Genomic DNA, 42,440 nt, shown 5'->3' with positions numbered 1-42,440 from the left:
GACGCACGACTTCGGCGCCGCCGACGACCGCGTCGAGCAGCTGAGCCTCGCCGGGCGGCAGTCGCTGACCGCCGCCGCCTAGCAGTCCACGGTCGTCCGCCGCACGCGCGGGGCTCCGGCCCCGCGGACGACCGACGCCTTCACGCGGCTCCGGCCGCTTCGCCCCAGAACCCCTGAGGACCCAGCCATGAGCAACGTCGAAGCCCAGTACACCGCCACCGACACCGCCTTCCACGTCGAGGGCTACGAGAAGATCGAGTTCAGCCTGCTGATCGTCGACGGGGCCTTCTCGCCCGAGAACACCGAGATCGCCGACAGCTACCGCGACGCCGGCCGCTGCCTGATGATCGTCGACGAGGCGGTCTACGGCCTGTACCGCCAGACCTTCGAGGCGTACTTCGAGCACCACGGGATCGCGCTGACCGCCTTCCCCGTCCGCCAGCACGAGACCGAGAAGTCCCTCCGCACGCTCGAGAAGATCGTCGACCAGTTCGGCGACTTCGGGCTGCTGCGCAAGGAGGCCCCGCTCGTCGTCGGCGGCGGGCTGACCACCGACATCGCCGGCTTCGCGTGCGCCAGCTACCGGCGCGCCACGCCCTACATCCGGGTGCCGACCACGCTGATCGGCCTCGTCGACGCCAGCGTCGCGATCAAGGTGGCCGTCAACCACGGCCACATGAAGAACCGCCTGGGCGCCTACCACGCCTCGTCGAAGGTCCTGCTCGACTTCTCGTTCCTCAAGACGCTGCCCGTCGAGCAGGTCCGCAACGGCATGGCCGAGCTCGTGAAGATCGCCGTCGTCGCCGACCTCGGGCTGTTCGAGCTGCTCGAGCAGCACGGCGAGGACCTCCTGCGGACGAGCTTCGGCCACGTCGACGGCACCCCCGAGCTGCTGGAGGCCGCGCGCAAGGGCACCTACGACGCGATCGACACGATGCTCAAGCTCGAGGTCCCGAACCTCCACGAGATCGACCTGGACCGCGTGATCGCCTACGGCCATACGTGGAGCCCGACCCTCGAGCTCGTGCCCGAGACGCCGATGCGCCACGGCCACGCCGTCTGCGTCGACATGGCGTTCTCCGCCACGCTCGCCGCCGAGCGCGGCTACATCACCCCCGAGGACCGCGACCGCGTCCTGCGCCTGATGAGCGGCCTGGGCCTCGCGATCGACAGCCCGTACCTCACCCCCGAGCTGCTCGACAAGGCGACGGAGTCGATCTCGCAGACCCGCGACGGCCTGCTGCGCGCCGCGGTCCCCAAGCCCATCGGCACGTGCTTCTTCGTCAACGACGCGACGTCGGAGGAGCTCGCCGCGACGCTCGCCGTGCACCGCGAGCTGTGCGCCGAGCACCCCCGTGGCGGCGACGGCGAGGACATGTTCGTCACGGCCGGCGCGCCCGTCGCCGGCTGAGCGGACCCCGTGAGCGTCGAGACCGACACGGCGACGAGCGGCGTCCCGGCCGGACCGGGAGCCGCGTCGTCGTCCGGGCCCGGTCCCGGAGGCATCCCGCGGCCGGTGACCCCGGTGGGCATCCTCGCCCGGGAGCTCGACGCCCTCGTGGAGCGGGTCGCCGCGGACGAGCGGCAGGACCCGCAGCTCCTCGACGGGCTGCGGCGCGCCCGCGACCTCGCAGGCGGTCTGGACCCCTACGTCGCCGCATCCACGACACCAGAGTCCGCGGCCCTCGCCGCCCTGGACCGGCGCACCCGCGAGGAGGACTGGGCCGCCGTCGCCGGTGATCTGGGTCTGGAGCAGGAGATGCTCTCCGGGCACGTCGAGGGCCAGGTCCTGAAGTTCCTGGTCCACGCGATCCGGGCGCGCCGCGTGCTCGAGGTCGGGCTCTTCACCGGCTACTCCGCCCTCGCGATGGCCGAGGCGCTGCCCGACGACGGCGAGCTCGTGGCCTGCGAGGTCGACGCGCACGCCGCGGCCGTGGCCGCCGAGTGCCTCGAGGCCTCGACGGCCGGCGGCCGGGTCCGCATCGAGGTCGCACCGGCGGGCGAGACGCTCGACCGCCTGGCCGACGCGGGGGAGACCTTCGACCTCGTCTTCATCGACGCGGACAAGGCCGGGTACCTCGGCTACCTCGAGACGGTCCTCGATCGCGGCCTGCTCGCGGACGGCGGCATCGTCGCCGTGGACAACACGCTGCTGCAGGGCGAGCCGTACCTGCCGTCCGCACCGACCGTCAACGGAACGGCGATCCGCGACTTCAACGCGGCCGTCGCGGCGGACCCGCGCATCGAGCAGGTCCTCGTCCCGCTGCGCGACGGTCTGACGCTGATCCGCCGGGCGGCGTGAGCGTGCCGGGCGCCGACCGGACACCGCGATGAGCACGCTGCACGCCGCACCGGCACAGGCGACCGCCGGTCCGGCAGACGCGGTCCCGCTGCGCGCCCGGGCCGGCGCGGTGGTCCGCAGCGCCGCCGTCCTCGGCGCCCTGGCCGCGGTCCTGCCCGTCAACGCCGCGGTCACGGGCGCCTCACTCGTCCGACGACGCCCGCGCACGCCCGCCCGTCCTGCCGCGTCGCCGCGCAGGACGATCCTGATCAGCGGCGGCAAGATGACGAAGGCGCTGCAGCTCGCCCGGTCCTTCCACGCGGCCGGGCACCGCGTCGTCCTCGTCGAGACGGAGCGCTACCGCCTGACGGGCCACCGCTTCTCGCGGGCCGTCGACGCGTTCCACGTCGTCCCGCAGCCCGAGGACCCCGACTACGCCGACGCGCTGCTGCGGATCGTCCGCGCCGAGGGCGTCGACGTCTACGTCCCCGTCTGCAGTCCCAAGGCGAGCCTGTACGACGCCCGCGCCCGCGCCGTCCTGGACCCGCACTGCGAGGTCGTCCACGTCGACGCGGCGACGATGCCGACGCTCGATGACAAGGACCGCTTCGCGGCGGCGGCCGCGGAGCTCGGCCTCGCGGTCCCGGAGACGCACCGCATCACCGACCCGGCCCAGGTCGCCGACTTCGCCTTCCCCGACGACGGCCGCACGTTCGTCCTGAAGAGCATCGCCTACGACCCCGTCCGCCGACGCGACCTCACGCCGCTGCCGCGCCCGACGCCCGAGGAGACCGCGGCGTTCGCCCACTCCCTGCCGATCTCGGACGACAACCCGTGGATCCTCCAGGAGTTCGTCGCCGGCGAGGAGTTCTGCACCCACAGCACGGTCCGCGGCGGCCGCGTCCAACTGCACTGCTGCTGCCGCTCCTCGTCGTTCCAGCTGAACTACGAGCACGTCGAGGACCCCGAGATCGAGGAGTGGGTCGTGCGGTTCGTCGGCGCCCTCGGGCTGACCGGCCAGGCGTCGTTCGACTTCATCCGCGCCGCCGACGGCGTCGCCTACGCGATCGAGTGCAATCCGCGCACGCACTCCGCGATCACGATGTTCTACGACCACCCCGGCGTCGCCGCCGCGTACCTCGAGGACGGCACGCCGACGGTCCGCCCGACGGCGACGAGCCGTCCGACCTACTGGCTGTACCACGAGCTCTGGCGGGCGCTGCGGCGTCCCACGAGCGCGCCGGAGCGCGCCCTCGTCGTCCTCCGCGGCAAGGAGGCGATCCTCGACCGCGCCGATCCGCTGCCGTTCCTGCTCGTCCACCACCTGCAGATCCCACTGCTGCTCGCGCGCAACCTGGTCCGCGCCAAGCCGTGGCTGACGATCGACTTCAACATCGGCAAGCTCGTCGAGCCGGCGGGCGACTGATGGGCACCGACGCCGAGGGGTCGGGGGAGGCCCGGGCCGCCGCAGCCCGGCCGGACCCGCGGCGCCTCCGGGTCCTGCACCTCGTGGGCTCGCCGACGACCGCGTTCTTCGCCGACCTCTCGCGCCTCTACGCCCGGGACTGCCTGGAGACCGTCCGCGACGACGAGCGGTACGAGACCCACGTCGCCCACGTCGACCCCGACGGTCTCTGGCGGTTCCCGACCGACCAGGGGGACCCGCTCTCCGCCGGGGCCCTGCAGGCCGCCGAGCGGATGCCGGTCGCCGCCGCGATCGCGCACATCGCGTCGCTGCGGGTCGACCTGATGGTGCCGCAGATGTTCTGCGTCGCCGGCATGACCTCCTACCGTGCCCTCTTCGACGTCCTCGGGATCCCCTACGTCGGCAACCGCCCCGATGTCATGGCCTTGACGGCCGACAAGGCGCAGGCCCGCGCCGTGGTCGCCGCGGCGGGCGTCGACGTCCCCCGCGGGGAGCTCGTGCGCGCCGGCGGGCGCACCACCCTCGACCTGCCCGTGGTCGTCAAGCCGGTCGACGCCGACAACTCCGCCGGCGTGGCCCTCGTGCGCGAGCCGTCGGAGCTCGACCCGGCCCTCGTCGCGGCCCTGGAGCACGCCGACGCGGCGCTGGTAGAGACGTACGTGCCGCTGGGCCGCGAGGTGCGCTGCGGCGTCCTGCAGCGCGACGGGGAGCTCGTCTGCCTGCCGTTGGAGGAGTACCGCGTGACCGGCGTGCGGACGGCGGAGGACAAGGTCGTCCGGCACGCCGACGGCGACCTGCGGCTCGTCGCCAAGGGCGACGAGCACGCGTGGATCCTGCCGACGGACGACCCGATCACGGCCGCGGTCCACGAGCTCGCCCGCCGCGCGTTCGTCGCCCTGGGGTGCCGCCACTACGGCCTGTTCGACGTGCGCGTCGCCCCCGACGGCCGTCCGTGGTTCCTTGAGGCCAGCCTGTACTGCTCGTTCGCCCGCCAGAGCGTGCTCTGCGCGATGGCGCAGGCCGCCGGCACCGGGCCGGCCGAGCTGTTCCGCAGCACCATCCAGGAGGAGCTCCATGGACGTTGAGACGCTGGACCCCGTCGGCGCGCGCGTGACCGGCACGACCCTGCGCGACCTCGGCCCCGACGGGATCGAGGAGCTGCGCGGCCTGCTCGCCGAGCACGGCGTCGTCGTGCTCCCCGGCCAGGACGACGCCACGGACGAGGACTTCGTCGCGTTCCTCCGCCGCTTCGGCCCCCTGGCGTTCACGAAGGGCGAGGCCTCCGCGCCGGGGTTCCCCGACCTCAACGTCGTCAGCAACGTGGGACGGACCACACCGCCGAAGAGCTCCTGGCACGTCGACACGAGCTACGTCCGCAAGCCCCCGGCCTACACCGCGCTGCGGGCGGTGCAGATCCCGGAGCAGGGGGGAGCGACCCTCTTCTCCGATCAGGCACGCGCGCTCACGACCCTGGATCCCGCGCTGCGCGAGATGGTCGAGGACCGCAGCATCCGTCACGTCGTCACCGGCGTGGTCCTCGAGGACGGCGACGAGCACGAGGCCTGGCACCCGATCGTGCGGCCGCACCCGCTGACCGGACGTCCCGGGCTCTACCTCACGACCCCGGGCCGCTGCGCCGAGGTCAGCGGCCTGTCGGACGAGGAGGGCGAGGACGTCGTCGCCCGGCTGTTCCACCACTCGACCCGGCCCGAGAACGTCCACGCGCACGCCTGGGAGGCCGGGGACGTCGTGATCTGGGACAACGCCCGCGTGCTGCACCGGGCGGAGCACTCCGACGTCCGGGGAGACCGCGTGATGCACCGCGGCATGGTCGCCGCGCACCGCGCGGCGTAGCGACGCTCCCATCCGGGGCGCGGGCGAGGGACGACGGTCGCCGCGGGCGGGTCGCGCGGCCACCCTCAACGCGACATAACGCTGCGCGTGGGGTGCGTACGCGGGGACGCCACGGGGTAGTACCGAGGTGACGCCGGACCACCAGGACCGGCGCCTCCCCCCGACAGAGGAAGGATCCAGATGTTCGAGATTCTCGGAAGCACCTCTTCACCCGTCATCGCCGGTTCGGCGACGACGCCCCGGATCGACATGGACGCCGATCGCGGCGCGGGCGCCGCGTCCGCGGCCACGGCCGCCGCCCGCGAGGCCCTGCAGCGCGAGACCACCAGCGGCGTCGAGTGGCTCCCGCGCCACGCCCCGCACCGCCGCATCTGATCCACCCCCGGGGCGGCCCTGACCCGCCCTCCACGCGCCGCCGACTCCCGTCGGTGCGCGCCCGCCGGGCCGTCGTCCTCCACCGACGGCCCGGCGTCTTCCGGTTGCCCGCCCCTGAGTCCCGCCCGCGGACCGGCGGGGGGACGGCCCGCCCGGTGCTCAGGCCCCGGCGACGAGGCCCGTGAAGGTCACCGACGTCCGGAGCTCCGCGATGCGGTCCGCGACGGCGAGGATCTCCTCCGGTGTCGCGGACGCGCCGTCGGCCATCGCCCCCGTGATGCGGGACAGCTCGTCGACGATGGCGATGCCGCGAGCGCGGTTGCGCTCGGCCAGGACCTCGCCGGCCGTCCGTCGGGCGCCGGCGTCGTCGAGGACGTGGTCTGCTGGGTTTCGCTCCACGGACTGAAAGGGCACACCCACGTTGTAATACGTGCATCAGTCCGGGGTGGCGAAACTCGATGGGTGTACGACTCACACGCCCTCCGGAGCCCCGGAGACGGGGCGCCCCCGCTCGCGTGCACGGTGCCGCCCGTCGCGCGCGCCAACGTCGCCGGCGGCCCGATGGGCGCCGGCGGCCGATCGGCGGCGGCCAGATCGGCGGCGGCGACGAGATCCCCGATCCGGGTCTCGGTCGGTCGTCTCGCCCGAGACGCGGATCCGGTACCGCAGGCGACCCTGATCCCGGTCTCGCTCCGACGCGCCCGCCGAGACCCGCATCGGGTCCTCTACAGAACACGCCTCACAGGCCCCCGGTCGTGCGAACATGCGTTCGCATGGGCGGCGCGGAGCAACGACAGGTGGCCTCGGGGGCGGCGGCGCGGGTCCGGGAGCAGGCGGAACGCGTGCGGCGTCTGGACGGCAGGCTGGCGGAGATCAGACGGCACCGCGTCGAGCTCGACGACGCCCGGCGGTTCGCCCTCGGCCACGAGTCGGGCCTCCGGGCCGCCGTCGGCCTGGCGGTCCTGGACGCCGATCCACCCACGGACGAGCAGATCGCCCGTGCGGCCGGGTGGTCCGTGGGGGACGTCGAGGCGCACCGGGCGCGCCTGCGCCGCTGACGGAGGGGTCGCGGCGGCCGCCGACCGGAGCGCCACCGCCGGAAGACGCGCCGGGCATCCCGTACCGTCCGGCCATGGGCCTGTTCCACCGCCTCCGCCGTGCCGCGTCCGGGGAGGAGGAGGGTCCCGCCGCTGCCACGGCCGGCGGGGGGAGCGTCGCGGGGCCGCAGACCTTCGCCGGGCTCCGCCGCCTGATGGCCGAGGGCGCCGACACCACGCTCCAGCGCGCCGAGATCGAACGCGTCCTCGTCGCCAACGGCGTGCCCGGCAGCGTCGCGGCCCGGTCGGTCGCCTCCATGGTCGACGGCGTCGCGCTGCTGGAGCACGGTGCCTGGCCCGAGCTGGCCCCGGCTCCGGGCTGTCGGCTCGGGGGCGAGCCGCTCCTGCCCGCGGGGGCGTCGTGGCCGCTCGACAGGACGGGGCGTCCGCTGACCTTCGTCGCCGTGCTCGACCTCGCGGACCTGCCGCCCGTCTCCGCCCCCGCGGACGGCCTGGCCCCCGCGGACGCCCCGGCACCTGCGGCATCGCGCACGGCGCCCGCGGCGTCGGGCACCGCCCGTCCGGCATCGGGCTTCGCGCCCACGGCGTCCGGCACCGTCCGTCCGGCATCGGGCTTCGCGCCCACGGCGTCCGGCCCAGCGCTGCCGGCCTCCGGCGTGCTGCTCGTCTTCTGGGACCAGGCGTTCGCCGACGCCCCGGAGATCGACTTCGTCGACGCCACCCGCGTCTTCTCGGTGGCGGATCCGACCGGCCTCGAGTCGGCGGGCGCGCCGGACGGCACCCAGACGTTCGGACCCGTCGCGCTGTGCCCCGTGCGGATGCCGTTCCCGGCCACCGACGATGGGCTCGGGGGCGACGCGCTCCCCGACGGGGTGCCGATCGACGAGCTGCGCGCCGCCCTCCGCGAGGAGCAGGGGCATCGCCTGCTGGGCGTGTCGCACGACATCCAGGGGCCGGTCCTCGACGAGGTCGCCTACTGGCTGCGGGAAGGGACCGCGGGGACCCGGTCGCGGTACACGGAGGCGGAGCTCGCGGGGGAGGGCTGGGCGCTGCTGGCCCAGGTCGACGAGACGTCCGGCCTGGTCCTCGGCGACGCCGGCGCGCTCTACCTCGTCCTGCCCCGGGCGGACCTCGACGCCGGCCGCTTCGATCGCGTGATGGGGATCATGCAGTGCTGAGGGGCCGCGGGGGCCTCACCCCACCGGCCGCAGGACCCGCGCCGGATTGCCGGCGACCAGGGTCGCCGGCGGGACGTCGCGGGTGACGACCGCGGCGGCGCCCACGACGGCTCCGTCGCCGATGCGCACGCCGCCCAGGACCGTCGCGCCGGCGCCGATCCACACGTCCCTCCCGATGACGATCTCGGCGAACACGATCCCGGCACGGCGCTCGGCGACCGCGGTCGGATGGCCGCTGCTGATCAGGCTGACGTTCGGGCCGATCATCGTGCCGTCGCCGATCTCGATCCCGCCGATGTCGTTCAGCGTGCAGCCGTGGTTGATGAAGACGTCCGCCCCGACCCGCAGGTCGACGCCGTGGTCGCTGTGGAGCGGCGGCACCAGCCGAAACCGCGCGGGTGTGGGTCGACCGGTCAGCTCCGCCCAGGCGCGGCCGATCGCGTCCTGATCGGCGTACGGCAGGCGGTTCAGCGCCTCGCAGCACGCGAACGCCCGTGGCACGCCGGCCATCGCGCGTCGCAGCTCGTCGCTGCCGCGGGGGAGGTGGCGCTCGCCCTTCACGGACGCCGGACCGGTCGTGTCGTGGGCAGCACGATCACGATCCTAGGCGCGGGAGACGACGGATCCACAGCGCGCGACGCCCCCGCCGACGTGCGCCGGCGGCTGCCGGAACGGACTTTCCGCTACCCTCGACGACGCGCATCGGAACTGTCGTTCCGGTGCGGGTCCGTTCCTCGACCGATCGCCGGGATCCCGTCCATGAGCACTCCGTCCGCCCCGTCACGCACCCCGTCGGTGACGCTCGCCGTCCTCGCCGTCTCCGGTGTGGCCTTCGCGCTGCTGCAGTCCCTCGTCGCCCCGGCGCTGCCCGACATCCAGACCGAGCTGGACACGAGCGCCGCGTCCGTCGCCTGGGTGCTCACGGGCTACCTCCTCAGCGCCTCCGTCGCCACCCCGATCGTGGGTCGGCTCGGCGACATGTTCGGCAAGGCGCGGGTGCTGCTGGTCGTCCTCGTGATCCTCTGCGTCGGCACCGCGCTGGCCGCCGTCGCCTCGTCGATCGCGGTGCTCATCGCGGCGCGCGTGATCCAGGGCGTCGGCGGCGGCATCTTCCCGCTGGCGTTCGGGATCATCCGTGACGAGTTCCCGCGCGAGAAGGTCGCGGGAGCGATCGGGCTGATGTCCGCCCTGCTCGGCATCGGGGGCGGCCTGGGCATCGTCCTGGCCGGCGTCATCGTCGACAACCTGAGCTACCACTGGCTGTTCTGGCTCCCGCTCCTCGCCGTCGTGCCGGCCGCGATCGCGACGCGCCTCTACGTGCCGGAGTCGCCGGTGCGGACCCCGGGCCGCATCAACTGGGCGGCGGCGCTGCTGATGTCGCTGGGCCTCGCAGCGGTGCTGCTGGCGGTCAGCGAGGGGGAGGGCTGGGGATGGCTGTCGGCCCGGGCGGTCGGCCTGTTCGTGGTCGGCCTTCTCCTGCTCGCGGCGTGGGTCCGGACCGAGCTGCGCTCCGAGGTGCCGCTGGTCGACATGCAGATGATGCGGCTGAAGGGCGTCTGGACGACGAACCTCGTCGGCCTGCTCCTCGGCGTCGGGATGTACTCGTCGTTCATCCTCGTGCCCCAGCTGGTGCAGCAGCCCGAGAGCACCGGCTACGGGTTCGGCGCGTCGGTGACGCAGGCGGGGCTCTTCATGGTGCCGTCGGCGCTCTTCATGCTCATCGCGGGGTCGTTCGCGGGACGGCTCGAGGCCCGGTTCGGGTCCAAGCCGCCGCTGATGGTCGGGACGGCGTTCACGGCGGCGTCGTTCCTCGTGCTGATCGTGGCGCACGACCGGGAGCTCGGCGTCTATCTGTCGTCCGTCCTGCAGGGCATCGGCATCGGCCTGGCGTTCGCGTCGCTGGCCAACCTCATCGTGCAGAACGTCCGACAGGACCAGACGGGCGTGGCCACCGGGATGAACACCGTGATGCGGTCGCTCGGCGGGGCGATCGGCGGGCAGATCGCCGCGGCGATCCTCGCGGCCGAGCTGATCGGTGGACGACCCTCCGAGGGCGGCTTCACCGCCGCGTTCGTCTTCTGCTTCGTCGCGCTGCTGGTCGGGCTGGCCACGTGCGTGCTGATCCCCGGTCGGCCGCGGGCGGACCGGGCGCCGTCCACGGCCGCGGCCGCCGCCGACTGACCCGGTCCGGCACCGACGGGCCGGCGTCCGGACCCGGGTCCCTGGAGACCGGTCGGCCGACCGGTGAGGCCGGGGCGGGGGTCGCACCTGACCTTCGGGCCCGGGGGCCGTTGCAGGAGCATGACCTACGGAACAGCACTCTTCCTCATCGCCGTCGGCGCGATCCTCCGCTTCGCGGTGACCGCCGACGCGAAGGGCTTCGACATCAACGCCGCCGGCACGATCCTGATGGTCGTCGGCGTCGTCGGCCTCGTCCTCAGCCTGCTCTGGTCGGCCCTCTACGCCCGCCGCCGCCGCGAGGTCCTCGTCGAGGAGCCCGTCGTCCGCGAGTCGCGGCGCGTCCGCCGCTAGGACGAGAGGCGGGCACGGTCGGGGGACCGTCGACGAGCCGTCAATCCTTCGGCTCGGAACCCCCGCCCTTCGAGCTCCCGCCTGCGGCGGACCCCGACGCGCCCGAGCCCTTGGAGGCCTTCCCGGTCGAGCCGTCGCCGTTCCCCGAGGAGCCCTTCGCCCGCTCCGCCTTCGCCTTGGCGGCCGCGTCGGCCTTCGCCTCGCGCCTGGCCGCCGCGGCGGCCTTGGCCCGGGACGCACGGTCGGCTCCCGTCCCGCGGGCCGCCTTCTCCGTGGCCCGGTCGGCCTTGGCGGCCGCGCGGTCCGCCGCGGCGGCGTCCTTCGCGGCAGCGCGCCCGTCGTCCGTCCCGGTCGCCGGAGCGGTGGTCGTCTGCCCGCCGGCGGCGCCGGGCTGTCCCCCGCCGGTGGCGCCGGGCTGTCCCCCGCCGGGGGTGGTGGAGGACGTCCCGGACGCCGGGCTCGGAGCGGCTGCGCTCCTGGCCGCCCCGCCGGACGGACCCGTCCCACCCGTGACGCCCACGACCGAGGAGGACGGACCGCCGGAGGCCCCACCACCCGGCGCGACACCCCCGGAGGCGGCCGGCGATCCGCTCGGGGCGGGCGTACCGGCGCCTCCGGTCGCCGTCGCCGTCGCGCCTGCGCCGGTCCCGCGGTCGGCGATCGACGTGCCCGCCACGACGGCCGCGCCCCCGGCCACGGTGACGGTGGCGGCCACGACCGCGACCTTGGCGGCGCCCGCGGCGATCAGGGTGGCCCCGAAGCCGCCGCCGGTCCCGACCGCGACGGTGGCGGCGGTGCCACCGGCCGCGCCGCCGACCACCGCGGTGCCCTTCAGGGCGGCAGCGACGCCCGACGCGCCGAGCAGCGGCATCGCCGGGGACAGCGCCGCCAGGTCCGCGGGCCGCTGCACGAGCGCGACCCGGAACCGCTCGCAGGTCCCGCAGGTGCGCAGGTGGGCGCGCATCCGGCGCGATCGCGAGACCCGACCGTCGCCGTCCGACAGTGCCCGCCGGACCTCGTCACAGCGCATGGCCCTGCCCTCCGCGCAGTCGGCGAGGCTGCTGCGGGCCTCGTACAGCGTCTGCTTCACCGCACGTGCGCTCGTGCCCAGCGCCTCGCCGATCTGCTCGTGGCTCAGGCCGCTGAGCTCGCGCATCACGAGCGCGCCCCGCTGGCGCTCGGGCAGGTCCTGCAGGTCGGCCCGCAGGAGCGTCAGGCGCTCCCGCGTCTCGACGGTCTGCTCCACCGTGTCGTCGGGTCCGCCGAGCGTCTCGTCGAGCTCCGTCGTCGCCGGTCGCCGTCGGATCAGCGAGATCGCCTCGTTGTGCGCGATCCGGAACAGCCAGGGACGCAGCGCCAGGTCGCGGCCCTCCGCCTGCAGCGCCGAGAACGCCTTCAGCATGGCGTTCTGCAGCGCGTCGCGGGCGTCGTGCTCGTTCCCGAGGATCGACCGGCAGTAGCGGAAGAGCTCCTGCTCGTGCTTCGCGTAGAGCGCCGCGAAGGCCTCCGGGTCGCCCGCCCCGCTGCGTGATCGTCGGCCCCGGGAGCGGGACGCGAACGCTGGTGCTCCTGAGGTCATCGTTCCCGCCCTTCGGCCCGTCCATGGAGGAAGGACGCGCGAGTACCCCGAAAGGTCAGGTCCTATCCGCTGCGTGCGCTCAGTAGCGCATGTTCCCGATGATCGACGAGCGCGACTCCTGCATCTTCTTCACGAAGTTCGTCATCACGTCGAACGCCTCGTTGCGCTTGTTGGACATCGACTGCAGGCGCAGCATGTCCATCTGCTGGCTGTTGCTCGCCGCGTCGAGCATCCCCTTGACCCGGTCGGCCGACGTCCGGAGCCCTCCGAGCGTCCCCGTGGTGGGTGCCGGCGTCAGGCCGGCGTCCGTCCAGGCCTTGATGAGGTCGTCCACGGCGGACCCGAGGTTCGGCAGCGTGAACGTGAGGCGGTCGACGGACGAGTCGGCGGGGAACCGCGCCACGAGCGTGTTCATCCGGCTCAGCACCGTGTTGAGCTTCGCGACCTGTTCGTTGCGCTTCTGCACCTCCTCGATCTGCGTCTGGAGCTGCAGGTCGAGGAGCTTCGTGCGCTCGGCCTGGACCATCATGAGCGCGGTCTCGATGTCCATCGACTGGATGTTCGCCATGTTGACCGACGTGGTGCCTCCGACCGAGGACTGCGCCTTCATCGGGGCGCCACCGTTCCGGGCGAGGCGCCGCTTCCTCTCCAGACGCGCCTTGAACGCGGCGCTCTGCTTCTTCACGAGGCTCGCGACGGCGAGCTCGCCCGGGGTCTGGACGCGCCCGCCCTTCAGCCGCAGCTCGTCGAACACGCCGTAGGTGGAGTCGCCGGTGGCGGTGATCGTCCAGGGACCCGAGAGGCCGGTCTGGGGGGTCCCGTCGAACACGGCGGTGCGGACGCTCTCGCGGGTGACCGCGCCGGTCCTCGCGGAGCGGTCGACGGCGCGCAGCAGCGCGGTCATGCCGTTGTGGGCGAAGACGGAGAACGCGGCGGGTCGGCGGCCGAGGCCGTGGGTGCGCGTCGGTCGCGGGTCGGCGTGGGCGGCGGGTGCCGTGACCCGCAGGACGGACTGGGCCGGGCCGGCCTGCTCGGCGAACGCGTCGTTGGCCAGCGCCTCGCCCCCGAAGATCAGCGTGCTCGGCGACGCGGCGTGCAGGGCGCGGACGACGGCGGCGGCGCCGCTGGACGGCGAGCCGCCATAGACGATCGCGCGCGGCTTGAGCGTCCCGACCTCGCGGGCGAGCGCGGCGAGGCCGGCGCCGTCGGGTGCGGCGACGCGGCGGCCGATCACACGGACGCCGCTGCGGGCGCCGTCGCTCTCGAAGGCCGAGGTCAGCCCACGGCCGTACAGCCCGTCGTCGTCGACGAGCAGCACGCCGCCCGTCACGCCGGAGTTGCGGGCGTACTGGACCAGCGACGCGGCCTGCCGGGCGTCGTCGGGGATCGGGCGGAAGAAGGTGCGGATCCCGGTCGGCTGCAGCTCCGCCGAGCGGTCGGCCGCCGTCAGGCCCGTCGCGGTGCTGACGGGGGAGAGGTGGGCCAGCCCGGCGCGGTTGACGATCGGCATCGACAGCGCGGTGGCCCCCGAGTTGCCCTCGCCGACGTAGGCGATCGCGGTCGGGTCCGCCGCGGCACGCCGGGCGTTGGCGACGACCTTCGCCGGGTCCCACGCGTCGCCGGTGGCGTCATCGAGCCACACGAGCTTGATCCGTCGGCCGCCGGCCTCGCCGCCGCGGGCCTTGGTGGCGACCCGCAGGCCGCGGGCGATCAGCGCGGCCGACGGAGCCGCCTTGCCCTGCCGCGGGAGGCTGACGTAGACCCGCGAGACGGCTGACGCCCCGGCGGGAGCGGGTGCGGGGGTCGCGGCCCCGGCGGGCGTGGTTCCGAGCAGGGCGGCGAACGCCACGCCCGTCGTCGTCGCAGCCGCGAGGGCGCGGGCGTAGGAGGCCATGAGACCAGGGTCGTCCCTCCGGGTGAACGACGTGAGCCAGGTACGACACCTGTCTAGGTGAACGCCTGGACGTCACCTGGACTTCGGCTGGACGTCGAGGGTCCGCCCCGGCGCTCCGTGGCCGTCGGGCGCCCGCCCGGCCACGGCGGCGGCCGCGGTGGCCGGGGCGTCGCCGGTCGTGGGATCCTCCGACCATGTCGCCGGAGCGCCCGCGATCCCGTCGATGCCCGTGCGGCCTGGGCGAGTCCTACTCCGTGTGCTGCCGGCCCCTGCACCGCGGCCGACGCTCCGGGGCGGCGACCGCCACCACCGCCGAGCGGCTGATGCGCTCGCGCTACAGCGCCTTCGCGGTGGGTGACCGCGCGTACCTCCTGGCGACCTGGCACCCGTCGACGCGTCCGGCGACGCTGGACCTCGACCCGGACCTCACGTGGCAGCGGCTCGACGTCCTCGCCACGGCGGCGGGTGCCGAGGGCGACGCCACCGGCACGGTCGAGTTCGTCGCCCACCACCGCGACACCGCGGGTCGGGACGGGCAGCAGCACGAGGTCAGCGTGTTCGTGCGCGAGGCGGGGGAGTGGCTCTACGTCGGGCCGCAGGGCTGAGGCCGGACGGGCCGGTCCCGCCTCACCTCCGAGGGCTGCCGAAGCGCATGAGGTTGCCGTCGGGATCGACGTGCGCCCCCTCGCGCGTGCCGTAGTCGGTGTCGACGGGGGCGACGTGCCGGCCGCCCTGCACGGCCGCCCACTCGGCGGCGAGGGCGTCGGCGTCGGTGACCGCCAGGTAGGCACACCCGGCGGTCCGGGCGGGATCGTGCTCCGGGTTCAGCGCGACGTGCAGCTCGATGCCGTCCCGCGACGCGAAGCCGTAGGTCTCGTCGAACGCCCGGGCGGCGAAGCCGAGCGCCCGGTAGTGCTCGAGCCACCGGTCCACGTCCGTGGTCGAGAAGACCGGTGCGACGGACGTCGGCGCGGGGGAGGGCGTCCGACCGTCATCGCCGGCTGCGTCGGGCCTCAACCACGGTGCGATCGTCGAGGTGATCTGCTCGTCCGTGATCTCGCGCAGCCCTTCGAGCTCGAGGAAGTGCCGTGCGACGGTCAGCCCGAGGATGCCGCTCACCGCGAGCGCGGCGCGCAGCTCGGCGTCCTCGCCACCGGTCGCCCGCGCGAGGTTGGCGGTGCGCTCGTCGAGGAACGCCTTCATCGCCGCGGCGGCCTCCGGCGCGGTGAGCATCGACCGCACCAGCGCCCGGGTCTGCGGCGGCAGGCCGTCCATGCGGACGCGGAGCACGTCCACCAGGTGCTCCTCGACGTCGTCGTCCTCGGCCTCCTGGTCGAACCTCGTGGCGACGGCGAACAGCTCGACCTTCGTGCCGTAGTGCTGGATCACGAGCGACGGGTCGACCTGGGCACGAGCGGCGATCGCCCGCACCGTGGTGCCCTCGAGCCCCCGCTCGCCGAACTCCTCCTGCGCGGCGTCGAGGATCCGTCGGGCGGTCGCGGCGCGCTTCTCGGCACGGGTCGGTGGGGGCGTCATGCGCGTCCACTCTACAGACGTTGAGCGAGCTGCTACGTTGGGTCAACAGCCAATGAGCGAAATGAGCCGCATGCGCGTCGTCGCGATCGAGGAGCACTGGACCACCCCGGGGATCGACCGGGCGCTGCGGGCGCAGCAGGGGAGCGCGCGGGACGGGAGCGTCCTGCTGAACGACCGGGGCGACATCCCGGAGCAGCTGCTCGACGTCGGCGCGGGACGGATCGCGGCGATGGACACCGCCGGCGTCGAGATGCAGGTGCTCTCGATCCACCCGCCCGGGACGAGCGGGCTCCCGGTCGCGGAGTCCATCGCGCTCAGCCGCGACGCGAACGACCGGGCGTCGGACGCCGTCGGTCGGTACCCCGACCGACTGCGCGCGATGACGACGCTGCCCCTGCCCGACCCCGGGGCGGCCGCCGAGGAGCTGCGGCGGACGGCCGGGATGCCCGGCCACGTCGGGGTCATGACCTACGGCCGCAGCGGCGACCGCCCGCTCGACGACCCCGCCTACGACGACCTGCTCGCCCTCGCCGCCGACCTGCGCCGCCCGGTCTTCGTGCACCCGCAGATCCCGCCCGCCGCCGTCCGCGCGGCGTCGTACTCCGGCATCGACCCGACGATCGACCTCGGTCTGGCGACCTTCGGCTGGGGCTGGCACCTCGAGGCGGGGACCGCGGTCCTGCGGCTCATCCTCCGCGGGACGTTCGACCGGCACCCCGGGCTGCAGGTCGTCCTGGGGCACTGGGGGGAGATGCTCCTCTTCGCGCTGGACCGCGCCGACGGCCTGTCGAACGTCGCCCCGCACCTGGAGCGCCGGGTCGCCGACTACTTCCGGACGAACATCCACGTGACCACGAGCGGCATGCTGACCCCGCGGCTGCTGTCCCACGCGCTGGACGTCACGACGGCCGACCGCATCCTGCTCTCCGGCGACCACCCGTTCCACCGGCTCGACGCGGCCCACGTCGCCCGGTTCCTCGAGGCGATCCCCGACGCGGACGACCGGCGGCGGATCGCCCACGGCAACGCCGACGCGCTCTTCGGGCTCGGGTCCGGACGGGCCGCGGGGGAGGCGGGGCCGGGAGCCCCCTGAGCCGTCCCGTCGAGCGGGTCCGCGCGACGGGACGGCCCGCCGGCGCGCGACACCGGCCCCCGTGTGGTGAGAATGCGCCATGTCCGAGCTGCTCACGATCGGCGAGGTCTCCAGGCGCAGCGGGGTGGCGGCGTCGGCGCTCCGTTACTACGAGGACCGGGGTCTGATCGCGTCGGAGCGGGCGGGGTCGGGACACCGCCGCTACCGGCGCCCGGTCCTGCGGCGGATCGCCTTCGTCGTCTTCGCCCAGCGGGTCGGGCTGCGCCTGGACGAGATCGGCGCGCTGCTGGACCAGCTGCCGCCCGGCCGCGCGCCGACGCGTGAGGAGTGGGGTCGACTGTCGGAGCCCTGGGGGCGCAGGATCGACGAGCGCATCGCCGAGCTCGAGCGACTGCGGACCGGCCTGACGTCGTGCATCGGCTGCGGGTGCCTCTCCCTGGACCGGTGCCGGCTCGCGAACCCCGACGACCGTGCTGCGGCGCACGGTCCCGGGCCCCTGGCATGGGGCGGAGCGTCGGGTGCGACATCGGACCTTGACTTCAAGTCCACTTGAGGTCATACGGTCGGGGGCGTCCGCAGAACGACCGAGGAGTCACCGTGTCCGTCCCCGAGCATCCCGTCCCCGAATCGCCCGCCGCGGCCGGCCCGGACCGGCCGGCGTCCGTCGGTCCCGTCGGAGGACCGGCCGCATCGTCGCCCGACGTCCACCCCCGTGGCGTCCCGGGCGCGCTGGACGCCGTCACCGCCGAGGCCACCGCCTGGGAGGGCGTCTCCACCACCACGGGGGACCGCGGCGAGTGGTCGTTCCGGCTCGGCCGCCGCGAGATCGGCCACCTGCACGGCGACCGCGTGCTGCACCTCGCCTTCCCGAAGGCGGTGTGGCACGAGCTGCACGAGGCGGGCCGCATCACGTTCCATCCCGTCTTCCCGGGCAGGGTCGGCTGGGCGGCACGAGCGATCCACGACGAGGCCGACGTCCGCGACGTCGTCGCGCTGCTGCGCATCAACTACGACCGCGAGCGGGAACGCCACCCGCGGGCGGCCGCCTGACGTCCGGGGCGGGGGAGGCGGCCTCCGATCGACCGCGCCCGCTCAGAGCCCCAGGTCCGAGAGCCCGGGGTGGTCGGCGGGGCGCGGTCCCGCGAGGTCCCACCGGAACAGGCGGTCGGCCTCGTCGATCGCGACGTCGTTGATGCTCGCGTGGCGGTGGGTCATCAGGCCGTCGGCGTCGAACCGCCAGTTCTCGTTGCCGTGCGCGCGGAACCACTGCCCGGCGTCGGACCGCCACTCGTAGACGAACCGCACGGCGATCCGTGCGTCGTCGAACGCCCAGACCTCCTTGATCAGGCGGTAGTCGTGCTCGCGCTCCCACTTGGCCGCGAGGAACGCGACGATCTCGTCGCGTCCCTGCAGGAACGTGGAGCGGTTGCGCCAGCGGCTGTCCTCGCTGTAGGCCCCGGCGCAGCGCTCGGGATCGCGGGAGTTCCACGCGTCCTCCGCCGCTCGGGCCTTCTGGGCGGCGGTCGTCGCGGTGAACGGCGGAACGGGCGGGCGGGCGCTCATGGGGTCCTCGGGTCGGAACGGGCGACGAGCATCCACCGGACCGCGGACGGATCGGGCGGATCTCTCGTCCCGCTTCGCGTGAAGCCGGACCGTCCTGCGAGCGCGGCTACCAGTTCAGGTAGCCGCGGAACCCGAAGACGTACCCGTAGGTCCTGCTGCCCCCGGACCGGGCCTCCTTGAGCCCGTGGTAGCCCACGTGGAGGAAGAGCGGGCCGTGGTGGCTCTCGACGGCGGCGTGGGTGTCCGAGGCCTTCAGGTGGTGGCCCTGCCACACGCCGCCGCGGACGGCGAACGGACCGTTGGGCATCTTGACGGCCGCGAGGATCTTCGTGTCGTGACCGGACTCGAACAGCATCCAGCGCGAGTAGCCGGCGGGCAGGGTGTGCGAGGCGACGCCCGCGCCGTGCAGGAAGCCGTCGCAGTAGCCGGCCTCCAGGTGGGCCGGATCGCACCACTCGACCCGCACGTACTTGCCCCGCCCGACGCCGTGCTGGGAGACGCTGTGCTCCTCCGTCGCCTTGCAGCGGGCGGCCTTGTCGTTCCACTGCCACCAGTAGCAGTCGTTCGTCCCGGAGTAGGCGTCGAGGTGGGCGTGCAGCCGGGACTGCCCGGCCTGGGCGGAGGCCGGACCGAGCAGGAGCAGGGCCGCGAGGGCGAGGACGACGGCGAGCGATGGGCGCTTCATGCCCGTCCCTCGGCAGGGGACGCCCGGAGCATGAGCGCCGGCCGCTCCAGCGGACGGAGCATCGCCGCCGATCGAGAGGGGGGGGAATCAGCCCAGAACGTGCACGACCGTGCACCGGTGGTCTGCACCGTGCACGCGGTGGGTACGTGCGCCCTCGGCAGGCGGCGTGGCCGTCGGGCTCGTACTACCAACCGAGGGATCGATCAGATGAGCGCGAACAGCGACAAGCTCGAGGGCAAGGTCAAGGAGACCGCGGGTGCGGCGACCGGTGACGACTCGCTGAAAGCCGAGGGCAAGGCGGACCAGCACGCCGGCACGATCAAGGAGAAGGTCGGCGACGCCGTGGATGCGGTCGCGGACAAGCTGAAGGGCAAGTAGCGGCCGACGGGAGCTGAAGCCATGGACCTCGTCCTCGCCTCTGATGTGGTGCTCGCCGGGATCGTCGCGAAGGGGCTCGGCGTCATCGCGATCATCTTCGGCGTCGGTGCGCTGTTCGGCGCGATCCTCACGTCCTACGTCGCCTCGCGCATCCGCAGGATCCGCAAGCACTGACCGACGCGCACCCGGACTCGGCCCTCTCGGGGGGAGACGCAGAACCGCTCCGGGAGCTGTGCCGGTTCGCATCCCGGGACGGTCCTTCGGGGCCGACTCGAGGGACGGGATCGGCCGGTCCTGGACCCGGCGCGAGTCTGGCTCGCGCGCCGTCCCGCAACCAAGGGCCTGGGACGGTCGGTGTCCCGCGGTCTTCGGTCTCAGACGTGCGTGCCGATCTGTCGCCCGATCGGGGCGCCGCTGCGGTCGTGGAGCGGGCCTCATCGCTCGGACGCGCACGACGGCGCGACCACCGGGGTTCATCGCGGGTCGCCTGCCGCGGGCGACGCGGTGGTCGGCAGTCGGCGGAGGTGTGCGGAACGGACGAGGTCGATCGTGGGCTTGACGGCGAAGAGGATCGAGCCGACGAGGAAGAGCCAGTCCGCGGGCCTGCTCAACGAGGCGAAGAAGAAGAACGCGCTCCCGACGAGGAAGCACATGGCGGCGCTGAAGTCGACGCCGGTGCGGACCACCTGGTAGCGCCAGAACAGCTCGACGTGGCGCGGGGTGAGGTCCGCGAGGGAGGGGTGCAGCAGCTTCATGCCCTGCTCGTACCCGGACACGTCCGTTCGGGCTTGCCTCCTCGCTCAGGCCCGGGTACGGCGGCGCGACGCGCGCCCGAGAGCCGGCGGACGCGTGTTCGTGGTCAGTCGGCCTGCAGCAGGGTCCCGGTCCGCAGGGCGCCGTGGGCGGTGCGGACGGCAGCGGTGACCCAGGCGGCCAGCAGCAGCACGTAGAGACCGACGGCGATCCACGCGAGGACGTCCAGGCCGGTGTCCGTGGCCAGCAGCGACGTGCCGGTGACGACGGTGCCGACGGGGAAGGTGAAGCTCCACCAGGTCAGCGAGAAGCCCAGTCCCTGCCTGGCGGCGCGGACGACGAGCGCGGCGGCGATGACGAGCCAGAGCATCGCGAAGCCGAAGACCGGGGCGCCGTAGAGGACGCCCATGGCCTGGAAGCCGGTGGAGAAGGGTGCGGCGATGGCGATGTGGGCCTGGTTGCCCAGGAGGTTGGCGGCCGTGATCGACTGGCCGAGGGGCCCGAGCACGATGAACAGCGTGGGGACGGTGGCCACGGGCCCGGTCTTCTCGTAGGCCAGGCGGCTCCAGACGAGCGTGATGATGACGAGCGAGGCGAGCAGGCTGAGGCCGAACATCGCATAGCAGGCGAGCAGCATCGCCTCGCGGGCCTGGCCGGCGGGCAGGTGCTGGATCAGTGAGGCGCCGGTGGCGGCGGAGACCATCGGGGGGACGACGGGCATCAGCCACGTCGCGAAGGTGTGCTGCACGCCGACGTCGTGGCGGGTGAAGAGCCAGTAGGGCACCAGGGCGCTGGAGGCGAGGCCGCCGAGGGTGCCCAGGGCCCAGAGGACGAACGCGACGACGACCGCGGCGGGCATGCCGATGACGTCGTGGCCGACCAGCAGCGTGCCGGCGCCGACGGTCATCAGCGCCATCGGGGGCGCGCCGTAGAACGGCGCCATCGCGGGGTTCGACGCGTGGGCCCGGGCGTTGTCGGTGTGGCGGGTCCAGTGGACCGCGGTGATGGTGGTGAGGGTGATCAGCCAGGCGGCGGCGATGACCCAGACGCCGACGGCGAACTCGTGCAGTCCGGCGACCTGACGGGGCAGCAGCGCGGCGGCGTTGGCGACGATGCCGGTGCCCATGACCGACGCGAACCAGTTGGGGCCGATGTGCGCGAACGCGGCGCCGCGGTCCTCCAGCTCGAGGAGGAACGTGCGGCTCGACGGGGCGGATGTGGCGGTCATGTGGCGGGCGCTCGTCGTGGTGGCCATGAACACAGCGTGCGCCTCGAGAAGCCCGTCCACCAGTCATTCCTGCCGGTGTCGTATGCCGAAAGGGAATGCTCGAGGGGTTGGCGGTACGGCAGACTTCGGTCATGGCCCGTGCGACTCGTCCGCCGCTGACGGACCCTCCGGCGGCCGACGGTCGAAGGCCGCCTGCGGATGCTCTACGACATCGGCGCCTGCGGCTCCTGGGCGTGGCCGCGGTCGTCGCCGTGCTCGTCGTGGCGGTGGTGGTGGGCGTCGGGTCGTTCAAGCGCGACCCCGCAGCCGACGGCTCGCGGACGACCGTCCGTGGGGTCGAGGTCCGCGGCGCCGACGAGACCGCCGCGCTGCTCCGGGGACTGCCGCAGCGGGGGACCGTCCTCGGCCGCCCCGACGCGCCCGTGACGATCCTGGAGGTCTCCGACCTGAAGTGCCCCGGCTGCAAGGAGCACGCGATCGAGACGCAGCCGGAGATCGTCGAACGTCTCGTGCGGACGGGACGCGCGAACCTCCGGATGGTGCTCGCGAACTTCCGCGATCCCGCGCGGGCCACGACCGACGGTGCGCTCGCGCGCCGGGTCGCGTACGGGCTCGCAGCCGCGGACCGCTTCTGGGGCTTCGTCCAGACGACGTTCTGGAACCAGGGGGACACCCGGGAGGAGTGGGCGACCGAGCCGCTCCTGCGGAGCATCGCCGAGGCCGCGCCCGGCACGACCGGTGGCCAGGTCGCGGTTCGCGAGACGCCGGACTCCCAGGCCCTGACGGCCGCCGACGACCGGATCGTCCGGGCGCTCGGCACCGACGCGACCCCGTCGGTCTACGTCGTTGCCCGCGGTGCGACGACGGGCCCGCGGGTCTCGGCGTTCGACGACGTGGACGCGATCGCCCGCGCCGTGGACCGCGCCGCCGGGCGCTCCCGGTGACGCACGAGAACGCCGATGTCGAACGTCGCCAGGTCGAGAGCGGCAGTGTTGTCGAAAGGACACCCAGAGGGCCCAAAACGTGGGACGGCTCGGCGGATCGCTCAGGGCCTGGTCGCGATCTCGCGCTCACCCAGGTGTCGCTCCTCTCTAGGGAGATGGCAGCAACGAGCTCAGCAGGGCGACGTTCGGGCGGTGCGGGGGAGGCGCCGCCGTTGGCCTTGGCCCGCTCACCGCGGAGACGCTGTGCGAAGCGGGGCGAGCCAGTCGGCGGGGAGCACACCTGCAGCGACGCCGGGCCGGTCCACGTAGGTCGGGAAGAGCGCGGCGGCCGCTCGCCCGCATGGGCGGTGTTCGATGGCGGGGCGCACGTCCGCGAGGATCATCCAGACGCCGATCGACGAGAGGATCTGGAAGTCGGCGGCGGTCGGTTCCGCTGTTCCGATGACGCCTCGATCGATGAGCTCGTCGACGCGGTCCAGGTGGTCCGGGATCGCGGCCAGGTCGGCTCGAACGCGGTCGTCGGTTGCGCCGTTGGCGGTGGCCGCGACCGTCGCCAGCGGCCGGCCCAGCAGACGCTTGGCCTGGCGAGCGATCGGGTTCGCGGTGCCGTCGGCCAGCAACACGTGGACGGCCTCGGGGCTGCGTCGCAGGTGGCCCCAGACCACCCGGCGGCCGATGTCCTGGAACGGCCCCGCTCCCCACGCCTCGGCCTGTCGCACGGCTCTGCCGCGCTCGGACCGGTCGGGGTAGAGCGGCGGCGTGCACGGCGAGAGCTTGTCGAGACGCTGGAAGATCGCGCTGCTCCCGTGGATCCGCTCCAGGCCGACCACCATGCCGGGGACCGTGGGCCGCTGGAACAGGCCGAGCATGATGAGACGGTGAGCACCAGGCGGCAACTCGCGGCGGCGGACCCGGATCCCCTTGGCCGCAGCCGCGGCCAGGACCGCCTCGCACGGGTGCGACTCCGCGAAGACGTACATGGCGACGGTGCTGGGCATGACCGCCCTGCGCGTCGACGTCACGTCGTGCCGGCCCCGTTCGTCGCGGAGTCCGTGCCGGGACGCCTCGAGGTGCGCCTCTCGGGCCGCATCGGGATCCCGTGGAGCGGCCGGAGCGTGATCGAGGCACCCAGCTCGATGGGCCCGGTGGTGGTGCGCTCGAACGTGTAGCGCTGGCTGATCATCGCGCCGAGGATCATCGCGTTGAGCATCGCGAAGCCCTGGCCGACGCACGCCCGCCGCCCGCCGCCGAACGGCAGGAACGAGAAGCGCGGGCGGGACTTCTGGGCGTCGTCCAGCCACCGCTCCGGCCGGTAGGCGTCGGGCTCCGGATAGACCGCCGGGTCGCGGTGCGTCGCCCAGATGGCGACCATGATCCGGGCGCCTGCGGGGATCCGGTAGCCGCCGACGACGTCGTCCTCGGCCGCGTCGCGGGGGACGTGCCAGGCGGGTGGGTAGAGCCGCATCGCCTCGTTGAAGCACGCCTCGAGGTACGGCAGGCGCGCGGCGTCCTGCACCGTGGGGACGCGGTCGCCGAGGACCTCGTCGAGCTCCGCGTGCAGGCGGTCGCGGACGTCGGGGTTCTCGGCGAGCAGCATCTGCATGAACGAGAGGCCGTGGGCGGTGGTCTCGTGGCCGGCGAAGATGAACGTCTTGATCTCGTCGATCACCTGGCGCCGGGAGAGCGTGCCGCCGCCCTCCTCGTCCTCGGTCTCCATCAGGAGCCGGAGCAGGTCGTCATGGTCGCCGTGGCCGTCCCGGATCCGCTGATCGACGACCTCGACGATGCGCTGATCCATCGCGTCCGCGTCGGCCACGTAGCGGCGCCAGCGCCTCGGGGTGGTGAGACGCGCGGCGCGGACGGCACCCACGTGCTTCATGCCCTGGCCGACCATCACGCCCGGGCTGCGGGCCATCGCGCCGATCTCGTGCAGCGCGTTGGCCAGGCCGCGCTCGATGTCGGCGGCGTCGGCGCTGAAGTCGTGGCTGACCAGGGCTCGACCGACGGTGTCGAGGCCGACGTGGAGGATCTCGGCGTCGACGTCGATCTCGTGGGCGGTGGGCCACTCGGCCTCCCAGCGATCCAACGCACGGGTGGCCGCGGCGGCCATGTGGTCGGCGTACGGCGCGAGGTGGCGCTTGGCGAAGAGGGGCTGCACCATCCGGCGAGAGCGACGCCAGGTCTCGCCCTCGCTCGTGAAGAGGCCCTCGCCGAGCGCGGGGCGGAAGAGCTGGAAGAGGCTCGGCTTGGTGTAGCGGTCCTGAGCCGTGACGAGGACGTGGCGCGAGACGTCGGCCCCGCGCAGGAAGACGATGTTCTGGCCCCCGGCGCGAACCATCGACACGTCGCCGTAGGTCTCTGCGAGCTCGGTGGTGACCCCGAGCACGCTGCGCTGCGCGCGCCGCAGCACCGCCGGCGTCTCGCGGAGCGTCGGGCCGGGCGGCGGCGGGGCCTGGCTCGGGTCGAGGACGGGGTCGGTGGCGGTGGTGGTGTTCACGTGTGCCCTTCGATCGCCGACTATGCAGGATTGCCTAGTCGAACCCGCAGGAGCCTACTATGCAAAAATGCATACGCAATGTCGGAGCGCGCACAGACGAGAACCCGGATGCTCGAGAGCGGGGCCTGGCTCTTTCGGCAGCGGGGTCTTTCGGGAACGGCTTTCGCCGATGTGCTCGAGCACAGCGGCGCGCCGAGGGGCTCCGTCTACCACCACTTCCCGGGCGGCAAGGAGCAGTTCACCGCCGAGGCGACCGCCTACGCCGGGCGGTTCGTCGCCGCCGCCATGCGCCGGATGTCCGGTGACGTCCACGCCCTCGTCGACGCGCAGGTCGACCTCTGGATCGGTCTGCTGCACGAGACCGACTTCACGGCAGGGTGCCCCATCGCCGCGGCCGCACTGGAGGGCACGGCGCTGCCGGGGGCCCGGGACGCCGCCGGCACCTCCTTCGAGCACTGGCTCCGCATCGTCGGCGGTCAGCTCGTCGACCGGGGCATCCCGGAGGAGGACTCGCGGAAGCTGGCCCTGATCCTCCTCTCGTCCGTCGAGGGTGCACTGGTCATGTGCCGCGCGTGCCGCAGCACCGAAGCGCTCGAGTCGGTCCGCGAGCACCTGCACGAGGTGCTCGACCGATAGGGCATCTGCACCCACCCACGGCGGCGGATCGCCCGGAAGTGCCGAGGACGCCGGCGTCCGACGGATGTCGAGCGTCGTCGGTCCGAGATCTCGAGACGCCCCACCCCTCTCGGCTCCTTCTGCGCTCGATAATCGATCTTATGGAAACCCGGAACGGAACGACCCCCCTTTGGGGGCCCGGCCGGCGCCGGTCCGCGGTCAGGTGGACGTGCGGAGCGCCGCGCTCAGCAGTGCAGCGGCCGCCTCGCGGGCGACGGATCCCGCGGACGGGTCGCGGTCCAGCCGGGCGGCGACCATCGACCCGTCGTAGAGCAGCGACAGGCATCGCGCCAGGCGGTCCGGCTCCGGGGCGCCCGCTTCGCCGGCGAGGCGCGAGAACAGCGACCGGACCCACGCGCGGTGCTCGTCGGACACCGCCTCGATCCCGCCGTCGGGCTTGGCCTCGGCGCTGGCGTTGATGAACGGGCACCCGTGGTACCCGGGTGCGGCGAACCACTCGCCCAGGAGGTCGAACACGCCGAGCAGCCGGTCCTCCGCGGTCTCCCAGCGGACCGGGAGCTCCCGCGCGACGTGCGCCTGCCAGCCGGCGCTGCGCTCCTTCAGATACGCGCCGACGAGCGCGTCCTTGCTCCCGAAGCTGCTGTACAGGGACGCCTTGGCCACGCCGGCCTCGGCGATCACGCGGTCGATGCCGACCGAGCAGACCCCCTCGGCGTAGAAGAGCTCGTCCGCCGCGTCCAGCAGGCGATCCCGCGGGGAGGCGCGCTTCATCGTGTCGGCCATGCCCCCACGCTAACAGACAGATCTGTCTATAGTCCTCCCTATGGGCAGACAGACCTGTCTGTTCAGACGAAGCGGAGCTTCCATGACCGACGCCCTCACCCTGCAGAACACGACCGCGCTCATCACGGGCGCCACCTCCGGCATCGGCCGCGAGACCGCCCTGCTCCTGGCCGCCGACGGGGCGCACGTCGTCGTCACCGGTCGGGACGCCGACCGCGGGGCCGAGACCGTCGCCGCCATCGGTGCGGCCGGCGGGACCGCCCGGTTCGTCGCCGCCGACCTCGGCGACGTGGACGACGTCCGGCGTCTGGCCTCCGCGGTGGGCGAGATCGACGTCCTCGTCAACAACGCCGGGCTGTTCCCGTTCGCCGCCACCGCCGACCTGGACCCGGCGACGTTCGACGACACCTTCGCGGTGAACGTCCGCGGCGCGTACTTCCTCACGGCCGCGATCGCCCCTGGGATGGCCGAGCGCGGTCGGGGCAGCATCGTGAACGTCACGACGATGGTCGACGAGTTCGGGCTGCCCGGGACCGCCGCCTACGGCGCCTCGAAGGCGGCTCTCGTGTCGCTGACCCGGACGTGGGCCGCGGAGTTCGGACCCAGCGGCGTGCGCGTCAACGCGGTCTCCCCCGGCCCGACCCGCACCGAGGGCACCGTCGCGATGGGCGACGGACTCGACCAGCTCGCGTCCACGACGCCCCTCGGCCACCCCGCCGACGCCGTGGAGATCGCCCGAGTCATCGCGTTCGTCGCATCCCCGAGGGCGAGCTACGTCCACGGGGCGGTCGTCGCCGCCGACGGCGGCCGCACCGCCGTCTGATCGCAGGCGTTATCTCACCTCGCCGGCCGATGGTCGCGGCCGCAGGGTGAGGGTCTGGGCCGCCCGTCCGACCGCCCCGCGCTCGTCGTGCAGCACCGTCGAGGTCAGGCCCAGCCCGCCGGACCCGAACGTCACCGTCGTGTCGAGGCCGACCCACGGCCCCTGCGGCTGGTCGTGCAGGTGGATCGTGAGGTCGACGTTGGGGTAGAGCCAGGTCGCGGGCGATTCGCGCACCGCGATCCCGTTGGCCGTGTCGACGAGCCCGACGTACCGGGCCAGCGCACCGACCGGCTCGTCCGGGAGCAGCGGCACGGCGGTCCGCAGCCACGCGGTGGTCCGGCCGGGCTCCGGGTCCACGACGGGCCGGACCTCCAGCGACGCGATGTAGCCGCCGGGCCAGATCCGCGTCAGGTCGACGGACCGGCAGGCGTCGGGTGCGGGCAGCGGATCGGGCCGTCCGCCGGCCACGGACCCCGTCCCGCCGGTCGCCATCCGCCAGATCCGGGCGCGCTCGGCGACCCGACCGCGCGAGACGACGGAGGCCTCGAGCAGCTCGATCGTGCGGCCCGGGCGGACGACCTGCACGTCGATCGTCACATCCTCCAGGGGCAGCGTCCCGAGGATGTCGAACGAGACCCGACCGATCTGCAGGCCGTCGTCCGGACGGGTCGCCGCGACGAAGCGCTCGACCTCGTGCACGACGAGACCGTTCATCGGGCTGATGTGCTGCTCGTCCGGGGTCCACGCACCCCCGGTGTGCTCCGTCGGCAGGAACCGGTGCTCGTCGAGGCGGAGGAACGCGGACGCGGCGGCGGGCATCCGGAGCATCTTCCCGCGGCACCGGGCGTCGGGGGCCGCGCCGCGTCCACCGCCCGCCGGGCGTCTCCGGCCGGTCCTCCCCCACGAAGATCCCGCCGGACCGCCTGCCGGCTGGTTGAATCGCCCCGACGCCGCCGGGCCGCACCACGGTCCCGCCCCGCCCCGCCGACCCGACGGAGAACCGATGAGCACGCCCGCGCGATCCGAGCACCCGGCCCACGCCGCCGACGCCCACGACCTGATCCGCGTGCACGGTGCGCGGGTCAATAACCTCAAGGACGTCAGCGTCGAGCTGCCCAAGCGTCGGCTGACCGTCTTCACCGGCGTCTCCGGCTCGGGCAAGAGCTCGCTCGTCTTCGGCACGATCGCCGCGGAGTCCCAGCGGCTGATCAACGAGACCTACAGCGCCTTCCTCCAGGGCATGATGCCCACGCTCGCGCGGCCCGAGGTCGACGTGCTCGACGGTCTGACCACGGCGATCATCGTCGACCAGGAGCGCATGGGCGCCAACGCGCGGTCGACCGTCGGCACCGCCACCGACGCCAACGCGATGCTGCGCGTCCTCTTCAGCCGTCTCGGGCGGCCCCACGTCGGAGGACCGAAGGCGTTCGCGTTCAACATCCCGTCGGTCCGCGGCGGCGGGGCGATCACCGTCGAGAAGGGCGCGTCGACTACGGTCCGCAGGTCGTTCTCGGTCACCGGCGGGATGTGTCCCCGGTGCGAGGGCATGGGACGGGTGTCGGACGTCGACCTCACCGCGCTCTTCGACGACGCGAAGACCATCGACGAGGGCGCCGTGACGATCCCCGGGTACAGCATGGACGGCTGGCAGGGCCGGATCTTCCGCGGCTGCGGCTTCTTCCCGACGGACCGGCCGATCCGCGACTTCACCGACGCGGAGCTCGCGGACCTCCTGCACAAGGAGCCGACGAAGATCAAGGTCGAGGGGATCAACCTGACCTACGCGGGGCTGATCCCCTCGATCCAGAAGTCGTTCCTGTCGAAGGACCGCGAGGCGATGCAGCCGCACGTCCGGGCGTTCGTGGACCGAGCGATCACCTTCACCCCGTGCCCGGACTGCGACGGCACGCGGCTGAACGAGGGCGCACGCTCGGCGAAGATCGACGGGGTCAGCATCGCCGACGCCTGCGCCATGCAGATCAGCGAGCTCGCCGTCTGGGTGCGCGGTCTGGACGAGCCGTCGGTCGCCCCGCTGCTCGCGTCCCTGCGGGACACCCTGGGCTCGTTCGACGAGATCGGCCTGGGCTACCTGTCGCTGGACCGGCCCACCGGCACCCTGTCGGGCGGCGAGGCCCAGCGGACGAAGATGATCCGGCACCTCGGCTCGTCGCTGACCGACGTCACCTACGTCTTCGACGAGCCGACGATCGGCCTGCACCCGCACGACATCGCCCGCATGAACGAGCTGCTGCTGCGCCTGCGCGACAAGGGCAACACCGTGCTCGTCGTCGAGCACAAGCCCGAGGCGATCGGGATCGCCGACCACGTCGTCGACATCGGCCCGGGGGCCGGCACCGCCGGCGGCGAGATCGTCTTCGAGGGCACGGTCGACGGGCTGCGCGTGAGCGGCACCCTCACCGGACGGCACCTCGACGACCGGGCGACCCTGAAGCCGGCCGTCCGGTCGCCGACGGGAGCGGTCGAGATCCGCGGCGCCGACGCCCACAACCTGCAGGACGTCGACGTCGACGTCCCGCTCGGCGTCCTCGTGGTCGTCACCGGCGTCGCGGGCTCTGGCAAGAGCTCGCTGATCCACGGGTCGCTCGTCGGGCGCGACGACGTCGTCGCCGTCGACCAGAGCGCCATCAAGGGCTCGCGCCGGAGCAACCCCGCCACCTACACGAAGCTTCTGGAGCCGATCCGCAAGGCGTTCGCGAAGGAGAACGGGGTCAAGCCCGGGCTCTTCAGCGCGAACTCCGAGGGTGCGTGCCCGACGTGCAACGGCGCGGGCGTGATCTACACCGACCTGGCCGTCATGGCCGGCGTCTCCGCGCCGTGCGAGGACTGCGAGGGCAAGCGGTTCCAGCCCGAGGTGCTCGAGTACCGGCTCGGCGGCAGGGACATCAGCGAGGTGCTGGCGATGCCGATCGCCGAGGCGGCCCGCTTCTTCGGCTCGGGTCCCGCGAAGCTGCCCGCCGCGCAGCGGATCCTCGCCCGGCTGGACGACGTCGGGCTGGGCTACCTGAGCCTGGGCCAGCCGCTCACGACGCTGTCGGGTGGCGAGCGCCAGCGCCTGCGGCTGGCCGCCACCATGGCCGAGAAGGGCGGGATCCTCGTCCTCGACGAGCCCACCACCGGCCTGCACCTCGCCGACGTGGAGCAGCTGCTGGGGCTCCTGGACCGGCTCGTCGACACGGGCACGTCCGTCATCGTCATCGAGCACCACCAGGCCGGGATGGCCCACGCCGACTGGATCGTCGACCTGGGGCCCGGGGCCGGCCACGACGGCGGACGGGTCGTCTTCGAGGGCACGCCCGCCGACCTCGTCGACGCCCGCTCAACGGTGACGGGCGAGCACCTCGCCGCCTACGTGGGCGGCTGACCGGCGCGGCGCGGTTGCCGCCCGGAGGGTGACGTTCACACGCCCATCACCCGAAGAGCACACCGGGGGCACTAGCGTCGGGACCGTGCTCGACTCCATCGTCCTGTCGGACCGCTCGCGGGCCCTCCTGCGCTGCGTCGTGCGGGCCTGCGACGCCGATCCGGGCGACGGCCGCGCCCCGCGGGAGTCGATCCGCGTCGCGGCCGGGGACCACCGGGCCGCGGACCTGTCGTGGCCCTGCGACGTCGCGCCTCCGACCCGGGAGGAGCTGACCCCGCTGCGGATGCAGGGCCTGATCGCCGTCACGACGGACGCCGGAGACCACCTCACCGTCTCCCCCACCCCGCTGGGCCGCGAGGCCGCCGGGGTGCTCGCGCCCGCCCCCGTCACCCCGGACGAGACCCTGCCCGCGTCCCGCCGGATCGCCGAGCGGGTCGCCGAGCTCGTCGAGGCGGAGCCCGACGCCGAGGAGCGGGTGCGCCTGCGTGCCGCGTGGTCGGTCCTCGGGGCGACGGTCGAGGCCGCCGCCGAGGACGTCGTCCCAGAACGCCGGGGCCCGCGGGCGCTCGCGGTGCGGGCCCGTGCCCTGAGCCGCCGGCCCCGCCGCGCCCGGTACTAGCCCGGACGTCCTCGTCGCCGGACGCCCTCGTCGGCCCGCCGGGCCGACGAGGCCGGCGGCGCCTACGCCGCCGGCGGTGCCTCGACCACGGCGATGTGGTTGCCGTCGGGGTCGAGCATCATGAACAGCAGGGGTGCGCCCGGCACGGCCTGCGGCGTCGGGCCGACGTCCAGGCCGAGCGCCGCGAGGCGCGCGTGCTCCGCCGGCACGTCGGGGGTCTCGACGCCGATGGTCGACCCCCCGACCTTCCCGCCCATCGGCGGGTTCAGCGCCAGGCGCGCCACGGAGCCCGGCGGGGCGACCTCGACCCAGCGCATCGCTCCGTCCTCGCCGAAGGTCGTGTCGTTGCGCAGCTCGAAGCCGAGCTTCTCGAGGTAGAACGCGATCGCGGCGTCCTGGTCGGCGACGGCGAACATCGCGACGCCGATGCTCTGCAGGGTGGACGGGGTGGTGGGAGTCGTGCTCATGTCCCGAGGACCGCCGTCGCGCCCCGAACTCATCGGACGACGACGGGGCGGATGCCGGCCTGCGTCCCCCGGGCGGGCGGCCCGACGGCGCGGCCTGCCATCGTTGCGTCATCGCCGCGCTGCACGACATCGAGGACCGGGCCGACTGCGAGCGCCTCGTGCGGGCGTTCTACGGCCGCGCGCTGACGGATCCGATCATCGGGTTCATCTTCACCGACGTCGCCCGACTGGACCTCGAGGCGCACGTGCCGACGATCGCGTCGTTCTGGGAGACGATCCTGCTGGGGGCACGGTCCTACAGCGGCGGCGCGTTCCACCCCCACGCGACGCTGAACGCGCAGGTGCAGCTGCGGGCCGGCCACTTCCAGCGCTGGCTGCTCCTCTGGCACGCCGCGGTCGACGAGCTCTTCGCCGGGCCGCGGGCCGAGCAGGCGAAGTCGCACGCCGACCGGGTCGCGTTCGCCTTCCACGGCCGCCTGCAGACGATGACTCCGGCGCCCGAGGGTCCCCTGACCGGCCTGGCGATCACGCGCCACGGCCGACCGGGCCGCGGCGACCGCTGAGCCACGGGCCGACCCGGCCGTCGCGGGTCAGCGGAGGCGGCGGGCGGGCGGACGCAGGAGCGAGCCGCGCAGCGCCGGGGGCAGCTCGACCTCGACCGCCGCGCGCGGCGCCGGCGGCGGGTAGTGCCGCTCGGCGCTCTCCCTCGCGGCGTCCTGGAAGACGTGGATCGGATGGCGCTGGTGCGCCTCCGCCCCGTCGGCCCAGCGCCGCCGGGCGTCACCCACGATCTCGCGCACGACGTCGCGGTGCCAGCGGACGCCGTGGTCGCCGCGCCGGTGCCACGCCAGGACGACGGCGTACCAGGCGTGCGCCCCCGCGGCCCCGGCACACCGGGGCGGGTCGTCGAGCATGGCCTCGGACGGGTCGACCGTCTCGAACTCGCCCCGTGCGAAGCGGATGACGAGGTGCTCACCGCCGATCGTCGCGCGGTAGGTCAGCTGCTTCATGCGCGGCGGGCCGAAGGCCCGGTCGTGGTCGGAGTCGCGTGCACGGTGGGCGGGAGGTCGGTCGGGCGACGGCCGACCACCGTGGCTCGACCGGACCGGCAGCGCGAGCGGCCGGGCGTCGTCGGGCACAGCGGGGAGGCGCCGTCCAGACCGGGTACCCCGCACGGCGCCGACGGGCACACCGGGTCACGGGCGCGGCCGCCGGAAGGGCGGCCCCGGGGCGGCCGGGAACCGGCGGCGCCCCGCCGGACGAGCGGTACCCTCGGACACCCGGACGTATCGATGTCGTCTCAGATTCAAGTCGACCCGGTACCGGACCGATACCTCCTCCATGGACCCGGACCCCACGACCGCGAGACTCGCCCCCGGCAGGCTCGCCCGCCTGCGATCGCGCCGGTCCCGGGCGACGGGCGCTCCGGCCGCCGGCCCCTCCGACGTCGCCGTCCCGTCCGAGGCCCGGCACGAGGACGCGCCGGCCGGCCCTCCGGGTCTGGCGGACGCAGGACGCCTGCTCGCGGGGCTGACGCGGCAGGGGCACGCGGTCCGCGTCTCCGACCGCACCACGTCGGACGAGGTCCCGGCGGCGGTGGACCGCGCCGCCTACCTCGTCCTGGCGCAGATCGTCGGCGTGCTGTCGCGGTGCGCGGCGTCGGATCAGCGCGTGCACGTGCGGATCCGCACCGAGGACGGTGCGCTCGTCCTGGGCGTCCAGACCCTCCCCGCCGGCGACCGGCCGAAGCCCCTCGTGCCGGGGCCCCGCGAGGAGGCGGCGATCCGGCGCTGCGTGGAGCACGCGTCGGGACGCGCGACGCTCCGCACGACGCACGGGGGCAACTGGCTGGCCGTGGCCCGCCTGCCGCTCTGAGCCCGGACTACGCGGCGAAGCGCTTCTGGCTGCGGGCGCGGGCCTTCGCGGCCTCGACCTCGCGGTCCTTCGGCGGCGCCGCCGTCACCAGTGAGGCCAGGAGCTCCTCGGTGATCCGGGCGACCTCGTCGACGGCGTGGGCGAAGGCCTGCTCGTTGGCCTGCGACGGCGAGGTCGAACCGCTCACCTTCCGGACGAACTGGAGTGCGGCGGCCCGCACCTCGTCGTCCGTCGCGGCGGGCTCGAAGTTGTGGAGGGTGCGGATGTTCCTGCACATGGGTCCAGCGTACGCCGTGCGGTCGGCGATGGCCAGGGTGTTCCGGGCGGCGTCGGCGGTGGCTCCCGAGCCCGGTGACGCGCGTCCGATGCACCAGGACGTTGTGTCCGCCCGCCCGCGCTGGGACGATGGGGGCCAGTGATCACTCGCACAGCTCCGCAGGTCCCCCCCACGGCCGTCGATCCCGACGCGGCCGTCGTCGCCGCGTACGACCGGTGCCGGCGCATGCAGCGTCGCCACGACCCCACGTTCTTCGTGGCCACCGCGCGGCTCCCCAGCCGGACGCGTCCCGCGGTCCACGCGCTCTACGGGTTCCTCCGCGGCGCGGACGAGATCGTCGACGGACGGGGCCGCGCGTCGGACCCGACCACGCGTCGAGCCGCGCTGGACGCGTGGCAGTCGGCGTTGGACGCGAGCGTCGAGGGTCGCCCGCCCGGTCACCCCGTGCTCGCCGCGCTCGCCGACGCCGGGCGTCGCCACGACCTGCCGCTCCACCTGCTCACGACCTACATGCGGTCGATGCGGATCGACTGCGACGACCGGGTCCGCATCGCCGACGACGCCGAGCTCGACCGGTACATGGACGGCAGCGCGGCGACGGTCGGTCGGCTCATGGCGCCGCTCCTCGGCGCGCGGCAGGAGGGCACGGAGCCGCTGGCCCGCCTCGGGGTCGCGTTCCAGCTGACGAACTTCGTGCGCGACGTCCGCGAGGACTGGCTGATGGACCGCGTCTACCTGCCCGGTCTCGACGAGGACGACCTGCGCCACGGCGTCGCCTCCCCCGCGCTCCGCGCCCGGATCGCCCACGACGTCGACCGCGCGCGGCGGCTGTTCGCCGACACGGTCGAGGTCGAGCAGCACGTGCCCTCGTCGATGCGGCGCGGCATGCGGTTGGCCCGGGCGGTCTACGGCCGCGTCCTCGACCGGGTCGAGCGACTCGGCTACGACGTGCTCGGCGGGCGCACCGCCCTGGGGCCGCGCGATCTCGGTCCCGTCGTGGTCTCCGCGATGGCCCGCCGCTGAGCAGACGGGCCGGGTCGACGGGGCGCCCTCCCCGGAGCCGCGCTACTCGGCGGTCGGCACGAGCCCGGCCGCGAGCGCGCCGCCGTCCCGCGAGAAGAGGTCGGCCAGGATGCCGGTGACGACCGCCAGGACGTCGGCGTCGGGGGCCACCGCGGCGGCGAAGCCCGACAGGTACAGCAGGTTCTTGAAGAACAGGACGAGCTCCTTCGGCATCCGGAACCCGCCCGCGGCCAGCGTCCGCAGCAGCTGACCGAGCGTCTCGCCGAGCCGGTCGAAGGTGATCTGGCCGTCTGCCCGCTCGTCGAGCCGCGAGAGGTCCGCCTGCAGCCGGGCGACGAGCTGCTCGACGTCGGCGTCCTCCGTGATCGCGCCGAAGGTCCGCATGGCCTCGACCTGCGCCCGCGCGTCGGAGGCCGCGAAGCCGAGCAGGAAGCGCACGAGACCGGCCCGCTGCGCGGCGTCGAGCCGCCCGCACATCCCGAAGTCGACCATCGAGAAGCGGTCGCCGTCGACGAGCACGTTGCCCGCGTGGAGGTCGCCGTGGAACAGCCCGTGGACGATCGTCGCCTCGAGCACGCCGCGGACCCCGGCGGCGAAGAGCCGGTCACCGGCGCCGTCGAGCAGGGCGTCGGCCGGCAGGCGGGCGTACGACACCCCGGGGAGGTGCTCCATCACCAGCATCCGCTCGGTGGTCAGGGCCGGGAACGGCCGTGGGACCCGGACGTCGTCGGCCCCCAGGTCCTCGAGCACCGCGACGCTCTCGACGAGGTTGGCGGCCTCCAGTCGGAAGTCGAGCTCCTCGAGGGTCAGCTGCGCGAAGAGCGTCACGAAACCCGGCAGGTTCGCGACCCGGACCCCCTGGTGGACCCGGTCGGCGGCGGCGCAGACCAGCGCGAGCGTCTCGATGTCCGAGCGGAACGCGCGGCGCAGGCCGGGGCGCCGGACCTTGACGACGACCGGCGTCCCGTCGCGCAGGACCGCGCGGTGGACCTGGCCGATCGAGCCGGCGGCGAGCGGCTCGGCGTCGAAGGACTCGAAGGCGTCGAGGCTGCCGAGCTCGCGGCGGACGACCTCCTCCGCGGCTCCGGGCTCCATCGGCGTGGCCTCGTCGCGACACCAGGCGAAGGCGTCGACCCACTCGTCGGGCAGGAGCCCGCGCGCGCTGGCGATGAACTGCCCGAGCTTGACGTAGGCGGGTCCCCCGGCCCGCACGAGCCGGTCGGCCCGCTCGATCGTCCCGCCGGCCGCGGAGGGCGGTGCGACGGGCAGGCCGGTCGCGGCGGCCGCGGCGGCGAGCAGGGCGAACGGGGCGTCCGGTGCCGCAGCGCGGGCGACGCGCCAGGTCGTCGACGCCAGGGAGCCGATCGTGTCGGGCCACACCCGTGGTGCGGAGAGCCGCTCGGCCTCGCGCCCCAGCTCACGTCTGCGGGTGACGGCGCGGGCCTGGGCGTCGAGCGACCAGGCGGTCAGACCTTCGACCTCGGCGAGGCGGGCCGACCCGCGCAGCAGGGCGGGTCGGGAGGGCAGGGGCGGCGCGACGGGGTTCTGCATGGTCGGCATGCACTGAACCGTCTCAGTGCACAACTGTCAACTGTGTGACGTGGGGCGGCGGAGCGATCACCGCCCGCGCGCTCTTCCTACGGGAGCGTAGCCGACCGGGTGCTCAGGAGACGTCGGCCTCGACCTCGGCGTTCCACTCGGCCTTCGACGACTGCCACCCGTCCTCGTCGAGGGTGCGCTTCCAGTAGCCCGAGATCGAGACGTCCTGACGGGGCATCCCGCGGTCGGCGAGCAGATGGCGGCGCAGCTCGCGGACCGCGACGGCCTCGCCGTGGACGAAGGCATGGACGCGGCCGTCTGGGAACTCGAGCTCCCGCACCGCCACGACCAGCGGCTCGTCGGAGGGCGGGAGCGCCCCGGCGTCCCCCCGGTGCACCCAGGTGGTCGTGAGGTCCCCGGGGCTCTGCAGCTCCTGCTGCTCGGCCTCGTCGTGGACCTCGGCCACGACATGGACCGGCACGCCCGCCGGGATCCGCCGGAGCGAGGCCGCGATCGCCGGCAGGACCGACGCATCGCCCACCAGCAGGTGCCAGTCGGCCTCCGGGTCCGGGGCGTAGGCACCGCCGGGTCCGAGGAGCTGCAGGACGTCCCCGGGCCGCGCGGCGGCGGCCCAAGGGCCGGCGAGGCCGGCGTCGCCGTGCTGCACCACGTCGACGGTCAGCTCCGTACGCTCCGGGTCCCACTCGCGGACGGTGTAGGTGCGGGTCCGCGGCCACTGGCTCCGGGGCAGCGTGGCGCGCACCTCGGCGACGTCGAAGTCCGGGCCGTAGGGCGCACCGGGCGGCGGGAAGAGCAGCTTCACGTAGTGGTCCGTGAACGCCCCGGCGGGGAACCCCTGCAGGCCGGGGCCGCCGAGGACGACCCGGAGCAGGTGGTCCGAGACGCGGTCGACCCGGGAGACGACGGTGCGGATCGCCTGGCGGGCGGGGCGGGCGGGGGCGGAGGAGTCGGCCATGGGTCCTCGAGGGATGGGGAGCGCGGGCACGCCCGGCGGGCCCACCCTCCCCCGCGCCGTCGGCGTCGGGATGGGCGGGCAGCGGGACTTAGGGTCACCGTACCGGACCCTCGGGGCGGGCCCTTCCGGACGGGGTCCCGGCGGTCCGGAACGACGAACGCCGCCGCCGGGACGAACCCGACGGCGGCGTGGTCTGCCGCGGTGCCGCCCTCGCGGGCGGCTCGTGGACCGGTGCTACTTGACCGGGACCGTGATCTTCGCGACGCCGATGACGAGGCCGCCCTTGAGGGCGTCGATGCCGAACGTCTTGTTCAGGAGGTCGGCGGCCTCCTGCTTCAGCTTGACCGTCGTGCCCTCGAGGATGGCCTTCGTGTCGTTGGAGGCGAGGCGCAGGGCCTTCAGCGTGCGGCCGTCGAGGAAGAACAGCGGAGCGGACTCGGCGGCGACCTCGCCGTCGACGGAGACCTTGCCGGTCAGGACGGAGGCGCCCGGATCGATGACGAAGTCGGTCAGCTCGACCTTCTTGCCGCCGGCGGTGAGCGAGAGGCCCGAGCCGTCGTGGTCGAGCTCGCCCTGCACGAACGGCTGGACCGGGCCGTCGGGGGTGTAGTACTTGACGCTGCCGCCGGTGATCGGGAAGCTCGCGACGCCGCTGGTGCTGATCTTCGCGTCGCCGACCGGGCCGGGCGTGACCTTCAGCGAGGTCAGGGCCTCGACGAAGCCGGAGTCCAGCGTGACGCGCGTGACGCCGCCGGTCGTGTCCGCGACCTCGGCCGCGGGCTTGTTGGCGTCGGCCGTCTGGGCCGCCGTGCTCGTGGAGCTGGCCGAGTCGGAATCGTCGTCGCTGCCGCAGGCCGTCACACCGAAGGCGAGGACGCCGGAGACGGCGAGGGCCGGGATGGTGCGGGTGAAGAGGGAGCCGCGAAAGTTCAGGTTGGTCATGTCAGCAGTAACGGCGCATACCCGGAACTGGATGCGTCGACGTTGCGCAAGCACGTCGGCGATGCGCGTGCGCCGGTCGTCGGGAAATGCCTGCATCCACCAAGCTGCGACAGTCGGGTGATCGGTGTCACGGAGCGGGGACGCGCCACGGATGCACCCGCCCCGGGACGCACGACGGGCCCCGTGCGGGGCCCGTCGGTCGCGGGCGCCGCACGCCCGGGCCGGGTCAGTCGATCTCGCCGACCGGGATCGCGGCCAGCTGGAGGTCGCTGGCGTTGCCGACGGCGGACTGCGTCGTGCACCGGATCCGCAGGGAGCCGGGACCGGCGACGGTGACGACGGCCTGGAGCGACGCGGGCATCCGCGACTCCGCGCTGGCCGTCGGGCGCATCTTCGCCTCGTCGACGACGGTGAGGCCGTTGACGAGCTCGCACGCGACGAGGTCGGTCCCGCTCTGCGTCGCGAAGGTGAGCTTCGCGGTGACCAGGTAGGACCCGGCCGGCACCGCCTTGGTCAGCACCACCGAGTCGGCCGTGTTGGCCGGGATGTTCACGTCGGGGGCGACGCCGCGATAGGCCTTCGGCAGGACGGCGGGGCCGGCCGGCCCCACCGGGCCCGTGGCGCCGTCGGCACCCTTGGGGCCCGTCGCGCCGGCTGGACCGGTCGCGCCCACGGCGCCCGCGGGTCCCGTGGCGCCCGCGGCGCCGGAGCTGCCCGCGGCGCCCTTCAGCGCGGCGACCGTCGACGCGGAGAGGTCGGAGGCGGTCAGCGACCGGTTCTTCACGTCGGCGCCGGTGAGCGTCGAGCTCTTGACGTCGGCACCCGTCACGGTGCCGTTCTTGATGTTCGCGCCGGTGATCATGCTGGCGGCGGTCGCGGTGCCGCCGACGGCGGCGAACAACGCGACGCACGAGACGACGGTGGCGGCCTGCGGGCGACGACGGCGGGGGGACTCAGTGGTCATTGGGGTGCTCCTCTTGCGGGGTGGTGGTCGGGGGCGTGCCCGCCGCGGCGGCCGAGAGGGCCGCTGCGAGCTCGACCCATCCCCGGAACGCGACGCTGCGGCCGGTCGCGCCGGTCACCCGTCCGTGGAGGGGGTCGAACGACGCGATCTCGCACTCGAGGCGGATCGGGGTGGTGTCGGGCACAGGACGCACTCTGCGCCCGCCGGCCCCCCGCGACATGAGGGATGACCCCCCTGTCTTCGTCCCCCCCCGCTGCGACCCGTCGATCCCGCCGAGACCCCGTCGATCCCCGTCCGTGTCCCCGGGCGGCCCCCGGACCGGTGTCGCTCGTCCCTGGGCCGGCCCGTCCCCCCCGCCGGCCTGGGGTCGACCCCGGGCCGGCTGCGGTCGGCTCAGAGGGCGCCAGCGAGGGCCCGGCGGGAGTGCACGCCGAGCTTCGCGTAGACGCGCGTGAGGTGGTTCTCCACCGTCTTCGGCGTCACGAAGAGCTCCTGGGCGATCTCGCGGTTGGTCGACCCGCCCGACGCGAGCTCGGCGACCCGACGCTCCGACGGGGTCAGCTCGTCGAAGCGCAGACGGCCCGCGGGGGCCCCGGCCACCGCGAGCTCGTCCGCGCACACGAGCGCGACGCCGCGCGCGCCGCACCCCAGCGCCGTCTCGAGGGCCGCCTCGAGCGCCGCCCGCCCGTCCCGTCGCCGGCCGGCGCGCAGCAGCGCGATCCCGAGGTCGGTGCGCGCCCGCGCCTCCTCGGTCCGGGAGTCCGAGCCGGCGAGGATCGACACGGCGTCGGTCAGCCCGTCGATCCGTCCCTCGGGTCCACCGGCCAGCGCCGAGGCGCGAAGCGCGACCCCCAGCGCCGCCGGCCGGCCCCACCTCCGGGCCCACGCGAGGTGCTCCTCGGCCAGACCGCGGGCCCGGTCCGCCCTGCCGTCGCGGGCGAGGACGCGGGCCTGCAGCGCGCGCCAGGCGAGGGCCCGCATCGGGCGTCCCGCCTCGTCGTCCTCCCGCAGCGGGGCGACGTCGGCGTCGACGTCCTCCGGTCGTCCCTGGGCCTCCCGCAGCCGCAACCGTGCCCACGGCATCCAGCGCATGACGGTCGGGCCGCCCGGGCCCGCCGTCAGCCCCCCGCGGACGAGCTCCCGCTCCGCGCCGTCGAGGTCTCCCTGGTCGGTCAGCGCGAGGACGACGTAGGCGGCGTTGACGGGCACCATGACCGGTGGGATCGCACCTCCGGCGGCCGCGAGCGCGTCGGCCTCCGCGTCCCGGGGACGGCCCTGGTTCAGGGCGAGGACCGCACGGGTGCCGAGCGCCCCCGCGCGCGCGAACGCGGATCCGCGCCGCCGTCCGTCCGCCAGCGCCTCCTCGATGGTGCGGGCCGCCGCGTCGTGCGCCTCGCAGGTCAGGAGCGCGTAGGTGGCCATGTACCAGTGCAGCGCCTCCGCGGAGTCCTCGTGGATCAGGCGCCCGCCGCCGAGCGCCCGCTCGGCCAGCTCCACGACCACCGGGGCGGGAGCACCCGCGGCGTGCTCGTCCTGGGCGAGCAGCGCCAGGACCGTCCGCTCGGCCCGGGTCGCTCCCGCCAGGCCGTCGTGCCGACGCAGCTCGAGGCCGTGGGGCTGCCCGGAGAGCCACGCCAGCAGCGCCAGGTCGGCCTCGAGCTGGAGGGCGTCGTCGCCGGCACCCCGGGCCGTGAGGTCCTCGGCGGCGGCCTTCACCGTCGCCCGCGCGACGCGCATGCCGCGCCCCGCGAAGGCCGCGAACGCGCGGTCCCGGTGGGCCGCGACCAGGGCCGTCGGATCGCCCGTCAGGGCGACCGCCTGCTCGAGGCGGGCGATCCCGTCGGCGAACAGCCCGCTGCGGACCTCCGCCCGCCCGAGCGCCGCGAGGACCGCGGCACGGTCCTCGCTCGCCGGCGGCTCGGCCAGCGCCCGGTCCAGCTGGACCGCGGCGGACGCCGGTTCGCCCGAGCGCAGCGCCCGGTCGGCGGTCCGCGCGAGGAGCCCGGCCACCGCCGGATCCCCGGTCGGCGTGGCCCCCAGCGCGTGGGGCACCCGTTCCTCGTCCGTCGCCCCCTCGGCCGTCAGGGCCTCGAGGGCCCGTCGGTGGGCGGCGGCGCGCTCCGGGGCCGGCGTGTCCTCGCTGATCGCCGCGCGGACCAGCGGGTGCAGGAGCCGCACCGGGATGCCCGCGTCGGCGAGGCCGGCACGGGCGAGCGACCCGGCGGCCGTCGCGGTCCGGGCGGCGTCGAGCCCGGCGACCCCCGCGACGCGCCCGAGCGGGGCCTCGCCCCCGAGGACGGCGAGCGCGCGGGCGACGTCCCGGGCGTCGGGCCCCAGGTGGCCCAGGCGCAGCAGGAGCGACCGGCGGACGGCCGACGGGCCGGTGCGCGCGACGGCGGCGATCCGGACGTCACCGGGGGCGTCGTGCGATCCCGCCAGCTCGGCGGCCAGCTCGGTCGCGAAGAACGGGTTGCCCCCGGTGGCCTCCAGGCAGGCCGCCGCGAGCTCCGGCGGTGCGTCCCGGCCGCCGAAGGCCCGGGAGAGCACGGCGCCGACGCCCGCGGCCGAGAGGAGGCCCGGGCGCAGGCCCGCGGCCCCCGCGAGGGCCTGCAGCTCGCGCAGCGGGGCCTCCGCCGGTCCCGGCTCGGGCTCGCGTGTCCCGACCAGCAGGACCACCGGCAGCTCGTCGAGGCGCCGTGCGAGGAAGACCAGGGCCCGGAGCGACGACGGGTCCGCCCAGTGCGCGTCGTCGACGACGAGGGCGAGCGGGCCGTCGTCGGCCAGGTGGGCCACGAACCACCCCAGGCCGTGGAGCAGGTCCAGGGCCGGATCGTGGAGCGGGCCGGGGTCGGCGGGCGTCGCGGCGCCGGCGAAGAGCGCCGCCGCGGGCGCCGCGGGCCCGGCGAGCAATCCGGCCCGCCGTTCCGCGTCCGTGCCGAGGACCGCGCGTTCGAAGAGCTGACGGACGACGCCGTGGTGCAGGTCGGCCTCCAGGACGCCGCCGCGGGCGGTCAGGACGCGCAGACCCAGATCGCGGGCGTCGTCCCGTGCGGTCTCGAGGAGCGTGGTCTTGCCGATGCCGGCGGGCCCCTCGACGAGGACCAGCCCGCCGGTGCCCGCGGCGGCCCGGACCAGGGCCTCCCGGAGGGCGCGGTGCTCCGCGTCCCGCTCGAGCGGGGCCACGGGCGCGCCGTCCATGCGCGAGACCCTACGTGCCCGGCGACGCGCCACGGACGCAGCCGCCCCGGGACGCACGACGGGCCCCGTGCGGGGCCCGTCG

46 protein-coding genes are annotated in these 42,440 nt (G+C 74.4%); 24 read left to right on the top strand and 22 right to left on the bottom strand.

The features are described from left to right. Positions 1-187: 187 nt before the first annotated feature. The 6 genes from Q7T67_RS07860 to Q7T67_RS07835 all read left to right on the top strand — a co-directional run bounded on the left by Q7T67_RS07860 (position 188) and on the right by Q7T67_RS07835 (position 5,936). A complete protein-coding gene (locus tag Q7T67_RS07860; protein ID WP_304787762.1) occupies positions 188-1,411 on the top strand; it encodes a sedoheptulose 7-phosphate cyclase in 1,224 nt (407 codons plus the stop codon). Between the two features lie 105 nt (positions 1,412-1,516). Then, positions 1,517-2,302, top strand: coding sequence for an O-methyltransferase (locus Q7T67_RS07855; RefSeq protein WP_370695375.1), 786 nt, complete (start codon positions 1,517-1,519; stop codon positions 2,300-2,302). Positions 2,303-2,330: 28 nt separating this feature from the next. Continuing rightward, positions 2,331-3,707 carry a hypothetical protein gene (locus Q7T67_RS07850; RefSeq protein ID WP_304787757.1) on the top strand — a complete coding sequence of 459 codons (1,377 nt, stop codon included), beginning with the start codon at positions 2,331-2,333 and terminating at the stop codon, positions 3,705-3,707. Beyond that, a complete protein-coding gene (locus Q7T67_RS07845) occupies positions 3,707-4,792 on the top strand; it encodes a hypothetical protein (RefSeq protein ID WP_304787755.1) in 1,086 nt (361 codons plus the stop codon). Before Q7T67_RS07850 ends, Q7T67_RS07845 begins: the two co-directional genes overlap by 1 nt. Continuing rightward, on the top strand, positions 4,782-5,561 hold the full coding sequence (locus Q7T67_RS07840; RefSeq protein ID WP_304787753.1) for a TauD/TfdA family dioxygenase: 780 nt from the start codon (positions 4,782-4,784) through the stop codon (positions 5,559-5,561). The genes Q7T67_RS07845 and Q7T67_RS07840 overlap by 11 nt, the downstream gene beginning before the upstream one ends. 180 nt (positions 5,562-5,741) lie before the next feature. Continuing rightward, on the top strand, positions 5,742-5,936 hold the full coding sequence (locus Q7T67_RS07835; protein WP_304787752.1) for a hypothetical protein: 195 nt from the start codon (positions 5,742-5,744) through the stop codon (positions 5,934-5,936). A 159-nt stretch (positions 5,937-6,095) separates the two neighbouring features. Here the strand turns inward: Q7T67_RS07835 and Q7T67_RS07830 are convergent, their stop codons facing one another. Beyond that, complete coding sequence (locus tag Q7T67_RS07830; protein WP_304787750.1) at positions 6,096-6,335, bottom strand: hypothetical protein; 240 nt, start codon at positions 6,333-6,335, stop codon at positions 6,096-6,098. 374 nt (positions 6,336-6,709) lie between these two features. On the opposite strand from Q7T67_RS07830, the gene Q7T67_RS07825 reads away from it, so the two are divergent. Next, the gene (locus tag Q7T67_RS07825; RefSeq protein WP_304787748.1) at positions 6,710-6,994 is read left to right on the top strand and encodes a hypothetical protein; all 285 of its coding nucleotides are present in this window, start codon (positions 6,710-6,712) and stop codon (positions 6,992-6,994) included. Between the two features lie 74 nt (positions 6,995-7,068). Next, on the top strand, positions 7,069-8,172 hold the full coding sequence (locus Q7T67_RS07820) for a DUF1963 domain-containing protein (protein ID WP_304787746.1): 1,104 nt from the start codon (positions 7,069-7,071) through the stop codon (positions 8,170-8,172). A 15-nt stretch (positions 8,173-8,187) separates the two neighbouring features. On the opposite strand, the gene Q7T67_RS07815 is transcribed toward Q7T67_RS07820, so the two are convergent. Then, positions 8,188-8,682 (bottom strand): DapH/DapD/GlmU-related protein, encoded by a 495-nt coding sequence (locus tag Q7T67_RS07815; RefSeq protein ID WP_370695374.1) that lies wholly within the window; start codon positions 8,680-8,682, stop codon positions 8,188-8,190. Between the two features lie 249 nt (positions 8,683-8,931). Between Q7T67_RS07815 and Q7T67_RS07810 the strand changes: the two genes are divergently transcribed. Beyond that, the gene (locus Q7T67_RS07810) at positions 8,932-10,353 is read left to right on the top strand and encodes an MFS transporter (protein ID WP_304787742.1); all 1,422 of its coding nucleotides are present in this window, start codon (positions 8,932-8,934) and stop codon (positions 10,351-10,353) included. Between the two features lie 120 nt (positions 10,354-10,473). Then, entirely contained in the window at positions 10,474-10,704 is a 231-nt protein-coding gene (locus Q7T67_RS07805; protein WP_304787740.1) for a DUF6458 family protein, read from the top strand. A gap of 40 nt (positions 10,705-10,744) precedes the next feature. Here Q7T67_RS07805 and Q7T67_RS07800 read toward each other — a convergent pair whose 3' ends face one another. Beyond that, positions 10,745-12,283 carry an RNA polymerase sigma factor gene (locus tag Q7T67_RS07800; protein ID WP_304787738.1) on the bottom strand — a complete coding sequence of 513 codons (1,539 nt, stop codon included), beginning with the start codon at positions 12,281-12,283 and terminating at the stop codon, positions 10,745-10,747. A gap of 79 nt (positions 12,284-12,362) precedes the next feature. Then, positions 12,363-14,177: a branched-chain amino acid ABC transporter substrate-binding protein gene (locus tag Q7T67_RS07795; protein WP_304787736.1), complete on the bottom strand. Its 1,815-nt coding sequence runs from the start codon at positions 14,175-14,177 to the stop codon at positions 12,363-12,365. A 194-nt stretch (positions 14,178-14,371) separates the two neighbouring features. On the opposite strand from Q7T67_RS07795, the gene Q7T67_RS07790 reads away from it, so the two are divergent. Next, positions 14,372-14,782 (top strand): YchJ family protein, encoded by a 411-nt coding sequence (locus Q7T67_RS07790; protein WP_304787734.1) that lies wholly within the window; start codon positions 14,372-14,374, stop codon positions 14,780-14,782. 22 nt (positions 14,783-14,804) lie between these two features. Here Q7T67_RS07790 and Q7T67_RS07785 read toward each other — a convergent pair whose 3' ends face one another. Further along, positions 14,805-15,713: a TetR family transcriptional regulator gene (locus Q7T67_RS07785; RefSeq protein ID WP_304787732.1), complete on the bottom strand. Its 909-nt coding sequence runs from the start codon at positions 15,711-15,713 to the stop codon at positions 14,805-14,807. 70 nt (positions 15,714-15,783) lie between these two features. On the opposite strand from Q7T67_RS07785, the gene Q7T67_RS07780 reads away from it, so the two are divergent. The 3 genes from Q7T67_RS07780 to Q7T67_RS07770 all read left to right on the top strand — a co-directional run bounded on the left by Q7T67_RS07780 (position 15,784) and on the right by Q7T67_RS07770 (position 17,856). Beyond that, on the top strand, positions 15,784-16,806 hold the full coding sequence (locus Q7T67_RS07780) for an amidohydrolase family protein (RefSeq protein ID WP_370695373.1): 1,023 nt from the start codon (positions 15,784-15,786) through the stop codon (positions 16,804-16,806). 79 nt (positions 16,807-16,885) lie between these two features. Next, a complete protein-coding gene (gene soxR / locus Q7T67_RS07775) occupies positions 16,886-17,359 on the top strand; it encodes a redox-sensitive transcriptional activator SoxR (protein ID WP_304787729.1) in 474 nt (157 codons plus the stop codon). 44 nt (positions 17,360-17,403) lie between these two features. After that, positions 17,404-17,856, top strand: a complete 453-nt coding sequence (locus Q7T67_RS07770; protein WP_304787727.1) for a luciferase family protein — start codon at positions 17,404-17,406, stop codon at positions 17,854-17,856. Between the two features lie 42 nt (positions 17,857-17,898). Here Q7T67_RS07770 and Q7T67_RS07765 read toward each other — a convergent pair whose 3' ends face one another. Next, positions 17,899-18,369 carry a nuclear transport factor 2 family protein gene (locus Q7T67_RS07765; protein WP_304787725.1) on the bottom strand — a complete coding sequence of 157 codons (471 nt, stop codon included), beginning with the start codon at positions 18,367-18,369 and terminating at the stop codon, positions 17,899-17,901. 106 nt (positions 18,370-18,475) lie between these two features. Then, positions 18,476-19,054: a hypothetical protein gene (locus Q7T67_RS07760; protein WP_304787723.1), complete on the bottom strand. Its 579-nt coding sequence runs from the start codon at positions 19,052-19,054 to the stop codon at positions 18,476-18,478. A 207-nt stretch (positions 19,055-19,261) separates the two neighbouring features. Here Q7T67_RS07760 and Q7T67_RS07755 point away from each other — a divergent pair, with 207 nt between their 5' ends. Then, positions 19,262-19,432 (top strand): CsbD family protein, encoded by a 171-nt coding sequence (locus tag Q7T67_RS07755; RefSeq protein ID WP_304787721.1) that lies wholly within the window; start codon positions 19,262-19,264, stop codon positions 19,430-19,432. Between the two features lie 21 nt (positions 19,433-19,453). Further along, positions 19,454-19,606, top strand: coding sequence for a hypothetical protein (locus Q7T67_RS07750; RefSeq protein WP_304787719.1), 153 nt, complete (start codon positions 19,454-19,456; stop codon positions 19,604-19,606). Between the two features lie 299 nt (positions 19,607-19,905). On the opposite strand, the gene Q7T67_RS07745 is transcribed toward Q7T67_RS07750, so the two are convergent. Further along, on the bottom strand, positions 19,906-20,187 hold the full coding sequence (locus tag Q7T67_RS07745) for a YrhK family protein (protein WP_304787717.1): 282 nt from the start codon (positions 20,185-20,187) through the stop codon (positions 19,906-19,908). Between the two features lie 104 nt (positions 20,188-20,291). Then, entirely contained in the window at positions 20,292-21,440 is a 1,149-nt protein-coding gene (locus Q7T67_RS07740) for a TDT family transporter (protein ID WP_304787714.1), read from the bottom strand. Between the two features lie 206 nt (positions 21,441-21,646). Here Q7T67_RS07740 and Q7T67_RS07735 point away from each other — a divergent pair, with 206 nt between their 5' ends. Then, positions 21,647-22,357: a thioredoxin domain-containing protein gene (locus tag Q7T67_RS07735; protein ID WP_304787712.1), complete on the top strand. Its 711-nt coding sequence runs from the start codon at positions 21,647-21,649 to the stop codon at positions 22,355-22,357. A 227-nt stretch (positions 22,358-22,584) separates the two neighbouring features. On the opposite strand, the gene Q7T67_RS07730 is transcribed toward Q7T67_RS07735, so the two are convergent. Continuing rightward, a complete protein-coding gene (locus Q7T67_RS07730) occupies positions 22,585-23,355 on the bottom strand; it encodes a glutathione S-transferase N-terminal domain-containing protein (protein WP_304787710.1) in 771 nt (256 codons plus the stop codon). A 20-nt stretch (positions 23,356-23,375) separates the two neighbouring features. Beyond that, entirely contained in the window at positions 23,376-24,854 is a 1,479-nt protein-coding gene (locus Q7T67_RS07725; RefSeq protein ID WP_304787708.1) for a cytochrome P450, read from the bottom strand. Positions 24,855-24,932: 78 nt separating this feature from the next. On the opposite strand from Q7T67_RS07725, the gene Q7T67_RS07720 reads away from it, so the two are divergent. Beyond that, positions 24,933-25,490 carry a TetR/AcrR family transcriptional regulator gene (locus Q7T67_RS07720; protein ID WP_304787706.1) on the top strand — a complete coding sequence of 186 codons (558 nt, stop codon included), beginning with the start codon at positions 24,933-24,935 and terminating at the stop codon, positions 25,488-25,490. 198 nt (positions 25,491-25,688) lie between these two features. Here Q7T67_RS07720 and Q7T67_RS07715 read toward each other — a convergent pair whose 3' ends face one another. Continuing rightward, on the bottom strand, positions 25,689-26,273 hold the full coding sequence (locus Q7T67_RS07715; protein ID WP_304787704.1) for a TetR/AcrR family transcriptional regulator: 585 nt from the start codon (positions 26,271-26,273) through the stop codon (positions 25,689-25,691). 82 nt (positions 26,274-26,355) lie between these two features. Between Q7T67_RS07715 and Q7T67_RS07710 the strand changes: the two genes are divergently transcribed. Then, positions 26,356-27,096, top strand: coding sequence for an SDR family NAD(P)-dependent oxidoreductase (locus tag Q7T67_RS07710; protein WP_304787702.1), 741 nt, complete (start codon positions 26,356-26,358; stop codon positions 27,094-27,096). 9 nt (positions 27,097-27,105) lie between these two features. Here the strand turns inward: Q7T67_RS07710 and Q7T67_RS07705 are convergent, their stop codons facing one another. After that, entirely contained in the window at positions 27,106-27,915 is an 810-nt protein-coding gene (locus Q7T67_RS07705) for a thioesterase family protein (protein WP_304787700.1), read from the bottom strand. A gap of 184 nt (positions 27,916-28,099) precedes the next feature. Here Q7T67_RS07705 and Q7T67_RS07700 point away from each other — a divergent pair, with 184 nt between their 5' ends. Further along, positions 28,100-30,478, top strand: a complete 2,379-nt coding sequence (locus Q7T67_RS07700; protein ID WP_304787698.1) for an excinuclease ABC subunit UvrA — start codon at positions 28,100-28,102, stop codon at positions 30,476-30,478. 85 nt (positions 30,479-30,563) lie between these two features. After that, entirely contained in the window at positions 30,564-31,097 is a 534-nt protein-coding gene (locus tag Q7T67_RS07695; RefSeq protein WP_304787696.1) for a hypothetical protein, read from the top strand. 62 nt (positions 31,098-31,159) lie between these two features. Here the strand turns inward: Q7T67_RS07695 and Q7T67_RS07690 are convergent, their stop codons facing one another. After that, positions 31,160-31,564 carry a VOC family protein gene (locus Q7T67_RS07690; protein WP_304787694.1) on the bottom strand — a complete coding sequence of 135 codons (405 nt, stop codon included), beginning with the start codon at positions 31,562-31,564 and terminating at the stop codon, positions 31,160-31,162. A gap of 158 nt (positions 31,565-31,722) precedes the next feature. Between Q7T67_RS07690 and Q7T67_RS07685 the strand changes: the two genes are divergently transcribed. Then, on the top strand, positions 31,723-32,127 hold the full coding sequence (locus Q7T67_RS07685) for a group III truncated hemoglobin (protein ID WP_304787691.1): 405 nt from the start codon (positions 31,723-31,725) through the stop codon (positions 32,125-32,127). Positions 32,128-32,154: 27 nt separating this feature from the next. Here the strand turns inward: Q7T67_RS07685 and Q7T67_RS07680 are convergent, their stop codons facing one another. Beyond that, complete coding sequence (locus Q7T67_RS07680; protein WP_304787689.1) at positions 32,155-32,574, bottom strand: hypothetical protein; 420 nt, start codon at positions 32,572-32,574, stop codon at positions 32,155-32,157. Positions 32,575-32,905: 331 nt separating this feature from the next. Between Q7T67_RS07680 and Q7T67_RS07675 the strand changes: the two genes are divergently transcribed. Beyond that, positions 32,906-33,439, top strand: coding sequence for a hypothetical protein (locus Q7T67_RS07675; RefSeq protein WP_304787687.1), 534 nt, complete (start codon positions 32,906-32,908; stop codon positions 33,437-33,439). 7 nt (positions 33,440-33,446) lie between these two features. Here Q7T67_RS07675 and Q7T67_RS07670 read toward each other — a convergent pair whose 3' ends face one another. Next, positions 33,447-33,716, bottom strand: a complete 270-nt coding sequence (locus Q7T67_RS07670; RefSeq protein ID WP_304787684.1) for a DUF2277 domain-containing protein — start codon at positions 33,714-33,716, stop codon at positions 33,447-33,449. A gap of 225 nt (positions 33,717-33,941) precedes the next feature. Between Q7T67_RS07670 and Q7T67_RS07665 the strand changes: the two genes are divergently transcribed. Continuing rightward, the gene (locus Q7T67_RS07665; protein WP_304787682.1) at positions 33,942-34,739 is read left to right on the top strand and encodes a phytoene/squalene synthase family protein; all 798 of its coding nucleotides are present in this window, start codon (positions 33,942-33,944) and stop codon (positions 34,737-34,739) included. Positions 34,740-34,781: 42 nt separating this feature from the next. Here the strand turns inward: Q7T67_RS07665 and Q7T67_RS07660 are convergent, their stop codons facing one another. From Q7T67_RS07660 to Q7T67_RS07635, 6 genes are all read right to left on the bottom strand, one after another. After that, on the bottom strand, positions 34,782-36,299 hold the full coding sequence (locus tag Q7T67_RS07660; protein WP_304787678.1) for an AarF/ABC1/UbiB kinase family protein: 1,518 nt from the start codon (positions 36,297-36,299) through the stop codon (positions 34,782-34,784). Between the two features lie 103 nt (positions 36,300-36,402). Beyond that, the gene (locus Q7T67_RS07655) at positions 36,403-37,254 is read right to left on the bottom strand and encodes a siderophore-interacting protein (protein ID WP_304787676.1); all 852 of its coding nucleotides are present in this window, start codon (positions 37,252-37,254) and stop codon (positions 36,403-36,405) included. 234 nt (positions 37,255-37,488) lie between these two features. Further along, on the bottom strand, positions 37,489-38,196 hold the full coding sequence (locus Q7T67_RS07650; RefSeq protein WP_304787675.1) for a hypothetical protein: 708 nt from the start codon (positions 38,194-38,196) through the stop codon (positions 37,489-37,491). A gap of 226 nt (positions 38,197-38,422) precedes the next feature. Then, complete coding sequence (locus Q7T67_RS07645; protein WP_304787673.1) at positions 38,423-39,160, bottom strand: collagen-like protein; 738 nt, start codon at positions 39,158-39,160, stop codon at positions 38,423-38,425. Next, on the bottom strand, positions 39,150-39,344 hold the full coding sequence (locus tag Q7T67_RS07640) for a hypothetical protein (RefSeq protein WP_304787671.1): 195 nt from the start codon (positions 39,342-39,344) through the stop codon (positions 39,150-39,152). Before Q7T67_RS07640 ends, Q7T67_RS07645 begins: the two co-directional genes overlap by 11 nt. A 209-nt stretch (positions 39,345-39,553) precedes the next feature. Beyond that, entirely contained in the window at positions 39,554-42,358 is a 2,805-nt protein-coding gene (locus Q7T67_RS07635) for an AAA family ATPase (protein WP_304787669.1), read from the bottom strand. Between the last annotated feature and the right edge of the window lie 82 nt (positions 42,359-42,440).

Origin of the sequence: Patulibacter sp. (genome assembly GCF_030655195.1) — a bacterium.
Lineage (GTDB): Bacteria > Actinomycetota > Thermoleophilia > Solirubrobacterales > Solirubrobacteraceae > Patulibacter.
Note: the sequence above shows the minus strand (reverse complement) of the source record. Positions and strands in the feature narration are given on the sequence as shown.

Coding starts and splice junctions, on each gene's coding strand:
- Q7T67_RS07650 (WP_304787675.1), bottom strand. CDS start 38,196: ATGACCAACCTGAACTTTCGCGGCTCCCTCTTCACCCGCACCATCCCG.
- Q7T67_RS07720 (WP_304787706.1), top strand. CDS start 24,933: ATGTCGGAGCGCGCACAGACGAGAACCCGGATGCTCGAGAGCGGGGCC.
- Q7T67_RS07860 (WP_304787762.1), top strand. CDS start 188: ATGAGCAACGTCGAAGCCCAGTACACCGCCACCGACACCGCCTTCCAC.
- Q7T67_RS07810 (WP_304787742.1), top strand. CDS start 8,932: ATGAGCACTCCGTCCGCCCCGTCACGCACCCCGTCGGTGACGCTCGCC.
- Q7T67_RS07765 (WP_304787725.1), bottom strand. CDS start 18,369: ATGAGCGCCCGCCCGCCCGTTCCGCCGTTCACCGCGACGACCGCCGCC.
- soxR (WP_304787729.1), top strand. CDS start 16,886: ATGTCCGAGCTGCTCACGATCGGCGAGGTCTCCAGGCGCAGCGGGGTG.
- Q7T67_RS07715 (WP_304787704.1), bottom strand. CDS start 26,273: ATGGCCGACACGATGAAGCGCGCCTCCCCGCGGGATCGCCTGCTGGAC.
- Q7T67_RS07805 (WP_304787740.1), top strand. CDS start 10,474: ATGACCTACGGAACAGCACTCTTCCTCATCGCCGTCGGCGCGATCCTC.
- Q7T67_RS07745 (WP_304787717.1), bottom strand. CDS start 20,187: ATGAAGCTGCTGCACCCCTCCCTCGCGGACCTCACCCCGCGCCACGTC.
- Q7T67_RS07820 (WP_304787746.1), top strand. CDS start 7,069: ATGGGCCTGTTCCACCGCCTCCGCCGTGCCGCGTCCGGGGAGGAGGAG.
- Q7T67_RS07665 (WP_304787682.1), top strand. CDS start 33,942: ATGCAGCGTCGCCACGACCCCACGTTCTTCGTGGCCACCGCGCGGCTC.
- Q7T67_RS07645 (WP_304787673.1), bottom strand. CDS start 39,160: ATGACCACTGAGTCCCCCCGCCGTCGTCGCCCGCAGGCCGCCACCGTC.
- Q7T67_RS07840 (WP_304787753.1), top strand. CDS start 4,782: ATGGACGTTGAGACGCTGGACCCCGTCGGCGCGCGCGTGACCGGCACG.
- Q7T67_RS07680 (WP_304787689.1), bottom strand. CDS start 32,574: ATGAAGCAGCTGACCTACCGCGCGACGATCGGCGGTGAGCACCTCGTC.
- Q7T67_RS07755 (WP_304787721.1), top strand. CDS start 19,262: ATGAGCGCGAACAGCGACAAGCTCGAGGGCAAGGTCAAGGAGACCGCG.
- Q7T67_RS07675 (WP_304787687.1), top strand. CDS start 32,906: ATGGACCCGGACCCCACGACCGCGAGACTCGCCCCCGGCAGGCTCGCC.
- Q7T67_RS07785 (WP_304787732.1), bottom strand. CDS start 15,713: ATGACGCCCCCACCGACCCGTGCCGAGAAGCGCGCCGCGACCGCCCGA.
- Q7T67_RS07850 (WP_304787757.1), top strand. CDS start 2,331: ATGAGCACGCTGCACGCCGCACCGGCACAGGCGACCGCCGGTCCGGCA.
- Q7T67_RS07825 (WP_304787748.1), top strand. CDS start 6,710: ATGGGCGGCGCGGAGCAACGACAGGTGGCCTCGGGGGCGGCGGCGCGG.
- Q7T67_RS07800 (WP_304787738.1), bottom strand. CDS start 12,283: ATGACCTCAGGAGCACCAGCGTTCGCGTCCCGCTCCCGGGGCCGACGA.
- Q7T67_RS07730 (WP_304787710.1), bottom strand. CDS start 23,355: ATGCCCAGCACCGTCGCCATGTACGTCTTCGCGGAGTCGCACCCGTGC.
- Q7T67_RS07660 (WP_304787678.1), bottom strand. CDS start 36,299: ATGCCGACCATGCAGAACCCCGTCGCGCCGCCCCTGCCCTCCCGACCC.
- Q7T67_RS07690 (WP_304787694.1), bottom strand. CDS start 31,564: ATGAGCACGACTCCCACCACCCCGTCCACCCTGCAGAGCATCGGCGTC.
- Q7T67_RS07710 (WP_304787702.1), top strand. CDS start 26,356: ATGACCGACGCCCTCACCCTGCAGAACACGACCGCGCTCATCACGGGC.
- Q7T67_RS07700 (WP_304787698.1), top strand. CDS start 28,100: ATGAGCACGCCCGCGCGATCCGAGCACCCGGCCCACGCCGCCGACGCC.
- Q7T67_RS07790 (WP_304787734.1), top strand. CDS start 14,372: ATGTCGCCGGAGCGCCCGCGATCCCGTCGATGCCCGTGCGGCCTGGGC.
- Q7T67_RS07740 (WP_304787714.1), bottom strand. CDS start 21,440: ATGGCCACCACGACGAGCGCCCGCCACATGACCGCCACATCCGCCCCG.
- Q7T67_RS07795 (WP_304787736.1), bottom strand. CDS start 14,177: ATGGCCTCCTACGCCCGCGCCCTCGCGGCTGCGACGACGACGGGCGTG.
- Q7T67_RS07780 (WP_370695373.1), top strand. CDS start 15,784: ATGCGCGTCGTCGCGATCGAGGAGCACTGGACCACCCCGGGGATCGAC.
- Q7T67_RS07760 (WP_304787723.1), bottom strand. CDS start 19,054: ATGAAGCGCCCATCGCTCGCCGTCGTCCTCGCCCTCGCGGCCCTGCTC.
- Q7T67_RS07705 (WP_304787700.1), bottom strand. CDS start 27,915: ATGCCCGCCGCCGCGTCCGCGTTCCTCCGCCTCGACGAGCACCGGTTC.
- Q7T67_RS07635 (WP_304787669.1), bottom strand. CDS start 42,358: ATGGACGGCGCGCCCGTGGCCCCGCTCGAGCGGGACGCGGAGCACCGC.
- Q7T67_RS07750 (WP_304787719.1), top strand. CDS start 19,454: ATGGACCTCGTCCTCGCCTCTGATGTGGTGCTCGCCGGGATCGTCGCG.
- Q7T67_RS07815 (WP_370695374.1), bottom strand. CDS start 8,682: ATGGCCGGCGTGCCACGGGCGTTCGCGTGCTGCGAGGCGCTGAACCGC.
- Q7T67_RS07655 (WP_304787676.1), bottom strand. CDS start 37,254: ATGGCCGACTCCTCCGCCCCCGCCCGCCCCGCCCGCCAGGCGATCCGC.
- Q7T67_RS07835 (WP_304787752.1), top strand. CDS start 5,742: ATGTTCGAGATTCTCGGAAGCACCTCTTCACCCGTCATCGCCGGTTCG.
- Q7T67_RS07670 (WP_304787684.1), bottom strand. CDS start 33,716: ATGTGCAGGAACATCCGCACCCTCCACAACTTCGAGCCCGCCGCGACG.
- Q7T67_RS07845 (WP_304787755.1), top strand. CDS start 3,707: ATGGGCACCGACGCCGAGGGGTCGGGGGAGGCCCGGGCCGCCGCAGCC.